The sequence below is a fragment of the Halovivax ruber XH-70 genome (assembly GCF_000328525.1).
Lineage (GTDB): Archaea > Halobacteriota > Halobacteria > Halobacteriales > Natrialbaceae > Halovivax > Halovivax ruber.
On the sequence record NC_019964.1, the window covers coordinates 965,718 to 1,021,865 of the forward strand.

Here is a 56,148-nt window from a genome sequence, read left to right on the forward strand (position 1 = left end):
TTTGTGCCGGTCGAGCCCGACGACGACGCCCGCGACGGACCCGCGCTCGGCGAGCAATTCGTCGAGCCCCTCTCCGTCGACCGGATCGATCACCCAGACCGCGTCGTCGACGACGAGTGCGTGACTCGCTCGCTGCATCCGCTCGTCGGGGTGGGCGATCCAGCTGAAGCCGCCGTCGAAGTCGGCGACCACTTGCAACTCGGTCGTGGCGTCGTCAGTCCGGATCGTCATACCGTTCGTACGAGACGGACGATACAAAGATGGCTCGCCGTCGGAGGGGGCAGGTAGCTGTCCTGATACCGGGTCGCTCTCCTGGCACCGAGTCGACTACCTGGGTCCGGGTGGTCCCTGGGTTGGCTCGTTTCCGTGGATCCAAGCCGTTTTCCTGGGTTCCGGTTTCGCTACTGCTTCTCATGGCTCCCGCTGGCGATTCCTTCGCCAGATCCGGCGGACCGGCCTATTCATTTCACCGCTCCACAGGTATTATGACTTAGTAGTACTACCTAGTGATCATGCCGCGTACCCAACGCCAGGCAGCCAGGGACGGAACGATTACACCGGAAATGGAACGCGTCGCCGAGCGGGAAGGGTGTGAGCCCGATCGCGTGCGAGAGGCGGTCGCCACGGGCCGGGCAGTGATCCCGGCGAATCACGCCCATACCGCGCTCGATCCGATGATCATCGGCGAGGCGTTCGCGACGAAGGTGAACGCGAACATCGGGAACAGCGAGACGACCAGCGACATCGAGGCGGAGCGCGAGAAACTACACACGGCGGTTCACTACGGTGCGGACACAGTGATGGATCTCGGGACGGGAGCCGACCTCGACACGATCCGCGAGGATCACCTCGATCGATCACCGGTTCCGCTGGGAACCGTTCCACTTTACGAGGCGGTCAAGCAGGCCGGCGATCCGGCAGCCCTCACGCCCGAGCTACTCCTGTCGGTCATCGAGAAGCAGGCCCGACAGGGCGTCGACTACATGACGATCCACGCGGGCATTCTCGCCGAGCACCTGCCGCTCACCGAGGGGCGCAAGACGGGGATCGTCTCGCGCGGCGGTTCGATCGTGGCGAAGTGGATGGAAGCGCACGGCGAACAGAATCCGCTGTTTTCCGTCTACGACGACATCTGCGAGCTCTTCGCGACCCACGACGTCACCATCAGTCTCGGCGATAGTTTGCGACCCGGTTGTCTGGCCGACGCCTGTGACGAGGCCCAGTACGCCGAACTCGACACGCTGGGTGAACTCACCCGACGGGCCTGGGATCACGGTGTACAGGTCATGATCGAGGGGCCCGGCCACGTGCCGATGGACCGCATCGCGGAGAACGTCGAGCGCCAGCGACGCGTCTGCGACGGCGCGCCGTTCTACGTGCTCGGCCCCCTCGTCACGGACGTCGCCCCCGGCTACGACCACATCACGAGCGCCATCGGCGCCGCCATGGCTGCACAGGAAGGCGCTGCGATGCTCTGTTACGTGACCCCGAAAGAACACCTCGGGCTCCCCGACCGGGAGGACGTTCGCGAGGGACTCGCGGCCTACCGGATCGCCGCCCACGCCGGCGACGTCGCGAACGGTCGCCCCGGCGCCCGCGACTGGGACGACGCCCTTTCGGAGGCGCGCTACGCCTTCGACTGGACTGAACAGTTCGCGCTCGCCCTCGATCCCGAACGCGCTCGGGAGTACCACGACCAGACCCTCCCCGGCGACAACTACACCGACGCCCGCTTCTGCTCGATGTGTGGCGTCGAGTTCTGTTCGATGCGCATCGACCAGGACGCCCGAGAGGATGGCGATCTCGCCGCACTGACCGCTGACACGGACCTCGACGACTCCCCTGCGTCGGCGGTCAATCGACCGCCCGTCGGCACGCACGATGGCGAGCTCGGTCGCACGGCCGACGACCGGTCGGCGCCCGACACGCCTGCGGCCAACGAGTGATCGTCTCGGTGCGTCGCTGGCCACTCCACTCGCCGTACTGGGTGAGCGAATTGGTGGGCCGTTGTCGCCACGACTAAACCATCCCCCGCCGTTCGGGCGTGCATGAACAACGGAACACTCACGGCGTCGGTCAGGCTCGTCGATGCCTTCACCGACGAGCCACTCGCCGGCAACCCCGCCGGCGTCGTCTTCGAGGCCGACGAACTCGTCGACGAACAGCGCCAGGCGATCGCGAACGAACTCTCGGTCAGCGAGACGGCGTTCGCGAGTGAGAGTGACGACGCCGACTATCGCCTTCAGTACTTCACGCCGACCCAGGAGGTCGACCTCTGCGGGCACGCGACGATCGGGACGCTGGTCGCGGCGCACGAAACCGGCCGATTGGAACCGGGGACGGCGACCATCGAGACCAACGTCGGGGTGCTTGACGTCGATATCGAACCCGACGGAACCGCGTGGATGACCCAGGACGCTCCCACGATCCGTGAGGTCGATCTCGGCTACGACCGCGTCGCCGAGGCGCTCGGGGTCGAGGTCGCTGCCCTCGAAGGTGTTGGCGCCGACCTTCCCCTGGCCGTCTCGTCGACGGGATTGCCCTTCCTGATGGTCCCCATCACCTACCTGCAGGACGTCGGCGGGGCCGACCCCGACATGGCAGAGATCGAGACGCTGGCGGACGAGTTCGACGCGACCGGCATCTACCTCTTCACGTTCGACGCCCTCGAGGCCGACTCGACGGTACACGGGCGGATGTTCGCGCCAGGTGCAGGGGTTCCCGAAGATCCCGTCACCGGGACTGCGAGCGGCGCGGTGGGGGCGTACCTGCGTCGATTCGGGGCCTTCTCCGGCGACACCGGCGGGACGGTCACGGCGGGCACCGGCGGCGACACGAGCGTCGCCGTCTCGATCGACGAGTCGGCCCCGACGGAACTCGTGATGGAACAGGGCCACTACGTCGATCGTCCCGGTCGCGTCCGGGTCCGCGTCGACGGTGACGTTCGCGTCGGTGGGCACGGAATCGTCTCGATGACCGGTGAGCTGGCGGTTCCGTCAGTCGCCGAGGACGACATTATCGAACCCTGAGAACCACTTTCGGCCGCCCGACACGCCTACAGCAGTCGATACCGCCCGCGACTCTCACTGGCGTCGCCCGTTCTGACGAGCTTCTCGAGCGCCCGTTCGGTGTACGACGAGGGAACGCCGCGCTCCTCGGCGTAGGCGATCGCCTCGTCGGCGGTCGGCCGGTCGAGTTCCTCGATCGCCCGTTCGACGATCTCCTTGCGACTTCCACTGCTGGTCGACCCACGGGGGTCGCGCTCGCCAGCCGCTGTCACTTCGTCGACGTCGAGCCCGGATTCTGCGAGGAACGTCTCGTCGTCGACGACGCCGTCTTCGACCTGTGATTCGAGCTCCGAGACCGAGTCCACGCTCGCGAACGCCTCGCCCTCGTCCTGGCGATTCGCGAGCATCGACGCGCGCACCTCGCGTGCGTGATCGGCGTCTTCGGTCTCGACGAACTTCTTTCGGGCATCGAACGGCCGGCGAGAGCCACAGCGCGGACACTGACTCGTCTCCGATCGCCCCTCGACGATCCAGAGGGTGGAACACTCGCTACAGCCGACCACCGCGTACATATCTGGTCGTTCTCCCGGATGCCTGTTGAATATCTCGGTCACGGTTCCGATTTTCCGAACGCGTGTCGCGTCCGTGGTGCGGCAATTCGTTATCTTCCGTCTGGTGCGGCAATGCGTCGTCTCCCTCCGGCTGTGTCGCCGGTCGCACAGCCGTGATCGGTTAGAAACAAGTGACTGACGAGGGCGTCAGCGAAATGACAACCTATTTGGAGCCACCGTTGTGACACTCACGAGAACTGTGGGCGAGGCTCAACGATAGCTATGACTGCAATACGAACCGACGGACTGACGAAACGATTCGGCGATCTCACGGCCGTCTCCGGGCTCGACCTCGAGATCGAGGAGGGGGAAGTCTTCGGCTTTCTGGGACCCAATGGCGCAGGGAAGTCGACGACGATCAACATGTTGCTCGATTTCACCCGGCCGACGGCGGGCTCGGCGACGGTTCTGGGATACGACGCCCAGGCGGCGTCTGACGAGATCAGCCAGCGGGTCGGTATCCTTCCCGAGGGGTTCTCGGTGTACGACCGTCTCACGGGACGAAAACACATCGAGTTCGCGATCGAGACGAAAGGTGCCGATCAGTCGCCGGACGACCTCCTGGCGCGCGTCGGTCTCTCGCCCGAGGACGGCGACCGCGCTGCGGGCGGCTACTCCAAGGGGATGCGCCAGCGCCTCGCGACCGGCATGGCCCTCGCGGGGGATCCGGATCTGCTCATCATGGACGAACCCTCGACCGGGCTCGACCCGACGGGGATCAACGAGATGCAGGATCTCGTCCGGGCGGAGGCCGAACGCGGGACGACCGTGTTCTTCTCGAGTCACATCTTAGAACACGTCGAGGCGGTCTGCGACCGCGTTGGGATCCTCCGCGCGGGCGAACTCATCGCGCTCGATACGATCGAGGGGTTACGCGCATCCGTCGGCGGCGGCGCGACGATGACGGTCACGGCCGCGAACACGCTCGACGGTGTCGTCGACGCTGTCGCCGCGATCGATGGCGTCTCGAACGTCACGGCGACCGGCCATCGACTCGAGGCGTTCGTCGAGCGACCCGCGGCGAAACCGCTCGTCGTCACGACCGTCGCCGACGCCGGCGTCGAGCTGACGGACCTCCGTATCGAGGAGACGTCACTCGAGTCGATGTTCACCACGCTGATCGAAGGTGACGATGCCCCGGCCACGACGCTCGCCGGTGACGTCGAGTCGGCGCCGGATCGAAGGGTGGCGAACGCCGGAGGTGACGAATGACGGGTCACACGCTCACCGTGGCGAAGAAGGACTTCGCCGACGCGGGCCGTTCGAAACTGCTGTGGTCGATCATCGGCCTACTCGTTGGCCTTTCAGCGCTCGGCTACATCATCGTCTGGGCGACCGGCGAGGACATCGCGGCCGGCGAAATGCTCGGCTTCCTCGCGATCCCGCTCGGTGTCCTCGTCCCCATCGCCGCCCTCATCGGCGGCTACATGGCCATCGTCGGCGAACGCCGGTCGGGGAGCCTGAAACTCTTGCTCGGTCTTCCGCCGAACCGCGCCGACGTGGTCTTCGGCAAGCTCCTCGGTCGTGCCGCGGTGATCGGTCTCGCAGTCGTCCTCTCGTTCGCGGTCGCGCTGGTCCTGAGCGTCGTGCTGTTCGGTGGCGCACCGATCGTCGATCTGGCGTCGCTGGGAGCGTTGTCGGTCCTCTACGGCTTCGCGTTCGTCGGCCTCGCGGTCGGCGTCTCCGCCGGCGTCGCCTCGCGCGGCCGTGCGATGGCGCTCACCGTCGGCACGTTCATGATCTTCTTCGCGTTCTGGGAACTGCTCACCGCCGGCGTCTACTACTTCGCGCACGACGGATTCCCGCCCGCACAGCCGGAGACCTGGTACCTCTTCGCCCAGCAGCTGAACCCGCTTCAGTCCTTCGCGTACGCCGCCTCGACGCTGGTCGAGAGCCAGGTGTTCCCGGTCATGTTCCGGTTCAACCTCGATCAGACGTTCGCGGCGCCGGCCGACCGCGTCGCCGGCGACACCCCGTTCTTCCTGCAGGAGTGGTTTGGCGCCCTGCTACTGCTGGTCTGGGTCGTCGTCCCGGTCGCCATCGGCTACTATCGGTTCGAGAAGGCCGACCTGTAGGCCCGACGGCTGTCTGATTCGTCCCGGTCGTCACTCGGTCCAGCGAATCTCGTACTCCAGTTCGTAGCGCTGTTCGCCGGTTTCTGAATCGGTGAGCCGCTCGAGTTCAACCTCGAACCGAGCCTCGTCTGGCACACCGGTCCGGTAATCGTCGGTCGGACTGTCGAGTGCGACCGTCCCGTCTTCGATCTGTTCGGCGGCCGCGACGAGTGCGTCGGCGATTTCGGTTCGTGACCGGACTTCTTCCGTCTTGAACAGTACTTCTTCGGGCATGGTGGAACCGACGTCGAACAATGCCAAATGAGTAGGAGGTCGTTCCCACTGCGTGACACTCGATTGGTGGCGGTCGCGACCCGATCGATCGGCCATCGGGAGGTGGGTGACACCAGTAGTTGCGCCGGCGACGAGGGTAGCGACCCACCGCTATCCATGCTCGTGCTGGGCTTTCTCTGTACAATCTGTGTTCGTCGTCCTGGCCACGACGGCGATGACTGACTGACTCCTCCCGTGATGGCGATGGTCGAGTGACGACTCCGATTCCCGTCGGCACGAACGCACCTGTCGCCGTGTCGAGTCGGTATGCCGGCCACAGAAAAATTTCCCGTCGGCGTCGAATCGCGGGTACGCGAGCGTCTCGATATCGTCAGAACGCCAGGCGTTCTGACTGCGTGAGTGGCTCTCTACGAGAGTCGCTCGATGTTCTGGCGGCTCCGCCGCCAGAGGACGAGAAGCGTTCTACGAAAGCTTCTCGATGTTCGCGACGACTTCCTCGGCGAACTCGCTGGTGGCGAGCTTCTCGGCGTCGTCGAGGTTACGTTCCAGGTCGTAGGTGACCTTGCCCGAGGAGATGGTCTCCTCGACGGCGTCACGGACGAGGTCTGCGGCGTCGGTCCAGCCGATGTACTCGAGCATCATGCGGCCCGAGAGGATGATGGCGGTCGGGTTGACCTTGTCCTGGCCCTCGTACTTGGGCGCGGAGCCGTGGACGGGTTCGGCGAGCAGGCGGCCGTCGCCGAAGTTGGCGCCGGGCGCGATGCCGAGTCCACCGATCTGGGCGCCGGCGGCGTCGGACATGTAGTCACCGTTTAAGTTCATCGTCGCGACGACGTCGTAGTTGTCCGTGCGGGTCAGGAGCTGCTGGAGCATGTTGTCGGCGATGCGGTCGTTGACGACGACGGCGTCGTCGGGCTGCTCGCCGTCGCGCTCCTCCCAGAGGGTGTCCTCGGTGATGACCTCGTCGCCGTACTCCTCCTCGGCGACCTCGTAGCCCCAGTCGCGGAACTGGCCCTCGGTGAACTTCATGATGTTGCCCTTGTGGACCAGCGTGACCGAATCGCGGTCGTGTTCTAAGGCGTAGTCGATCGCACGGCGAACGAGCCGCTTCGTCCCGAACTCCGTGATCGGCTTGACGCCGATACCGACGGGGCCGTCGTGGATGACGCCCGTGGCGCCCATTTCGTCCTCGACGAACTCCTTGACCTGTTCGACTTCGTCGGTGCCTTCCTCCCACTCGATGCCCGCGTAGACGTCCTCCGTGTTCTCACGGAAGGTGATCATGTCCATCTGCTCGGGCTCGGAGACGGGCGAGGGGACGCCGTCCATGTAGTAGGTCGGGCGGACGTTCGCGTAGAGGTCGAGCTTCTTGCGCAGTGCGACGTTCAGCGAGCGGAAGCCGGCGCCGACGGGTGTCGTGAGTGGTCCTTTGATCGCGACGCGGTGGTCCTTGATGGCCTGGACGGTCTCCTCGGGGAGATTCTCGTCGTAGCGCTCGCGGGCGGATTCGCCGGCGAAGAGGCGCATCCAGTTGATCTCGCGGCCGGTCGCCTCCGCGGCGGCCTCTAACACCTGCTGGGCGGCCGGGCCGACGTCCTTGCCGACGCCGTCGCCGTAGATGATCGGGATGATCGGGTCGTCGGGTACCTCGAGTTCGTTCTCGGTCCCTTCTTTCAGCGTGATCTTCGTCCCATCCTCTGGGACCTCGATCTTGTCGTAGCTCATCTCGTCTGTAACTCCCGTTACCGCGCCTAAAAGCGCATCCATTTCCGCGCGAGATCCCGCAAGTGTTGCCCGTTCAGGCGGCCAGCCCCGTGGAGACGACCCCGACGTTCCAGCCGGTGACGGCCGTCCCGACGACCGCCAGCGCGAACGGAATAGCGACCCGTTTGGGCGTCGAGATCGCTCGCCAGAGGCCGTAGAACGCCGCCAGCGTCGCTCCCTTCGCGGCGAGCAAGCCGACCGGCCCGTACCGCTCGACGAGCGGGGCCACGACGGGGCCGACCTCGACGGCCTCTACACCCCAGAGCCCGATACCCGTCGTGATGGCGTCGCCGACGCCGTAGAAGCAGAGCGCGATCACCCAGAGCGTGCGCTCGTGACCGCGGAGCCACGCGACCCAACTGCTCGCCGGCCCGTCGTCGTGATGCACTGGTCGCCTCACCATTTCGAGACGAGCGGCAAAGTCCCACCGGTTAGCCGCTGATTCCCGTCGCCAGCGCGATCCACCGTCGGGAATAGCGGCCACGCTGTGGGGAGACCGCCGCGCTGTAGGGAGACCGGGACGATTATTCCATCGCGGTGGTAGTCTCCGTGCATGCAGGTCATCGTCCACGGGGGCGCAGGGAGCCAGCCCGAAGAACCGGAACCGAGACAGGCGGTCCTCGACGACGCTGCCGAGACCGGGACGGCAGCCGAGGCACCGCTCGACGCGGTCGAGGCGGCCATCAGCGTGCTCGAATCGTCACCGCGGTTCAACGCTGGAGTCGGCGGTGCCGTCCAGTCGGATGGCGTCGTCAGAACAGACGCGGGCGTCATGACCGACGACCGGGCCGTTGGCGCTGCGTGTTCCATGCCAGGCGTCGAACACGCTGTCAGCGTCGCCAGACTCGTCATGGAAGAGACGCCACACGGGTTCGTCGCCGGTGAGCACGCCGTCTCGCTGGCCGAGGCGTTCGACGTCGAGACCGGCGTCGACCTCTGGTCCGAACGCACCCGCGAGAAGTGGGCGGAACTCGACCCACCGGCCGGCGGTCCGCGCGAGCACCTGGACTGGATCGCGGACAAGTACGGCCGGTCGGATCCGGACGGCCGCGACGCCGAGGCGGACGGCTCGACCACGGCGAACGCGTCGGCCTCACCGACCGACTCGTCCACGACGGCCGACGGCTCCCGGACACCGGGTGTCGACGACGAGCACGACCACGACACCGTCGGTGCCGTCGCCCGCGACGGCGACCGGATCGCGGCGGCGACCTCGACGGGTGGGCGATGGCTCGCGTTCGCGGGCCGCGTCGGCGACGTTCCGCAGGTCGGCTCCGGCTTCTACTGCTGTCCGGCGGCAGGAGTCAGCGCCACGGGCGCCGGGGAGGACATCGCCCGGGTCACGCTCTCGCGACGGGTTGCCCGCCACATCGAGCGCGGGCTCGACGCCGACGCGGCGACGACGCTCGCGATGGAGGAGTTCGGCGAACTCACCGGCGCAAACGCCGGCGTCATCGCCATCGACGCGGACGGGACCGTCGGATCGGCGTTCAACAGCGAGGGGATGCAGACGGCTGTGGCCTGGGACTGAGGGGACGGGCTGCAGGCCCTGCTTTCTAAACTAATCAGCTGTCGAAGTGATTAGCTGTCGGCCGAGTTTTCGTTGAGTATTCGGGCGTCTCGCCTTGCACGATCCATGAATATCGTGTGTGCGTCGACGGGGTCGTCGCCTGCAGGAACGGGTTCGTACGAGCCGTCGCTTCGCATCACCCACCGGTTGCGTTCGTCTGCGAGCAGCGTCTCGAGGATCGCGTCGAGTCGGTCACGCAACGGGCGAGCCTCGACCGGGACGAGCGTCTCGATGCGGTCGTCGAGATTCCGTTGCATCCAGTCGGCCGAGCCGACGTAGTACCGCTCAGAGCCACCGTCGCGTGCGTAGACGATCCGCGAGTGTTCGAGGAATCGACCGACGATGCTGTGGACGGTGATCGTCTCGCTGATCCCGCCGATTCCAGGGCGGAGTCGGCAGATTCCCCGAACCAGGCAATCGATCTCGACGCCGGCCATCGACGCCCGGTACAGTTCGCGAATCAACGCCGGATCTTCGAGTCGGTTCACCTTAACGATTAGTCGCGCATCGTCGCCGGCTCGCGCGCGTTCGGCCTCCGCTCGAATCACCGCTCGCAGTCGCTCTCGTAATTCGACCGGAGCGACCAGCAACGCCTCGTAGTCGCCGTGTAAGGTCTGTCCGGTGTAGTAGTTGAAGAGTCGGACTAGGTCACGACCGATCGCTGGATCGGCGGTCAACAATCCGAGATCCTCGTACCCCTTCGCGGTTTCGGAGTGGTAGTTGCCGGTCCCGATGTGGGAGTAGAGTCCGACGCCGTCGGCTTCGTCGCGAACGACGAGTGCGGCCTTGCTGTGGGTCTTGTACCCGATGGTGCCGTAGGCGACGTGGATCCCCTCCGCCTCGAGCCGTTCGACCCACTCGAGATTGTTTTGCTCGTCGAATCTGGCAGCGAGTTCGACCATCACCGCGACCTGTTTCCCGTTTCGTGCGGCTGTGAGGAGACTCTCGATGACCCGTGAATCGCTCGCCGTTCGATAGATAGCGGCCTTGATCGCGAGCACGTCGGGGTCTCTCGCCGCCTTCTCGAGGAACCGACAGACCGTCTTCTCGAACGAGTGATAGGGATGGTGGAGGAGGACGTCGTTCGCCCGGATCGCGTCGAAGATGGTCCGTTTCTCGTCGCGAGCGGCGGCCGCCAGACGAGGGTGGGGCTGGGGCGTCCACTCCGGCCCGGAGAGGTCGGGCCGGTCGAGCGACGCGATCCGGTTGAAGTCGCGGTACTCGAGGGGGCCGGGGAGTGAGAACACCTGTCGATCGGTCAGGTCGAGCTCCCGCGCGAGGATGTCGACGATCGCCTCGGGCGCATCGGGTTCGATCTCGAGGCGGACGACGTTCCCGAACCGTCGCCGGTCGAGGATCGACTCGGTCGCCTCGATCATGTCGTCGGCCTCCTCCGCGCGACTCACTTCGGCGTTTCTCGTCACGCGGAACAGCGCGGTGTCGACGATCTCGACGTCGGGGAACAACAGGTCGAGGTTCGATCGGACGACGTCTTCGAGGAGCACGAACTGCGATCCGGGCTCGAACGACACGAAGCGCTCGCGGTTGCGCGGGATCTTGATGCGCGAGAACGTGACGCCGTCGTCACAATCACGTCTCGTGAGGACAGCCAGCGAGAGGCTCTGGTTCGAGATGAACGGGAACGGGTGGGCCGGGTCGAAGGTCAGCGGGGTCAGGGTCGGGAGGATCGACTCTTCGAACGTCGATCGAGCCGCGTTCGCCGCGGCCGGTGAGAGGGCGTCGTAGTCGACGATGTCGATCCCGTTGGCCGCCAGGGCTGGACGAATTTCCTCACTGTAACAGCGTGCCTGGGCGGCCAGAATGGCGCCTGCTTCGGAGAGTGCGTCCGTCAATCGCTGGTCCGTCGTTCGGCCGGCTGGGGAGCGCTCGTCCGATCCTGATCGGAGCCGACGATCGAGACCGCCGATCCGTTTCCGGACGAACTCGTCGAGGTTGGCCGTCAGTATGGCCAGGAACCGAACTCGTTCGAGCAGTGGATTCGTCTCGTCGCGTGCTTCGGCGAGGACGCGACGCTGGAAGGCGAGTTCGCTTTGCTCGCGGTCGAGATAGAACACGGGATCGGTCAGGTCGCCGTCGTCGAGTCGCTCGTCCGTCGCTCGCTCGGCGCTGTCGGGACGGGCAGGCTCGTCTTCGACCATGGATCGGAACGTGATCGCGTTCCCGTCGCCCTCGGTAGCGTCGGATACGTCCGCGGACGAGTCGGCTGTCTCATTGTGTCCGGAGCCGGCGGCCGTCGATCGACCGTGACTCGATTCTCCATCCTGTACAGGCTCTGCCTGGTCACCACCCTCCATTCCCCTCACCTCACCTCGACCCCCAGTGAGACACGATCTTCGCCGACGCTCGCTCCTGGTGGGGCTGACCATCGACCGTGACGAACCGCTCGTTCGTGAGGTCGTAGGCGGCGAGTTGCCCACCGTAGACACACCCGGTATCGAGCCCGACGATCCACTCGTCCTCGATTGGGTCGGAGAGCACGGTGTGGCCGAAGAAGACGCGCGGTGGGCCCTCGTAGCGCTCGAACCAGAACGGACCATCGTAGCCGTCGCCAGTCGGCGAGCGCATCGTCTGTAGCTCGTCGCGCGTGTGTGCGTGCACCTCACGTTCGGGATCGAGGCCGCCGTGAACGACCAATCCACCGTCCCATCGGATCGCATCGGGGAGCGTGCGCAGGTACGCCCGCTCCGATGGCCCCACGGAGGGACAGGTGATCTCCTCGTCGAGGAGTTTCTGCTCGTTGTTCCCTCTGACGGCAAGCATGTTCTCGTGTCGTCGGACGAATCGAACGACGCTCCCGCCGTCGGGTCCTTTCCGAACGAGGTCACCGACGAACAGGACGAGGTCATCATCGTCGACGCCGATCGTGGTGACCAAATCGTCGAGCGCGCCTCGACAGCCGTGGACGTCTCCGATCACGTACACGTTGTCCCAGGTTGTAGGCTCGATCCAGTGTTCAACGAACGGGACGGCTGTGTCTCCGTACGAAGCGGTGCGCAGCACGAGGGAATTTCCGACACATACCTGTATTACGCTTTATATGATTGGTACTGAGGAGTTGGGTGGCATCAGTATCGCTCAGTGGTCTCTATACCAGTACATATCTGGTCGCGGCAGATCGGACGGTGTTGCGACGCCAGGTTCGACTGGCGGAGACGCAATCTCTTTTTGTCGACCCACCAAACCCCACCCATGGCTGATTCCGAAGTCGATCTCGAGACCGAGCAGTACGCAAAGCATCGCGAGGCGGGCGAGATCCTGGCGCAGGTGCGCGAGGAGACGGCCGATCGCGTCGAGGTAGACGTCTCGCACCTGGAGGTCGCCGAGTACGCCGAGGACAGGATTCGAGAACTCGGTGGGAAACCCGCGTTCCCGGTCAACATCTCGATCGACGAGGAGGCCGCGCACGCGACGCCGAGCATCGACGACGAGACCACGTTCGGGGAGGAGATGATCAATCTGGACATCGGCGTTCACGTCGACGGCTGGCTGGCCGACACGGCGATCACGGTCGATCTCTCCGGCCACGACGACCTGGCCGAGGCACCGGCTGCGGCGCTCGAGGCCGCGCTCGACATGATCGAACCCGGTGTGGAGACGGGCGAGATCGGCGCCGAGATCGAGTCGGTCATCGACGACTACGGGTTCAACCCGGTCGTCAATCTGACCGGTCACGGCCTCGGACACTGGGAACAACACACCAGTCCGACGATTCCCAACCGGGCAGTCTCGCAGGGGACGACCCTCGAAGTTGGTGACGTCGTCGCGATCGAACCGTTCGCGACCGACGGCGGCGGCAAGGTCACCGAGGGCGCCTCCGAGGAGATCTTCTCGCTCGAACGGGAGGGGACGATCCGGAACCGGCAGGCCAGACAGGCGTTAGACCAGATCACCGAGGAGTTTCGGACGCTGCCGTTCGCGACTCGGTGGCTCGAGACCGGCCGGGCCGAGATGGCACTCCGGCGGCTGAAGCGAAACGACATCGTCCACGGCTATCCCGTCCTCAAAGAGGACGACGGCTGTCTCGTCAGCCAGAAAGAACACACGATCATCGTGACGCCGGACGGCTGTGAAGTGACGACAGCGTAACCGCGCTCGTCGCTCGTTCGGGTGCGTCCCTGCCCGTTTTCCCGATCGTGGCGTTGCTCGCCTGTCCACCCTCGGTCGTGCGGTTGCTCGGTTCCCCCGTTCACCGTAGTTTGGTACGAGGGGGAGGCTACCGACACCCAGCCGATGGGCGGTCGCGATCGTCCAGGCCTCGTTGGGTTTCGTCCGGTCGGGTCAGGCGTTGTTCATACGCTGGCTCCTGCGAGCGCCACAGCGTTGGCACTCCGTGACCCGGTAGGGCTCACGCGAGAACTGCGCGTTCTCCTCCTTTCTGCTCTCGGTACGAATCTGGACCGAGACATCGTGGAGGGTATCGAGGTCGCAGTCCTCGCAGTGCTCGGTAAGCCCGCTGAAATTGTTGTCAGTCGTTGCCATCACGATGATACTCTTCGTACATAGTGTATAAATCCGCGTTTGATTTCGAGGACTGATTCGCAAAACCACGAGACTGCGACGGCATCGATCGAATAACTGCTCAGGAAGTCCAATATCGTTTACCAACTGATCTAAGACCGTAAAATCCGCTTGGTGTGGGCGTAATTACAGTTTCCTCAGTTGGTATTATCGTCGGGTGCCAGTGGCCGACCTTCGCCTGGTACGACGTGGCAGTGGTGGCCCACATAGAGGCGTGCGGCCCGACGGTGGACAGGGGAACTTTAGCCCCGGGTCGCCGAGAGAGCGGTATGGAGCAGGTGTTCGCGCCGTGGCGCATCGAGTGGGTCGATCGCGACCGAAGCGAGGACGACGAGGGGTGTATCTTCTGTCGACTGCCGGAAGAGACGGCCGACCGCGACAACTACGTCGTGGCTCGAAGCCCACGCAGTTTCGTCCTCATGAACAACTATCCGTACAACCCGGGTCACGTGATGGTCATTCCGCGGACGCACACGGGTGAATACGCGGCGCTCGACGAGGAAACGTTGCTCGATCACGCGCGATTGAAACAGCGAACCTTCGAGGCGCTCGACGCGGCACTTGGGGTCGACGGGTACAATGCGGGGTTGAACCTGGGAAACGCAGCTGGCGGTTCCATCGACGATCACGTGCACACGCACGTCGTCCCGCGCTGGGGCGGCGACACCAACTTCATGCCCGTCATCAGTGACACCAAGGTCATCGTCCAGGCGATCGAAGACACCTACGACGCACTTCACGAAGCCTTCGCGAATTTCGACGACGCGACGGTCCCGGGGGAAGGTCGGGCGGTCGAGTTCGAGTGGTAGTCGCCGGTGGCGCCACTCGGTGAACAGCGTCACTCGGTGAAACCGGTGTTTCAGCGGGTCGGCCGAGTCGGCCAGGCAGAAATTGGAAGCGGGCGTCGCTACAGTGGCTCGGCGAACGCATACATCGTCTCGTTTGCCGTCACTTCGAGATCGACGAAGTCGCCGGGTTCGAGGCCGTACTCGCTCGCCGACTGGACGATGAGTTGCCGATAGGCCGAGTCACGACACTTCACCGAGTCGCCGGTTCCCTCCTCGACGACGAGGACGTCCTCGCGTGTCTCGCCCACCATATCGGCGTATGCCTCGCGGACGAGCTCGCGCTTGACCTCGCTCATCTCGGACGAGCGTTCCTTCTTGATGGTCCCGCCGAGGCCCTTCATGTCGGCGGCGTCGGTTCCCGGGCGCTTCGAGAAGCGCGTGACGTTGATCTTCTCCGGACGGGTCTCCCGAAGCAGGGCCATCGACTGGGCGTGGTCGTGGTCGGTCTCGGTGGGGAAGCCGACGATGAAGTCCGTCGAGAGCGTCCAGTACTCGAGCGCGTCGTCGAACGTTTCCACGACCTCGACGTATTCTTCGACCTGGTGCTGTCGGCGCATGTCGCCGAGGACGTCGTCCGAGCCCGACTGCACGGGTGCGTGCAGGAAGTCGTACAGTTCCTCGTTGTCGGCGAAGACGCTGGCGAGTTTTTCCCGGATGCCGTGGACGCCCTTCGGGTTGGCCATCCCGATCCGGACCCGGAAGTCGCCCTCGATCGCACAGATACGTTCGAGGAGGCGGTGGAGCTTGCGCTCGCCGTCGTCCCAGCCGTAGACACCGGTGTCCTGGCCGGTGATGCGCAGTTCCTTCGCGCCAGCGTGGACCAGTGCGCGGGCTTTCTCGACGTTTTCCTCGATCGACGGCGAGTCGATCTTGCCGGTGGCGTGCTTGGTGATGCAGTACGAGCAGTCTGACATACAGCCGCGCGCGATCGGCAGAATGCCGACGACACCGTCCAGGATGGGCTCGGCGTCTGGCGTCGTCGTCGGGCATTCACCGTTCGTGACGGCCTCGGGGACCTCGTCCCAGTGGAGGACGTCGGCATCCACGCCGGCGTTTACGAACTCCTCGCCCTGGGCGAGGGCCATGCAGCCGGTGACGTAGAGGTCGGCCGTCTCGTCGGCCAGTTCCTCGGCTCGGCGGAGCATGTTCCGCTCGGTCTTCTCGACGACCGTGCAGGTGTTGAGGATGGCTACGTCTGCCTCGTCGACCCCGTCGACCCGGTGGTGGCCCGCGTCGCGGAGTCGCCGCTCGATCTGGCGGCTCTCCCCACGATTGGACGTACAGCCGTACGTCTCGATGTGGTACCGGGCCATGTTCGTGGGGTACTGGGGGCCGGCGGGCCAAAAGCCCGACGTTTCCGCTTGCTCGCACAGCGCACCTCGCGGCTGGGTCCGCGAGAGCGGGTCCACCTCACGACGTCTCGAACGGGCTCGCCTGCCGATCCCAGTACTCGTCTAACACCTCGACGGCGGCGAGCAGCGCACCCAGCACGACGGGGCCGTAAAACAGCCCCATGATCCCGAACGCGTAGGCGCCGCCGAGCACGCCGAGGATGATGACCGCCGGATTGATGCGCGCGTAGCGGTCGACGACGACCGGCCTGAGGTAGTCGTCGGAGATACTCACGATGATGGCACTGTAGAGGAAGAGCGCCCCCGCGAGGTAGGTGTCGCCGATGGCGTACAGGTAGACCACGGCCGGCCCCCAGATCATGAAGGCACCGACGAGCGGAACCAGTGCGAGGATCATCATGACGACCGTCCAGAAGGCGGCGTTCGGGACGCCGGTCAGGATGAGCCCGAGGCCGGCGAGGAGTCCCTGGACGAACGCGATGAAGACGTGGCCCACCAGCACGGCCCGCATCACGGCGTCGATCCGTTCGAAGAACCGATCCTGCAGGTCGGGTGGCAGTGGGGTCATCTCTCGAAGCCAGGCGACGAGTCGGTGCCCGTCTTTGAGGAAGTAGTACAGCACGAACAGCGCCGTGCCGAGGCCGATCAGGGTGTGGGTAATCTGGGCAAATATCTGGGTCGTCTGTCCGAGGAGGACGTCGCCGATCCGTTCGGCAATTTCGCCGGCCAGCGCAGCGAGGTCCACCTGGTACCCCGTCCAGTCGGCGATCAGCCGTTCGACCTCCTGTAACTGGTCGGCGCTCGGATCGACGTCGCCCGCGAACGCGACGGCATCCTCCGCGACGAGGGCGGCGATCACTGAAATCGGGACGACGAACACCGCGACGGCGAGGATCGTCAGAGCGAATGCCGCGACACCGGGTGTGGTTCGCCGTTCCAGTGGTCCCTGAAGTGGTCTGAGGACGTACGCGAGCAAAATCGCCAGCAGTACGTACTGGACGAACGGCAGGAGGAGCAACACGGAGAGGAAGGCGAGCACGGCGATGATCGTGACGAGCGTCCCGGTCGCTCTGTCCACTCGTGTAACACCCGGGTGATCGACACCGCCGAACCGCGTAAACCCATGGCACCGACGATCGTCGTCACCGCCCGTACGCAGACCCTGGCCGTCCGCCGACACGAGCGGTGGGCACGGTGCGGTGAATGGGGTAGCTCGCTGAGCCGCCCGCGTGAATTGATCACGATGCCTGTCCGCTCGCGTGAACTGGGCACGATGCGTGCCCGCCCACGTGACCCGGTCACGATGCTCTCTGCCCGTGTGAACTGATCACGATGCGTGCCGCCCGCGTGAATCGATCGGCGAGCCGAACCGTCCGCATGGACTGATCGAGTAGGGTGCCCATACACCTGTCCCGGTCCAGTAGCCGACCCGTTATCTTGGGTCGGTCGCGAGAGTCAGGATTGGTCACAGACCTCTTTCAATAGGGCTGGCATCGAACACCGACCGAATGTCGACCCAGCTCGATCCGCTCTCCGTCTCCGCTGACCTGCTGTACTCGGTGAAGACGGATCGCGAATCGACTTCGCTTCGGTCCCAGCTCGCCGGCCTCGATCCCGACCGGCTAGAGCGGTCGCTCTCGACCCGGCCACGACGGCTCGCGTTCTGGCTCAACGTCTTCAACGCGTTCGTCCAGCTCCTCATCGAAGACCACGGTGCGCGACTGAGCGACTCCCGGTTCGATCGCTGGGCGTTCTTCTCCCGCGATCGATTCGAGATTGCGGGGACCAGTCTGAGTCTCAACGACGTTCGCGACGGGATACTTCGTCACTCCCGGGCGCGATGGGGTTGGGGGTACGTGCCGCGATTGTTTCCCTCGTCCTTCGAACGGCGGTTTCGACTGGCCGCGTGTGATCCGCGCGTTCACTTCGCCCTCTCTGGGGCTGGCGAGCACTCTCCACCGGTGACGATTTATTCACCGCCGGACGTCGACGACGAACTCGACGTCGCCACCGAGTGGTTCCTGGCGGAGACCGTGACGTACGACCGCGAGCGTGACCTCGTCGCTATCCCTCACCTCTTCCGACGGTATCGCGGGGACTTCGGCGGCCTCGACGGCATCCGGGACTTTCTCGCCCGGTACGATGCGCTTCCCAACCCATCGACCGCGATCGAGTACGCCCAGCACGACTGGACGGTCGACGCGCGCCGCTGTTGAGGAGGACGTCCCTGCCACCGATTTCACGACTCCTCCCCCTCGACTGCCGGTGACTCCGATCCGAACGTTTTTCGCGACTGCCCGTATCGAGTCGGTCGTGACTGACTCGATCGACGTCCTCGATCGTGACGGGCGCCGGTGCGTCAACTGCGACACGGCCCTGACGGCCGATCGCGATCCCGACGCGTCCGTCTGGGATCCCGGCGAACGCCACAGTGGGGCCGAAATGGTGACTGTCTGTGCCGACTGTGCGGCGCTTCTCGACGGAGCGACCCCGGCGTGGCGAGATCGCCTGGCCGGCGACCCGGCCGCTGGTGGGATGGGGTTCCTTCGAACCGTGACGAAGACCCAGGGGAGCGTGGTCGCGGATATCGCGGCGCTCGCGACCGAGACGACCGGCGGGCTGGACGACGACGATGGTCGCCGCGAGTACCGCGACGGGCGGCGACGGAGCGCTCTCGGCCTGGCTGTCGTCGATCGACACCTGGCGGCTGCCGGCGTCGACCGGTCCGCGCTCGACCCGCTGGGCACCGATCCGTCGGCAGACGAATACGCCGTCTCCGAGCCCGTGCTGGCCGACACGGACCTCGACCGGGCCACCGTGGAGGCGTTCGAGACGGTCCTGAACACTGCGACGGCCCTCCAGCGCCAGCTTCGAACGGTTCTCGGTCTCGTCGAGACCGCCGTCTCCGTGGAGGGACGCTGCCACGTCTGTCTTGAGTCGATCCTCGGGACCGAGGCCTGTCCATCGTGCGGAACGGCCGTGCGAGACGCCGATCAGTGGCGGGACGACACCGGTGAACTCGACACCGCCGGCCTGTATCGCGCGATCACGTCCCACCTCGAAACGGCGTCGGAGACGACGACGCAACTCACCGACCAGGCTGCGTCGCTCGCCGACCGCCTCGCGGTGTGACGTCTCGCTAGCTAGTGTGCCACCCTGTTCGTCACTGAGCCCGTGGTAGCCCGCACGAACCTGATTCAATTTCGGCGAGGCGAGCCAACCGTTTTGCCGGCAGTCGTGGTTCGCCGCGTATGGCCACGGCGACGCCGAACGTCCTCTTGATCCACTGCCACGATCTCGGTCAGTATCTCGGTTGCTACGGGGCTCCGATCGAGACGCCGAACGTCGACGCGCTTGCGGCGGAGGGCGTTCGATTCGAGAATCACTTCGGGACGGCACCGCAGTGTTCGCCCAGTCGCGGCAGTCTCATGACCGGGTGCTACCCGCACGTCAACGGACTCATGGGGCTCGCTCACGGGGAGTGGGAGCTAAATGACGACGAACGCATTCTGCCGCACTACCTCGCCGAGGCTGGCTACGAAACGCACCTCTTCGGGCTCCAGCACATCACGCAGGACACCGACCGGCTGGGATACGAGTACGTCCACTCCGAAGGGAATCTGTATCCGGGGGTCTCGCCTGCCGTCCACCAGGTCAACCGGGCGACGAACGTGACCGACGTCGTGACGACGTTCCTCGAGAAGCGTGCGTTCGACGCGCCGTTTTTCGCGTCGGTGGGCTTCTTCGAACTGCACCGGGTCGAAGAGTCCAACGGCCGATACGGGTTCCAGCGCGGTCGCTACGATGCCGACGATCCGGACGACGTCGGGCCCCTCTCGTACCTTCCAGATCGCCGCGGGATCAGGCAGGACCTTTCGGAGATGCACGGCATGGTCTACGCGATCGACGACGCCGTCGGCCGCATTCGGACGTGCCTCGCAGAGACTGGCCTCGACGAGGAGACGCTCGTCGTCTTCACGACCGAGCACGGCATCGCGTTCCCCCGCGCGAAAGGGACGTGCTACGACCCCGGGGTCGAAGCCGCGCTGATCATGTCCCACCCCGAACTCGCGAGCGGTGGCCGCGAGTTCGACGCTCTCGTCAGTAACGTCGACGTCACCCCGACGCTGCTCGATCTGCTCGACGTCCCATTGCCGACTGCGGTCAACGGTCGGAGCTTTCGACCGCTACTCAGTGGTGCGGATGACGAACACCGCGACGAACTCTTCCTCGAGATGACCTGGCACGACATGTACAACCCGATTCGTGCCATTCGAACTGACCGATTCAAGTACATCCGCAACTTCTGGTACCTCCCGCGGGTGTACCTGCCGAGAGACGTCTTTGCGAGCGAGTCCGGGCGCGAAGTTCGCGAGGCCTACGCCGTCCCGACTCGTCCGTTCGAAGAACTCTACGACCTTTACGAGGGTCCTACCGAAGTGGACAACGTGGCGAACGAGCCCCGATACGAGGATCGCCGGCGCGACCTCGCCGAGCGACTTCACACCTGGATGGTCGAGACCGACGACCCCCTCCTCGACGGGCCGATACCGCCCGGTGACTTCGATACCATCATGGCGTGGCCGACCGACGCCGGGTAACGGGCTGCCGGTCGCCACACTCCCGCTGGAACGCCGTCACGTTGCTGACCGGCGGCTCACTCGTCTCGAACGATCGCGACGCTCGCCAGTTTGTCGCCAGCCATGACGGTCGCCTCCCGGGTGAGCGCGTACAGGATCCCCGCGCGATCGGTGGCGACGTTCTGGAGTGTCTCGTACGTCGTCGGATCGTAGACCGTCCCGACGGCGGCGCCGGCCGGGATCGAGTCGCCGAGTTCGAGCGTCTCCTTCGGGCGGAACAGCCCCGACGCCGACGCGGTGACCTGCCCGAGATGGTTTCTGGCGACGGTCTGGTCTCGTGCTGGGACGGAACCATCGAGCATCCCGAGGTGTCGGCAGACGTCGAGCAGGCCGTCGACACCCGCCTCGACGACGTCGTCGACGATCTCGCGATTGTGGGCGAGTTCGGGAGTGATAGCCGGGATCCCCTCGCGGTCGGCGACCACGCGGAGCTTGCCGGCGAAGCCGCGACGATGCCACTCGTCGGTGGCGTCCTCACCGGCTTCCTCGCCCAGCAAGAGGTCGGTGCCAAACGCGTTGGCGAGTGCGCGCGACCGATCACTTCCGTCGAGATAGACGACGTGCGGGTACATGTCGGGACTGCCGGTGTGGAGGTCGACGACGGCGTCCGCGCGCTCGACGTACTCCCAGAGCGTGGCCGCCATGCGCTGGTGGAGCGATCCCTCGTCGTCACCCGGCCAGACCCGGTTCATGTTCGGGTTGACGCTGTCGATGATCTCGGGCGTGGTGTAGGAGACGCGATCGAACGTGAGCGGATTCGCGACGGGGACGGCCACGATTCGCCCGGCGAGGCCGTTTCGCGGGAGCCGATCGTGAAACCGGCGGAGGACGGCCGTTCCGTTGACCTCTCGTCCGTGCTGGGCGGCCTGAACGTATAGCGTGGGGCCGTCAGTTGCCCCATCGTAGGTGTGAATCGTCGTCGCAACCTCGACGCCGGAGGGGAGCGTCGCCAGCGAGATGCGCGCTGCAGTGTGGGTGCCTGCGGCCATGCCAGGGTCTTCCACGGACGGCGGTATGTACGTATGGGGAACTGGTCACGTCGAAGAGAGGTATCGGTCCGGGAGTCCGTCTGGCGGAACTGAGCGAGCGTGAACGCCTTCCGTATCAACTTCCCCGGCCTGAAGGCCGGCGTTTGTCGGTGAACTCCCGGTTTGGCCTATGGAGAGGCAGGCGTAAATTCGCCGTTCCCGTTCAGCGTTCCCGACTTCAGGGCGAGTTGATTGGTCGCCCCTCCGGACGGAGACTTCTGCTCCGACCGGAGTAGTTTCGTTGCAACGTTTTTCGCGGCGTTGTAGTCTGCGTGAACCTCGTAGCCACACTTCTGACAGCAGAACTCGGCTTGTGACGTTCGGTTCTCGCGGAGTGTCGTCCCGCACTTTGAACAGCGTTGAGACGTGTATGCCGGATCGACCTGTTTAGTTCGGATGCCGAACTCGGCGGCTTTGTACTCGACATACTCGTACAGTTGACGGAACGCCCAACTGTGAAACTTCTTCGCACCGAGCATTCGGTCCCGAATATCGGTCAGGTCCTCGAAGGCGATGTGAGAACAGTCGTGCGTGATCGCCTCTTGAACCAACGCTTTCGAGATTCGGTGCAGTACGTCGTTGTTCCACCGCCGCTCTCGGTTCCCGATCTGGTCGATGGTTCTGTGTGCCGACTCCGTGCCGGTCTGTTGCAACGATCCACGGATCCGTTCGTACTCGTCTCGGCGGTGATTGAACAGCCCACCGGAGTAGAACGTTCCCGTGCTTGTGACGGCGATATTCTCCACGCCTAAATCTACGCCGAGAACCGTTCCGTTCTCGGCCTCTCCCAACTCCGTTTCCGGTTCGTCGCGTTCTACCGTGACGTGAAGGTAGTAGTCGCCACCGTCGCGGTCGTAGTGCAGTGTCGCGCCTTTCGCTTCCCACCCGTCCCCGCTAAGATACTGCCGTTGCGGGCAGTCTTCGTCCGGTGGGTAAACGAATTCGGCACGAACCCGGCCACCGTAGGCTGCGAGCGTGCAGTAACCCGACTCGTCGCCATCCGTGAAGTACGACACCGCGTTGGTGTTGTACGTCATCGTCGGAGCGGTGAACGTCGGTTTGCCTGCCCGCTTGCCGGCCTTCATACGTTCGACCGCACTCCGAAGGCTGTCTGCCGCGAGATTGACTGCACCGATGCATAGATCCGAGTGTAGACCGGTGTCTTCGCGGATTTGTTTGTAGACGAGTGACTGAAGGTGCGACCTTGCTGTGATAACGTAGCCGTCCTCGTTGCGTTCCCAGCCCCGGTCTACGAACTGCTGGGCGACCTCCCGAAACGTTAGCATCGTTCGCTTGAGATCGTCTCGCCGGTCGTCCGGGATGGTGAGTTTGACGCGGGCGGTACGCTTCAATGCCACATACCACAAGTGGTTGTGTAGTGTTATAATCGTCGGGGGGTTGGCCAGGTGTTGAACGGCGGTTATGGAACAGAGCGTACGCGATTCCCGCCCACCGTGAACGGCGGTATTCCCTCGCTGTTAAAAGGTGGCGACCGATAGTCGACTACTGTGACGGCTGTTTCCCTGGACAACTTCGACCACGACTCCCACATGCGTCGGACGTTCGCGCTCGCCAACGAGGCCGCCGAGCGAGGTGACGAGCCCTTCGGGAGCGTCCTCGTTCGAGACGACGAGATCGTCCGTGAGGCGTCGAACCGGATCGTCACCGAGGACGACATCCGCCGGCACCCGGAACTACACCTCGCCCACCTGGCAGTCCGCGAGATGACTCCCGGGGAACGCGCGGAGACGGTGATGTACACCAGCACGGAACCGTGTCCGATGTGCGCCGGCGGGATGGCCACGGCCGGGTTCGCTCGGGTCGTCTACAGCGTCGGTGCCGAGGATCTCGCCGCCCTCACCGGTGGGACACCCTCCGTCCGTGCGGCAGACGTCCTGGGTGACCGAACCGACGTCGTCGGTCCCGTCCTGCTCGAGGAAGGACTCGCCGTCCACGAGTCGTACGGCTGGTGACCACGTTCGACGCCGCGGGTGGGCGACTCGCGGGTTCGTCGAATCACCACCGTTTTCACCGCCCGTCCCGTCGGCGCGGACATGGGAAACCCAACGGCAACCCTGCACACGAGTGAGGGCGACATCGAGATCGAACTGTACGAAGAGCGGGCTCCGCGAACCGTGGAGAACTTCCTGAACCTGGCCGAGCACGATCCGGCGGCCGACGACGAACCCGCTCCCGACACGACGACCTGGACCGACCCCGAGTCCGGCGAGACACGCGGTGACTCGCTGTACGCCGGCGTCCCCTTCCACCGCGTCATCGAGGGCTTCATGATCCAGGGCGGTGACCCGACGGGAACTGGCCGCGGCGGCCCCGGCTACGAGTTCGACGACGAGTTCCACGACGAACTCCGCCACGACGGCCCCGGCAAACTCTCGATGGCCAACTCCGGCCCCAACACGAACGGCTCGCAGTTCTTCATCACCCTCGACGCCCAGCCCCACCTCGACGACCGACACGCGGTCTTCGGCGAGGTCACCGACGGCATGGACGTCGTTAGCGACATCGGCTCGACCGACGTCGACGCCAACGACAAACCGACCGACCCGATCACGATCGACTCCGTCACCCTCGACGACGAGTAAGTCCCACTCCCTGCATTCCGCTTCGGAGTGAATAGAAATATTAATGGTTCTTGATCCCAACCGTCGAAGTACCTGACGAGAGTCAGGGATGGGGGGTCGGTGAAGCTGATGGGGGTCCGCTTCGCCGACGTTTTTCTCTTTCGGACAGGTACCTTGCCTTCCAGTCGCTTCGCTCCTACCACTGGCAAACTCTCACCAAAAACCGCACCAGCAATGCGCCGCCCAACCGAACACCGAAACACCCATCCACACCCCCAAGCAATGGGCAGATGCATTCCCGCGAGGGTAGCCAAGCAAGGCCAACGGCGGTGGGCTTAAGACCCGCTCCCGTAGGGGTCCTTGGGTTCAAATCCCAACCCTCGCATTTGTGCTGCGAGCAATTCGCGAGCAGCGGCAATCGAGAAGGGATTTGAACCACGCGAGTCGCAGCGACCGAGCGAAGCGAGGGCGACCGTCTCGCCATCGGGTTCAAATCCCAACCCTCGCATGCGAGAGACGAACGTCAGTGAGTCTCTCGGTTTTGCGAACGGCGAGCGGAGCGATCCGTGAGCGTCTCGAACGAACGTGAGAGACGTGTCTGCGTAACGCGGGATTTGAGGACGTCAGTCGTAGCCCGCGCAGGGAACGTGGTGGGTAAGCAGGACGGTTTGGGCGTAGCTTGAACCTCATCAGTCACCGGCGTGATCCGACATCACATTCGAGTTGGAGGGTGTGATGAATTTGAAGAAGTTAGGAAAATTAGAACAATCTTCTATATGTTACATGCTGCAGCGATCGAATGCTGTGTTTCCTTCTTGGGCGTAATATTCGGCGTCGTTCCAGTTCCTACGATTCGCCGCGGCGGCGGACTTTGCCCAGTAATCTGTACCTTCTCGTAGTGCATCCACATAACAACGCGTCTCCACAACATCAGATTCAAATGACGCTGGCAGATCTGGGTCGTTTTCCAATTCGGAGAGTCGTCCCTCACTTTGTGCAAACGTATCTCTCGCTTCTTCAAACTTCTCTTGGGAACTATGCCAATTTTCGGCTTCATAATCCTCGAACCCACCCATGAGAACTGGCATTCCCTCGGCGAAGAGATCAAAACTGTTTATCAATTCTCCTACAACATTCAACGTTTCTTCTTCAAATTGCAGCTCATCGCCAAGATCTTCTACCTCCAATCGGCCCTCTTCGTCCAATAGTTCCTGATCTATGTCATTATACGCTGATTGGGTTTCAGTCAGCGCTTTTTCGGTTTCGTCAAATCCCGACACGCACTCCTTAATTTTCTTGTTTGCATCTTCCCACCTTTCGGCCGAAGATAGTGAACCGAAACTGTCCATGCAATGCTTCTGATCAACTAATAATGCGTTATAACTCGCTGCTTTGCGCTGGTATTTTGCAATGGCCTCTGCATTGTCTATTTTTGCCGACAGTTCATCATCCGCACCGCTTTTCGCCTCATCTAAATGCTGCTCGGCAGAATTGACACGGCGGTGAATCTCTTCCTTGTTAAATGAATCCGGCAACTCTTCCTGCGAACCGTATTCGTTGAAAACTTCACTATTTTGCTTGAGTAAGTCAACCGCACTATTGTACTCCTCGGCAGAATTATTGGCTTGCTCCCCGTCAGTGAGACATCCAGCTGCTGACGCAGTTACTCCAGCTACAATCGTGGCGCACCCACCACGAAGCATTGTCCGTCTAGTGTACATCAATTACAAATAGAAATGATATGTTGCTAAATAGTTGTTGCGAAAGGTTCGGACACCCATTCACAAATGAATACTATGTGGTAGCCCACGGCATGTTTTATAAACCATGTGAATTTGGCATCTTATATTTCCTAACCCCGACGAGCGTGTGCTTTCAATCGCTCCGAGAACTCGGAGAGGTTCATCGCGGCGGCACAGTCCGGACAACAGAACCGCTCCGCGGTCTGGTAGTCGTGTGAGAGCGCGGCCGGCGGCTCGGAGACGAGCCGAAAGAGCCGCGCCGGTGCCACGTCCCGATCACACCGATAGCACTCCTGATCGTGAGCCGTATCGCCGGTCCCGTCACGCTCTCGCTCGACGGATTTCATCCGAGCACCTCGCAGTTCTGTCGGTCGAACTGCTCGAAGCGACTCGGCCCCCAATCCCGGAAAACGAAGCTTCGAGACGGGTAGCGATACGACTCTCTAGGCAACGGCCGTGCGAGACCTTTTTGTCTCGATGGTGTGTTGCGGAACATGGCTGACAAAATCCCGTGAAGGATTTGGAAGCCACGTCTCGGGTGCTCTAACACCCGGGGCACTTTCGTACCCGTGCGGACGCGGCTTCCGTGCGAATGGTCGACGTAATGGATAATATAGCTACTGGTTAGCGGATAGGATCAAGCGAACAGTGACCCAAATAGAATGGCTGGTCGTGCTCTCGAACCTGGTCACTCCAGCTTGCAGAACTGGTGCATTCGCTACCGATGCGCCGATCGCTCGACGTACGCGTCGATCACTTTCTGCTCGGCACGTCGGAGGTGTTCGGCCGCCGTTCGGCGGGTGACGTCCAGCTCCGTCCCGATGGCCTCGGCGGTCACCTCGCGCGGTCGCTCGTAGTAGCCGCGTTCGTGGGCGGTCGTGAGCGCTTCCCGTTGCCGTGGTGACAGCGTCGGCGCCGTGTCGAACGGGGACCGCCCCCGGTTTTCACCCGCGTCCGGCTGGTCGAACGAGCGCTTGGATTCGACGGTGACCGAACTCTCGTCGACGAGATCGCGGTACAGCGCTGTGAGGTCGTCCGGGTCGAGTGCGAGCACCTGGACGAGCTTGGTACCGCGTTCGTACCGTAGCGGCGGGACGAGGAGACACCCGTGTCGCCGGAGGGAGCGATCCACAGTGCCGCCCTCCTCGCCGAGGCAGTCCGCGGTGACGGCCAGGGTTCGATCGCCGCGGTCGATTCGGTCACCGACGCCGACACGTTCGTCGACAGCCGCGAGGACGGCGGTCGGGTCGCCGCGGATCGAGAGCAGGTCCGCGTGGTCGTTACACCAGAGTGCGACGGTGGTGTCGGTCCCGGCCGTCGGCTCGCCGTACGGACCGGCGGGTTCGAGGCGGAACGTCGCTTCGTGCATGCAGGCGACTCGTCCCGGACGTACTTCAACCCACCTCCATGCGGTGGGGTGAGACGTTTTGACGGACGCGGTCGAGAGACAGGTATGCAGGACACTTCCGAGCCGTTCGACCGTGGTGAGCCCAGCGACACCTGGCGGGCGTACCAGGGTGCGTCGACTGGCACCGAGATCGAGTGCGAGGGGTGGCGTCAGGAGGCCGCCCTCCGGATGCTCAACAACAACCTCGATCCCGAGGTGGCCGAGAAACCCGAGGAGCTCGTCGTCTACGGCGGGACCGGGAGCGCGGCCCGGAGCTGGGATGCCTACGACGCCATCGTCGAGGAGTTGCGGGATCTCGCGGACGACGAGACGCTGCTCGTCCAGAGCGGCAAGCCAGTCGGGCGCTTTCGGACGCACGAGCGGGCCCCGCGGGTGCTGATCGCCAATTCGAATCTCGTGGGGAAGTGGGACGACTGGGAGCACTTCCACGAGCTCGAAGCCGAGGGCAAGATCATGTACGGCCAGATGACCGCGGGGTCGTGGGCGTACATCGGCACGCAGGGGATCATCCAGGGAACCTACGAGACGCTCGCCGCGCTCGCACGCGCAGAGTACGACGAGACGGACCTCGAGGGTCGCATCGTCGTCACCGGTGGGCTCGGCGGAATGGGCGGCGCCCAGCCGCTGGCCGTCACCATGAACGGCGGCGTCTGCATCGCGGCGGAGGTCGACGAGGAGCGCATCGACCGCCGGATCGAGACGGGCTACTGTCAGGAGAAGACCGACGACCTCGACGAAGCCATCGAGCGCGCCGAGGCGGCCGCCGCGGCGGGTGAATCGTACAGCGTCGGCGTGCACATGAACGCCGCGGACATGCTCGAAGCGATGCTCGAACGCGAGTTCGTGCCCGACATCGTCACCGACCAGACGAGCGCCCACGACGCCCTCGAGGGCTACTATCCGTCGGGGTACACCGTCGCCGAGGCCGACTCGCTCCGCGACGAGGATCCGGATCGCTACGTCGAAGAGAGCATCGACACGATGGAACGCCACGTCCAGGGTATCCTCGACCTGCAGGAATGCGGCGCGATCGCCTTCGAGTACGGGAACAACATTCGTGGCCAGGTACAGGACGAGCGCGGGATGGAAACGGCGTTCGACTTCCCCGGCTTCGTCCCAGCGTACATCCGCCCGCAGTTCTGCGAGGGCCGTGGCCCCTTCCGCTGGGCCGCGCTCTCCGGCGATCCCGAGGACATCTACCGCACGGACGAGGCCGTCCTCGACCTGTTCCCCGAGAAGGAGTCGTTAGGGCGCTGGATCGAACTCGCCCAGGAGCAGGTACAGTTCCAGGGACTGCCGTCGCGGGTGTGCTGGCTGGGGTATCACACTGGTGAAGATGGGCTTACCGAGCGCGCCCGCTTCGCCCTGCGGATCAACGACCTCGTCCGCGAGGGTGAGATCACGGCGCCGATCGTCGTCACCCGCGATCACCTGGACGCCGGTTCCGTCGCGAGCCCCAACCGCGAGACCGAGGCCATGCGCGACGGCACCGACGCCGTGGCCGACTGGCCGATCCTGAACGCCCTGCTCAACTGCGCGGCGGGCGCGGACATCGTCTCGGTTCACGACGGTGGCGGCGTCGGCATCGGCAACGCCCTGCACACGAACAACCACGTCGTCCTCGACGGGACGGAGCAGGCGGCCGAGACCGCGAAGCGCGTGTTCACGACGGATCCCGGGATGGGCGTGATTCGCCACGCCGACGCGGGCTACGAGGAGGCCCTCGACACCGCTCGCGAGTCGGACGTCGCGATCCCCATGCGCGATCGAGGTGGTGACTGATGGCCGAAGCCACGATTTCGAACCCACCGGCCTGGGAGTCGTCGGCGACCGACCCGAACGACGAGACGTTCGGCGACGTGATCGAGTCCGCGACCCTGGACGCGGCGGGCACACCGGCGGACGTGACGACCGCAGGCGAGTTCGACGCCGTCCTCCTCGGCGAACCGTACGACGGCGCCGTCATCGGCCGGCGCGGAGCTCGTGAGGGGCCCGGTGCGATTCGCGAGGCGCTGGCCGGCGTCAAGACGCATCACGTCGACGCGGGTCCCGTCGGGCGCGTGGGGGACCTGGGCGACGTGGCATGGCCGACGGACGCCGTGGATCTCGACGAGCAGGCCGACGTCGCCGCCGTCCAGGCACTCACCGAGTCGGTGACCGCCGACCTCCACGCGACCGACGCCCTGCCCGTCTTCCTCGGTGGCGACAACTCGCTCACCGTCCCGAACGTCGCGCCCCTCCTCGAGTCGGGGTCGGTCGGCGTCCTCAACTTCGACGCCCACCTCGACGTGCGCGAGCCCGCGGATGGGCCGTCTTCCGGGACGCCCTACCGGCAGTTGCACGACCGCGGCCTCGACGCCTACGCCGTCGTCGGTGCGCGCCACTTCGAGACGTCGACGACGTACGTCGAGTGGCTCCAGGGCGAAGGCGGTGCGGTGGTGACCGCGGAGGCCGTCGGCGAGGATCGCGACGCGGCGCTCGACCGGGCGTTGCGGACGGTCTCCGGCGTGGACTACCTCTACGTCAGCGTCGACCTGGACGTCCTCGATGCGCCGGCGGCGCCGGGGGTCAGCGCGCCGACGCCCGGTGGCCTCACCGCACGGGAACTCTTCGCGTGTGTGCGAGAAGCCTGCGCCGACGATCGCCTCGCCGGGTTCGAGGTTGTCGAGTGCGCGCCCGGCCTGGACGACGGCGATCGAACGGCGCGGGCCGCCGCCCGGACGGTCGTGCATGGCCTCGCCGGCTACGGTGCCGGGGGTGAGGCCAGTGTCTGAACTCGACGCGGTCGTCCACGACGCCGCGGAGGTCGTCGTCGGTCCGGACTCGGACGCCACCGGCACGGACGTGACCCTCGAACGGTACGAGGACGCCGCCGTCGCGATCGTCGACGGGTCAGTGGCTGCCGTCGGGCCCACGGACGAGGTGACGCGCGAGTACCCGCCGGCGAACGCCGAGACGGCCGTCGACGCCACTGGCCGGAGCGTGATCCCCGGCTTCGTCGACTCACACACCCACAGCGTCTTCGCTGGCGATCGCTCCGACGAGTTCGCCGCCCGGCTTCGGGGGGCGGACTACCAGGAGATCCTGGCCGAGGGTGGCGGCATCCTCCGGACTGTTCGCGCCGTTCGCGAAGCGAGCGACGACGAACTCGTCGCGAACCTGACGGCCCAGCTCGATGCGGCTCTCGAACACGGGACGACGACGATCGAGGTCAAGTCCGGTTACGGGCTCGACCGCGAGACGGAGCTTCGCCTGCTCGCGGCCATCGACCGGGCGGGCGAGTCGCATCCGGTCGACGTGGTTCCGACGTTCATGGGCGCCCACGCCGTCCCCGAAGACGAGGACGCAGCGGGGTACACCCAGCGGGTGATCGACGAGCAACTCCCGGCCGTCGCCGACCAGGGCATCGCGACCTTCTGCGACGTCTTCTGCGAGGAGGACGTCTTCACGCCCGAGCAGAGCCGCCGGATTCTGGAAGCGGGTCGCGAACACGGACTCACCCCGAAGATTCACGCAGAGGAGTTCGCCCGCACCGGCGGCGCCCAGATTGGGGCGGACGTCGGGGCCGTCAGCGCCGATCACCTCCTGCGTGCGACGGACGAGGACGCCGCGGCGCTCGCCGAGGCCGACGTGGTTGCGACCCTGCTTCCCGCGGCGGCGTTCTCGCTCGACACGGAGTACGCCGATCCGACGCAGTTCCGCGAGGCGGGTGCGACCGTCGCGCTGGCCTCCGACTTCAACCCAAACTGTCACGCACAGTCGATGGGGTTTACCGTCGCGCTGGCCTGTGCGAAGATGAAGATGACCCCCGAAGCCGCGCTTACAGCGGCCACCCGCGGCGGCGCGCGAGCACTCGACGCCGGCGACGGCGGAGCGAGCGGTGTTCCCACGGCCGCCGGTACGATTCGCCCCGGCGCTCCCGGTGATCTGCTCGTACTCGACGCACCGAGTTACGTCCACGTTCCCTACAGCTTCGGCGTGAATCGCGTCGACACCGTCCTCAAGGGAGGCGAGCGCGTCCATGGGTGAGCCGACCGACCGCGCCCGGCGACCGACGGGGGACGACCCCGTTCGTGTCGACGGCGAGACGCTCACGCCTGCCGACGTCGAACGCGTCGCCAGACTCGGCGCGCCGGTCGAACTGACGGACGAGGCGATGGCGAACGTCCAGACCGCGCGAGAGCGAATCGAAGACGTCGTCGCCTCGGGCGAGCCAGTCTACGGCGTCAACACCGGGTTCGGCGAACTCGTCGACGAGCGGATCGAACCCGACGAACTCGAGCGACTCCAGCACAACCTGCTGCGGAGCCACGCCTCTGGCGCCGGCGACGAACTCGGTCGCGAGGCCGTGCGCGCGATGTTGGTCACCCGGCTGAACGCCCTCGCGAAGGGCCACTCCGGCGTCCGCCCGATCCTCGTCGACCATCTCGTGACGATGCTGAACGAGGGGATTCACCCGGTCGTCCGGTCCCGGGGCAGCCTCGGCGCCAGTGGCGACCTCGCGCCCCTCTCGCACATGGCGCTGGTCCTGATCGGTGAGGGCGAAGCAATCGTCGACCGGAGCGATGGGGCGACCGATGGCCGCGATTCGGGTGCGGCCACCGACCGAGCCGACGAACCGATGACAGGCCGGCGACTTCCGGGCGACGAGGCGCTCGCGACCGCGGGGCTCGACCCGCTGTCGCTCGCCCCGAAGGAGGGGCTGGCGCTGATCAACGGCACGCAACTCACCGTCGGCCTGGCGGCGCTGCTCGTCGTCGACGCCGAACGCGTCGTCGAGGCGGCCGACGCGGCCGGCGCACTCACGACGGAGGTGACGATGGGTTCCACGGTTCCTTCCCACCCCGTGCTGTCCGAGGTTCGTCCTCATTCGGGCCACCGCGAGAGCGCCAAGCGAATCCGGTCGTTGACGGCCGACTCGGAGATCGTCGAGTCCCATCGGAACTGTGATCGGGTGCAGGACGCCTACTCGCTGCGGTGTCTCCCGCAGGTCCACGGCGCGGTTCGCGAGGCCGTGGCCCACCTCCGCGAAGCCGTCGCGATCGAACTCAACAGCGCGACGGACAACCCGCTCGTCTTCGACGCCGACGATGCCGATCCGCGTGCGAGCGGGACGGATCGAGCGGCGGTCCTCTCCGGCGGCAACTTCCACGGCGAACCGCTCGCGCTCCGACTCGACTACATCACGGCGGCGCTGACCGAACTCGCCGCCATCAGCGAACGACGGGTCGACCGCCTCCTGAACCCGAACCTCCAGGAGGATCACCTCCCACCGTTCCTGGCGACCGAGAGTGGCGTCGAGTCGGGCTACATGATCGCCCAGTACACCGCCGCGTCGCTGGTCAATGAGAACCGCTCGCTGGGTCGCGCCGCGACGGACAACACACCCGTCTCCGGCGGTCAGGAGGATCACGTCAGCATGAGCGCCCAGGCCGCCGATCACGCTCGGACAGCACTCGCGAACGCACGCCACGTCGTCGCGACGGAGCTCTGCGCGGCCGCCGAGGCGGCCGAGTACGTCGACGACGACCTGACTCACGGCGTCGGCACCAGCGTCGTCTACGACCTGGTACGCGAGCGCGTCCCGCCGCTCGACGGCGACCGCCCGCTCACCGACGATATCGAGGCGGCGGCCGACGTGGTGGCGGACGGGACGCTCACTCGTGAACTCTGGTCGGTCGTGGAGTCGTAGCCGAGCGACCCGACCGACTGCGCAACGCACTTTTCCCGTCGTCCCGTCTCCCTGCCAATGGCAGACGAGACACTACCGGAACCGGTGGACGCCGCACTCGCGGCCCACGATGCGTTCGAGCCGACCGACGACGGCTACGCCCTGACGACGACGGTCTTCGACGCGCGAGTGACCGCGTCCGCGGCCGAGGCTGACCGCGATGGTGAATTTTCCGTCGTCGCCACGGTCCCGACGCTCTCGGCGGCGACCGTCGACGAAGTCGCCCGTGTGGTCGAAGACGACTGGTTCGAGACGTTCGATCGCCGTCTCGCGGACGTCTTCGGCGTCGCGACCACCAGCACGCACGACGAGCCGATCGTCGAGCGTGACGTTCCGGCTGGCGAGGTGACCGTGACGCTGAAGTACGTCTCGTGGGACGCCGCCGAGGGCGTTGCGGACGCGAAAGCGATGGTCGAGTTCGTCGAGGGGACGTACGCGCAGGGGCTCATACCCGGCTACGAGTATCGCGGCGAGGCGGCGACGCTCCGTACGAATGCACAGCAACGAGGTCAGGAGGCGGTCGACGACGGTGGATCGCCATTGTAAGGAACCGGGGGCGGCCGGGCGGAAGCCGACGTGGTCGACGAGTCTGTGCCGTACTTGCGAGCAACGTGTCGGTCGCGATCAGTCCATGGCGATGTAGGTTTGCGTGCCTTCGACGCCGTCGATCCCCTGGATCGCGGTCGCCGCGACGTCCTTGATGGCGGCCGGGGAGTCGACCGACGCCTTCGCGATGAGATCGACGTCGCCGGCGACAATATGGACGTCCGTGACGCCGTCGATGGCGTCGATCTCCCGGCGGAGTCGGTCGGCGTCGCCGGTGTTGGCCTTGACCATGACGTAGGCGGTCACCATCACTGGACACCTCCGAGGTCGACCGTCTGTTCGCCGTCGGCCTCGCCGACGACGATCTGGCGGACGTCGCTCAGGACCGTGAAGTCTGCAAGCACGACGAGTCGGTCACCGGCGGCGAGCGACTCGTCCGGGTGTGGGATCTCGAACGGTCCGTCCTCGGGGCCGTGTGCGAGGACCCGTGCGTCGGCGGGGAGTTCGAGTTCGCTGACGAGGTATCCCGCGACCGGGGACTCGGGCGTGACGGTGAGTTCGACGAGCTGGAGGTTCTGGGCGATGTCGGCAATTGCGCGGATCGTTCCGCCAAGCAGGGCGTTCTTCGCGCCGATCGCGCCGAGGCGTTCGGGGTAGATCACTTCGTCGACCTCGTCTGCGTACTTCCGGTAGATCTCTTCGCGATAGTCGTCGTCGATCCGCATCACCGTCCGACAACCCGCGTGTGAGGCGATCATACAGGCCGCGAAGTTCGCGTTGAGGTCGCTGGTGAGTGCTCCGACGGCGTCGGCGTCGTCGAGTCCAGCTGTCTCTAGGACTTCCGTTCGAGAGCCGTCCCCGGCGATTACGTCGAGTCCAGCGTCCTCGGCGCGCCTGATTGTCGACTCGTCGCGCTCGATGACCGTGACGTCGTGGCCCTCCTCACGCAGGACCCGCGCGGTACGTAAGCCGACCCGGCCGGCACCAACGATAACAAACCGCATGGGTATGGGGTACGCGTGCACCCGTGAATAATGTTGCCCTCAGTCACACCTGTCTCGGGAAGTCCCGATGGTAATACCGGCATCTCAGGTGCTGAATTGTCCCAAACGCTTTAGTCGTGACAAATGGTACCACGGGCCTAATGGTCCACGCGTACGTGCTTGTGAAGACTTCGGCGGGCAAGTCGGCGGGACTGCTCGCGACGATCCGTTCGATCGAACTGATCTCCGACGCCCACATCGTCGCCGGAAACTACGACGTGATCGCTGAAGTCGAGGCGGAGGCGGTACACGACGTGCTCGAGACCGTCTCGTCGGAGCTACAGTCGCTCGACGGGATTCTCGACACGAAGTCCTACGTCGCGATGGACTGAGAAGGGCGGCCAGCGGCAGGTCTGGTGTCGACGATCAGGATCGATCGGCTGCGAGTCGCTCGTCGAGGACGTCGAGTACGCGCTCGATGACGTCTTCGGGCGAGCGCGTCGCGTCGATGCGGACGAACCGATTCGGTTCCGTCTCGATGAGTCGCTCGTAGTTCTCCTGGACGGCGGCGAGCATGGCTGCCCGCTCGAATTTGTTGGTCGCGCCGGCGCGGCTGGCGCCAGTCTCGGGATCGACGTCGAAGTACAGCGTGAGGTCAGGTTCGACAGTAAAGGCCGTGTGGATCCCGCGGACGTACTCCACCGGGCGCGTGACGACACCGGCGAGGGTCGCGCCCTGGTAGGCGTAGCGCGAATCTGCGTACCGATCGGAGATGACGAGGTCGTCCCGTTCGAGCGCCGGCTCGATTACGCGCGAGAGGTGATCGGCGTGATCGGCGGTGTAGAGGAAGAGTTCGGCGAGCGGGTCGGCGTCGTCGTCGCCGATCGACCGTGAGACGGCCTCGCCGTACCACGAGTCCGTCGGCTCCCGGGTGTACGTCGCGTCGGGGTACTCCGCCTGCAGCGCCTCCCACACCGTCGTCTTGCCGCTCCCGTCGATGCCCTCGAGCGTAACCAGCATGTGCGCGACTCACGGCGGCGGCTACATGATTCTGTCGAGTGGGCTACCGGGATGTAACAGGGACTCCTCGTCTCCCGTCTCACGTGTCTGCAGTGAAGTATATCCGGCTGGCCCGCCTTTATTCGGTATGGACGTCCTCGTCGCCGGCGGCACCGGCTTCATCGGAACGGCGTTGTGTGAGCACCTCGCCGAACGCGGTCACGACGTGACGGCGATGGCCCGATCGCCAGAGCCGTCGTCGCTGCCGGCTGGCGTGGAGGGCGTTGCCGGTGACGTCACTGACCCCGAATCGGTCGAGGCTGCCGTAGCGGGCCAGGACGCGGTGTACAACCTCGTCGCACTGTCGCCGCTGTTTCAGACACCGAGCGGGTTGTCGCACGAGGCCATCCACCTCGGCGGAACCGAAAACCTGCTCGCGGCCGCCGAGTCTGCGGGTGTCGACCGCTTCTGCCAGCTGAGCGGTCTCGGAGCGGCGCCCGACGCGCCGACAGAACACCTGCGAGTCAAGCACCGGGCCGAGGTCGCCGTCGAGGCGGCCCCGCTCGAGACGGTGATCGTCAGGCCGTCGGTCGTCTTCGGCGAGAATAGCGAGTTCCTTTCGTTCGTCGACGCGACGACGACGGCGTACGTCACGCCGTTGCCGGCCGGCGGCCGCATGCGCTTTCAGCCGATCTGGATCGGGGATCTGGCGCCGATGCTCGCCGATTGTGTCGACGGCCCGCACGCCGGCGAAACGTACGAGCTCGGTGGCCCCGAGCGCCTCACGTTGGCCGACGTGACGCGACTGTTCTACGCATCCCGCGACCAGTCGGTTCAGATCGTCCCGATTCCGCTCGCGCTCTCAGAACTCGGCCTCACGCTCGCGGGCCCGGTCCCGTTCGTCCCGTTCGGGCCCGAGCAGGCGAAGGCACTCTCGGTGGACAACACCGTCGACCGGAACGCCATCGATGCGTTTGGCGTCGAGGCGAGTGATCTCAGGTCACTCGCGGACTACCTCGGCGTCGATACGCCCGCGGCCCGCGACTCACTGCGGCCCGATGCAGACGGCTGACTCGCCGTTTTACATATCCCTTCTGCCACTAGGTTGCCGAGACGAATAACTACCCCTCATTTCAAGCGTGAACTGGTGGGCCAGAACACGATAATACCGCGCCTCGATTCGGAGATATATTCTGGGAACGATGGGTGAGTAATTCGATAAAAGTCCGCGACTGCTTGCGATTTGGGGAGATACTGTAGCGAACGTGAAAGTCAGGCAGACACAAGGTTTATATCCTTCTTGCTACTGTTCACTGCCAACGGAGCCCCCAGAATCAATGAAACTGGCGATGATCGGATTCGGGCAGGCCGGAGGGAAGGTCGTCGATCGATTCCTCGATTACGACGATCGAACGAACAGCGGCATCGTCCGCTCTGCGATCGCCGTGAACACGGCGAAGGCGGACCTCATGGGCCTCGACCGAATTCCACAGGAAAACCGTGTCCTCATCGGACAGGCACGGGTGAAAGGTCACGGCGTAGGTGCGGACAACGAGCTCGGCGCGGAAGTCGCCGAGGAGGACATCGACGAGGTCCAGAACGCGGTCGACTCGATTCCGACCCACGAGGTCGACGCCTTCCTCGTCGTGGCCGGCATGGGTGGCGGGACGGGATCCGGTGGCGCACCGGTTCTCGCGAAACACCTGAAGCGGATCTATACGATCCCCGTCTACGGACTCGGGATCTTACCCGGCACCGACGAAGGCGGCATCTACACCTTAAACGCCGCCCGCTCGTTCCAGACGTTCGTTCGTGAGGTCGACAACCTGCTCGTCTTCGACAACGACTCCTGGCGCTCGGCCGGCGAGTCCGTCGAGGGTGGCTACAGCCAGATCAACGAGGAGATCGTCCGTCGCTTCGGCGTCCTCTTCGGCGCCGGCGAAGTGCAGGCCGGCCAGGAGGTCGCAGAGAGCGTCGTCGACTCCTCGGAGATCATCAACACGCTCTCCGGCGGTGGTGTCTCGACCGTCGGGTACGCATCCGAAGAGGTCGATCTGACCGCCTCGTCGGGCGGCCTCCTCTCGAAGTTCACCGGCGGGAGCGGCGGTGGCGGTGACGACGGCCTCGACGCGGCAAACACGACCAACCGCATCACGAGTCTCGTTCGCAAAGCCGCACTCGGCCGCCTCACGCTCCCCTGTGAGATCGACGGCGCCGAGCGCGCGCTGCTCGTCCTCTCGGGGCCCTCGGATCACTTAAACCGGAAGGGCATCGAGCGCGGTCGCAAGTGGCTCGAAGAGGAGACCGGCAGTATGGAAGTCCGCGGCGGTGACTACCCGCGAGAGATCCCGGAGGTCTCCGCCTCGATCCTCCTCTCCGGCGTGACGAACGTCCCGCGGATCAAGCGCCTCCAGCAGGTCGCCATCGAGGCCCAGGACAACATGGAGGACATCCAGGCGGAAAGCGAGGACAACCTGGAGGATCTCGTCCAGGACGACACCGAAGATCTGGAGCCGCTGTTCTAACTGGGGGCTCGTTCGAGCGATCTCCGTTTTGCGTGATTTCCCGCCGACTCCAGCCGTGAGTGACCGCCGTGGCGACGTGTTTTTGGGTGCCGACCGCCGACGCCTTCTCATGCAGGTGATCGTCCCGTTCGCGGCCGACGCGCCCAAGACGCGTCTCTCGTCGACGTTCTCGGCGGCCGAGCGCCGGCAGTTTGCCGGGGCGATGGTACGAGACGTCGTTGATGCCGTCGCCAAGACAGGGCACGACCCCCACGTTCTCGCGACGGGGCCGGTGTCGGTCGACGTGCCGGTGACGGTCGACGAGCGGTCGCTCGATGCTGCTGTCAACGAGTTGCTCGAGAGTCACTTCGACGCGGCTGGGGACGACGAGCCGATCGCGGTCGTCATGGCCGATCTGGCACTGGCGACGGCCCCTTCCCTCGATCGGCTGTTCGAGACGAACGGCGACGTCGTCTTCGCGCCGGGACGCGGCGGTGGCACGAACGCGTTCGTCACTCGTCATCCCGACTTCCGGGTCGACTACCACGGGACGTCGTACCTCGATCATCGGGCGATCGCCTCGTCAGTCGGAGCGTCGGTCGGTGTCGTCGATTCGTTCCGGCTCGCGACGGACGTCGACGAACCGGCCGACCTCGTCGAGGTTCTCTGTCACGGCGACGGTCGAACTCGCGAGTTCCTGGTCGAGGCGGGGTTCGAACTCGTCACGGCCGACGAGGGACGGGTGACGGTCACGAGGACCGATCGAGTCGGGTGACGCTGGCCCCGTCACAGTCGGCCGGAACGAGACGATTTATCCCGTCAGGCTCGAACCCTTTGGTGAATGATTCCGGGAGCAGCCCGTTACGATGTCGACGTGGCGATCGACGAGGCCGACGTCGAGCGACTGCTCGCGGTGATGCCCGAGGACGTCGCGGCCCCGACGGAACTCACCTACGCCCGGAACGTGTTCGTCCCGCTGACGACGGCCTGCCGATACACGTGCACGTACTGCACCTACTTCGACCCGCCAGGCGCGGCGTCGCTCCTCTCGCTTGCCGAGGTGCGCGACATCTGCCGACGCGGCGCCGAGGCGGGCTGTACGGAGGCGTTGTTCACCTTCGGTGACGACCCGGACGACCGCTACACCGAGGTTCACGGCCAGCTTGAGGAGTGGGGATACGGCTCGATCCACGACTACCTCCGGGCTGCGTGCGAGGTCGCGCTGGAGGAAGGGCTCCTCCCACATTCGAACCCCGGCGACCAGACGCGCGAACAGATGGAACGCGTCGCGGACGTCAACGCGAGCATGGGCGTGATGCTCGAGACGACGGCGGACGTTGACGCTCACGCTGGACCGCGGCGAAAGGAACCCGGTCAGCGTTTGGCGACGATCCGGACGGCCGGCGAACTCGCCGTCCCCTTTACGACAGGGATTCTCGTCGGTATCGGTGACGGGTGGCGAGACCGTGCGGAGAGTTTGCTCGCCATTCGCGAGTTACACGAACGCTATGGTCACATCCAGGAGGTCATCATCCAGCCGGTTCGGAACAACGAGCGCTGGAACGGTGGGACGCCGGACCTCGCGACCATGCGCCGGGTGACGGCGATGGCTCGCGTCGCGCTCCCCGACGAGGTGTCCGTCCAGGCGCCGCCGAACCTGGCCCCCGTCAGGGAACTGATCGACTGCGGTGTCGACGATCTGGGTGGCGTCTCTCCGGTGACCGACGACCACGTCAATCCCGAATACGCCTGGCCGGCGCTGGAGGAACTGCGCTCGATCGCCGACGACGTCGGCTTGCCCCTCACCGAGCGATTGCCGGTCTACGAGCAGTTCCTGTCGACGTCTTCCCGGGACGGCGTTACCGAATCGGAATCGAACTGGGTTTCGCCGCGAATTCGGGCGGCGATTCGGGCGGAGACGGATCCCGGCGAACGCTTCCGGGGCGTGCTGGAGTCCCGTCCGTAGGTCGCGGTCGCGCGAGCAGCGCGCCTGTCCTCTCGGATGGCCGCACCAATCGCCTGCACGTACGGACCGAATCTCCTCACTTGCCGGCACCGCTGGCTGTCGGGACGTCACCCGTTCCAGCCCCATTGCCATCGTCCGTGAGTCCGCGGATGTAGCGGATTCGCTCGGGGATCGGCGGGTGATCGTAGTGGAACGTGGCGTACAGGGGGTGTGGGAACGGATTGGAGAGGTTCTCACCGGTCAGACTCGCGAGCGCACCGACGAGCGGCTCGCCGTCACCCATGACGTCGGTGGCGAACGCGTCGGCTTCCCGTTCGTGGGCGAGCGAGAGGCGATTGACGAGCGGGCTCGTCAGATCGAGCAGGGGCGAGACCAAGAGCGCTCCGAGGGCGAGCCCGACGTACGGCGTCTGTGGCAGGTCGAACATGGCGTAGAGCCAGGTCGCGTCCAGGAGTACCCAGAGGACGGCCAGGGCGACCCCGATGTGGGCGAGACTGGCGACGAACTGCTTCCAGATGTGTGCGCGCTTCCAGTGGGCGAGTTCGTGGGCAAGGACGCTCTCTAACTGCCGTAGTTTCATCTGCTCGACGAGCGTGTCGTAGAGGACGACGCGTTTCGTCCGCCCGAAGCCGACGAAGTACGCGTTCGAGTGGCCGGAGCGTCGGCTCGCGTCCATGACGTAGACGTCGTCGCAGGTGAAGCCGGCGCGGTCGAAGACGCGCTCGACGCCGTCACGGAGCTCACCCGCCTCGACGGGTTCGAAGTCGTTGAACAGCGGGGCGATCACCCGTGGGTAGACGACGAGCATCGCGAGGGAGAACCCGGCGAAGATGGCGAGCGCGGCGACTGGCCACAGGGTCGGGAGTGTTTCGACCGTGGCGAGGACGGCGGCGGACAGTGCCCCGACGAGCACCGCACTGATGAGCAACTGGATCAGGAGATCCCGAACGAAGAGGCCCGGTGTCTGGTTGTTGAACCCGAAGCGTTCCTCGACGACGAACGTGTCGTAGAGGTCACCCGGGAGCGAGAGTACCTGCGCCCCGATCAGCATTGCGACGAAGAACGCACTTCCAGTGAGGACTGGTCCGTAGTCGAGACCCTGAAACCACGCGACGACGTCCCCGGCGACGCCGGTGTAGAGCGTGACGAGCACGACGGCGAGTGTGAACCAGGACTGAAACTGGCCGATCGTCGTCTTCGCTCGGTGGTAGGCGCTGACCTGAGTTGGGTCGTCGACGTCGAACATCGACTGGACCCACTCGCGTTCCCGCTCGAGTGTCGCCCGGCCGTGTCGGACGTTCATCAGGGCGAGATAACTAAAGAATGCGGAGGATCCGACGACCAGTATCAGAAACACTGCGTGGGCGAATGGATACTCGCCGATCGGCACGAGATCGATCATGACGTGCTGTTGGTGTCGACGTGGGTAACGGTTTCGTCTAGCATTCACACCGACGTCGTCGACGGCTGGTGTGACTGTCGGACGTAGTGTGGCCGCTGGGCCGGTGCTGACACGATCGGCGGTCAGCCATCACGTCTCACCTGAACGGGTTCGTGGCCGTCTCCAGTCGCGTCAGGCCCGAAACCGCATCGAAGTCGCTATCGAAGGAGTAGAGGTACTCTCTCCCATCTCGTTCCATATACGCTGCAATGGTTGCGTCGACGAACGAGAGTTCATCGTATCGCCGAAAAAGTGCCTGTGCGGCGGTGAAGTCAACCTTGGGAGCGTGAATAATTTCGAAGTGTTCGCCCTCGATTAGCCGATCCAACAGCCCATTAGCCGCTTGTGAACCAAGTTTCTCGCGAGCAAGGTTCAATATCACCGCAGCGACGTAATTCGTGATGATGGCATTCGGCAGTTCCCCGTGGTCGATTCCGCGGACGATCTGTCGAGCCCGATCGTGGTACACATCGCGGGTACTGGCACTGGCAAAGAGCACGTTCGTGTCTAGTAGGGCGGCTGCCATCACTCGGACCCGAATTCGCCTTCAGCTTCGACTGCGTTGGTTTGCCCCACGTCTACGGGCTCAAAGTCGTCGAAGACTCCTTCTCGCTGGTGAACGACTTCGACCGAAAGGGCCCCGCTTTCATTCGTGTTCCACCGAAGTTTGTCACCGGGTTCGATGTCCAGTCGCTGGCGGAGGGTGGCTGGGATTGTAACCATCCCCCGGTCACTGACTTTCGTTTCCTCGGGCCCTGTTTCGGTCGACATACGTGGATCTACTCGTCCACAGCCTATACATGTTACTCCACATGTGGCGGATGACGTCACGTCCAGAGACGGGTTTTCACTCCGTCCGTGCTACTGTTCAGGCGACAGCTGGTGCCGACCAGGTGTTCTCTCGTCGAATGGATATCACGAGGGGTACTGACAAAATTGGTGATGGTACCCGGTGCAATCACGTGTCCCTGACACACTCAGTGAGCAACTTTATTTAGCAATCGTGAAAATTTGTTGGGAATCAAAAAAGGAGTCCTTTCCGAAGTAGACACTCTTATTATGCGAACGTGGCAATAGCAAGGTGATGCCAAACGCAGACCGAGACTGGTGGCCAGATGCGCTCAATCTGGACATCCTCGATCAGAACGCACAGCAGACGGACCCGATGGGCGAGGAGTTCGACTACGCGGAGGCGTTCGAGTCGCTCGATTACGAGGCCGTCAAGGCGGATCTTATGAAACTGATGACAAACTCGCAGGAGTGGTGGCCCGCCGATTACGGCCACTACGGGCCGCTGTTCATCCGGATGGCCTGGCACAGTGCTGGCACCTACCGGACGAGCGACGGTCGGGGCGGTGCCTCCGGCGGTCGCCAGCGCCTGGCTCCGCTCAACAGCTGGCCGGACAACGCGAACCTCGACAAGGCCCGTCGCCTGCTCTGGCCCGTCAAGCAGAAGTACGGACAGAAGCTCTCGTGGGCGGATCTGCTCGTGCTGGCGGGCAACGTTGCACTCGAGTCGATGGGCTTCGAGACCTACGGCTTCGCCGGCGGTCGTGAGGACGAGTACGCCCCCGACGACGCCGTCGACTGGGGCCCGGAAGACGAGATGGAGGGTGCGTCCCCCGAGCGCTTCGACGAAGACGGTACCCTCCAGGACCCGCTCGGGAACACGGTTATGGGCCTCATCTACGTGAACCCCGAAGGGCCGAACGGCGAACCTGATCCCGAAGCGTCCGCGACAAACATCCGCCAGACGTTCAGCCACATGGCGATGGACGACGCAGAGACGGTCGCGCTCATCGCCGGCGGACACACGTTCGGAAAGGTCCACGGCGCCGACGAGGCGACCCCCAACGTCGGTCCGGAGCCCGAGGCGGCACCGATCGAGGAGCAGGGACTCGGCTGGAAGAGCGAGCACGGCTCTGGGATGGGCGCGGACACGATCACGAGCGGTATCGAGGGACCCTGGAACACCACGCCGACCCAGTGGGACATGGGCTACGTGGACTCGCTGCTCGACCACAAGTGGTGGCCCGAGAAGGGTCCCGGCGGCGCCTGGCAGTGGACCACGCAGAACGGCGAACTCGACGAGTCTGCCCCCGGCGTCGAAGCGACGTCGGAAAAGGAGGACGTGATGATGCTCACGACGGACATCGCGCTGAAGCGCGATCCCGACTTCCGCGAGGTCCTAGAGCGCTTCCAAGAGGATCCCGCGCTGTTCCAGGAGACCTTCGCGAAGGCGTGGTACAAGCTGATCCACCGCGACATGGGTCCCGCCGAGCGCTTCCTCGGTCCCGAGGTCCCCGACGAGGAACTCATCTGGCAGGACCCACTCCCCGACGCCGACTACGACCTGATCGGCGAGGCCGAGATCGACGAACTCAAAGAGCGCGTCCTCGCCTCCGATCTCACCCGAACGCAACTCGTCAAGACCGCCTGGGCGGCGGCCTCGACCTACCGCGACAGCGACAAGCGCGGCGGCGCGAACGGTGCACGCATCCGCCTCGAACCGCAGCGTAGCTGGGAGGTCAACGAGCCCGACGAACTCGAGACGGTCCTCTCTACGCTCGAGGCAATCCAGGCCGAGTTCAACGACTCGCGATCGGACGACGTGCGCGTCTCGCTGGCCGACCTGCTCGTCCTCGGCGGGAACGCCGCCGTCGAGCAGGCCGCGAGCGACGCCGGCTACGACGTCGAGGTGCCGTTCGAACCCGGTCGCACCGACGCGACGGAAGCCCAGACCGACGTCGAGTCCTTCGAGGCGCTGAAACCGACGGCGGACGGCTTCCGAAACTACCTGAGCGACGAGGCACGGAACTCGGCCGAAGCGGAACTGGTCGACAAGGCGGACCTGCTCGACCTGACGCCCGACGAGATGACCGCGCTGGTCGGCGGGATGCGTGCCCTCGGCGCCACGTACTCCGATCACGGCGTCTTCACCGACGAGCCAGGGACGCTGACCAACGACTTCTTCGAGACCGTCTGCTCGATGGACTACGAGTGGGAGCCGGTCTCCGAGGACCGCGAGGTCTTCGAACTGCGCGACCGCGAGACCGGCGAGGTCGCGTGGACGGGCACACGCGTCGACCTGGTCTTCGGTTCGAACTCCCGCCTGCGCGCCATCGCGGAGGTCTACGGTGCGGAAGACGGCGAGGAAAAACTCGTCTCCGACTTCGTCGACGCGTGGCACAGCGTGATGGCGGCCGACCGGTTCGACCTCGAGTGAGGACCGGCAGACCGGCCGGCTACCGATCGTTCTTTTTTGGCCGACGCCTCGCCGTCAGTACCGAGCGGAGACGTGCGACTGTGGGTGGTACTCGTGACCGATTACCAGGATACCGGCAGTTCAGGGCATAAGGTAGCCGATCAACTGTGAGAGGACGTCTTCGGTGCGCGAATCGACAAGAGAAGTGAGACGGTATTCTACTTCCGCAGCGTTGTTGAGGGTTGCAAGTGACCACGGAAGGACGTGGCTTCGGGTTCCAAGCGGGTCGCCCTCGTAGTCACCGTCTCGGAGTGTCAGTGATTCTTCGTGGTAGGTCTTCGTCGTTAGTAGCGCGGTGATGAGTTGGACACCGTGGGTGGGGAACTGTGGTGTCCCGAGTACGAGCAGCGGACGCCCTTTCTCTGAGAGCGGATCGGTCCCCCAGACGATGTCTCCGCGCGCTAGTTCATAGAACGAGGTCACTGCACGTGCTCCATTTCGTCGGTTCGGAGTGCTTCGAGCCGTTCCCCCCCGTACTGCTCATCAGCGGTCTCGTAGTGTCGATGAAGCCGATAGGCTGATCTGAGCCGGTCCCGGTCGTCTGTGATCGCCCAGTAGGGGCGCTTGTGTCTCACGAGTCCTCGCTCTTTCAGCCGTGAGAGGATCGCACTGACTGCGTCCGTCTGTAGTTCGAGTTGTGCTGCAATCGTGGCTGCCTTCCACGCCCGATCGTCGTTCACGTCGAGGAACTGCACGATCCGTGCGGTGTCGTTTCCCTCTTCGAATTCGCCGTCTTCGGCTTTCTCGAACTCGTCGATATCGATGGCACCGCTCGACATACAGGGTTGTTGGTGCCGGTGTGCCTTAGCCATTTGGTATGTTTGGGCTGCTTGTTTCGGGGATTTGTACCATCGTGAGAAGGTCGGTCGGAATCCGTGAGTGGAGTTAGCCGAGAACGATTTTGTCTGTGTGTAGTTACACTACCCGGCTATGGGACCGACGGTCGGGACCCATCGGCTCGGGATCGGGGATGGTACTCGTGACCGACCACCAGACAGCCGGCGTGGACGGCAAGAACGACGAAAAGGGTTGTCGTCGGCGCCACACCCAGCAGTGGCGGCACGTACGCGAATGGGAGGGCCACGGCGAGCCAGAAGGCGATCGCTCGGAGGAGGGGCGCGGCGTGGTGGAGGGGACTGCGGATCGGGGAGCGTGCGGCGATGGACATGTTCGTCAGGCGTCGTCGGGCTGGCAGCCGAGGTCTGTCGACTCCGTCGACGTCTCGAGTGTCCCGTCGTCGGTTAGCTGGACCGTTGTCGTCGCTACGTTGCACGCTCCGATATCCTTCTTCTCGAGATCAACTGCTGCACTCGCGCCAGTGTCGAGCACGCGCGTCGCGATGGTTTCCGAACCGTTTCGATCGAAGCGGACGTCGGCCGTCGCGTCCGGCTCGACCGTGAAGAGGCCGTCGAACCGTGTGATCTCTTCGTCTTCGAGCAGTACGCGGGCCGTCCACGTCCGATCAGTTGGGTTGGACACGCTGATCGTGTGTTCTCCCTGCATCTCGTCGGACTCCTCGATCGTTCCGACGGTGTGCGCGACGGTCTCGCCCGACGCGACGCGTTCGGTGACGACGTTCCCGCATGCCATCATCGTCGACAGTGTGGACGACGAAAGCGTGCCGTCGGCTTGCAGTTCCAGCTGGACGCTGGTCGCGTTACAGTCGAATTGCGTACGCTCGACGGTTTCCGTCGCCGACTCGCTCGATCCGTCGACGGCCGCCTCGACGGTGTAGGCGGCGAACCGACTGATCGCGACCTTGGCGGCCCCTTCGGGTTGAACGGTGAACGACTCGTCGAGTATCGTCTCCCCACCCTGCTCGATCGCGAGCGCGACCGTTCGCTCGGTCTTCGTGGGGTTCGTCAGAAAGACGGCGTGCGGGGAGCGACGCCCACCGAGCTGCCCGTCCGTCGGATCGCGTTCGACTGTTTCGCCGGCCGGAACGGGTGTGGGCGAGTCGTCGGCGGGTGTCGATCCTCGCTCCTGCGTGTCACCACGATCGTCCTCGTCGCGGGCGGGTCTGAATTCCTGGAGGCAGCCTGCCATCATCGAGGTCACTCCCAGACCGGTCGCCGCGAGTAGCTGTCGACGCTTCATACTCTGACATTCGCCCCAGGTGATAAACCTCTCTCCCTGGGTCAAACTCGTCTTTCAGTTTCACCAGTGCCCGTTCACCGGGTCGTTCCGGTTCAAACCGCCTTCTCCTCCGTCCGGTAGTACCGAGGTAATGGTCGAGGGTGACCTGGGAAGCTGTTATTAGCCGACGCCACCAGGTCACTCGCGTGACCATTGGCCGATACGTAGAACGCCTCGGCGTTTCGGAGGCGACGCTGTCTGCGAACGGAACCGACGCGCTGGCCGAACTCCAGCGCCGGCACCTCCTCGAAGTCTCGTTTACCAACGCCTTCATCGACGCCGGAGCCGGGACGTCGCTCGACCCCGCGACGGCCGTCCCGCGCACCGTCTCCGGCGGCGGTGGACTCTGTTACGACTGCAACGGCGCGTTTGCGTGGTTGCTTCAGGAACTAGAGTACGACGTCTCGCTTCTCTCGGCCAGGCCACGATACGACGACGGTTCGCACGGCCCCGAGTACGATCACCTCGCCCTTCTCGTCGACGAACACCTCGTCGACGTCGGATTCGGCGACTTCGCTCGACAGCCGCTCCCGCTCGACGGACGGCTCCGGAGCGACGTCTCTGGCACGTACCGCGTGATCGAGGTGGCTGACCATGGCGGGACGTCTGGTGGCAATCACGCCCAAGCGGACGACGAGCCCGACGGGGACGGCGACGCGCCGTCGGACGAGTGTACACACGTCGCCCAGCGGCGGTCGGACGATGGGTGGGAGACGCTGTACCGCTTCGACGTGACGCCACGAGCCGGCGACGAGTTCGCCGACCTGGTCCGGTTCCACGCCACGTCGTCGGAATCCCCGTTCGCGGGCGCGAGGATGGCGACCCTCGCGACGGCGGACGGCCGTCTCACGCTTTCCGGAACGTCGATGACCGTCACGGAGGCCGGCGAAAAGCGTAAGGAATCGGTCTCCGCGTCCCGAACCGACGCGGTACTGGCCGACCGGTTCGGCCTCGATCTGTGAGCGTCGCGAGTTGCCGGTGCACCACATCATCACCCACGGGGACGTCGCGTCCGCTACCGGTTCGGTGACGGACGAGGACGGGACGGAGCACTCGATCTGCGACGTGTTCTCCTTCGACGGCTACTCGGGTGACGACCCGATCGCGTCGATCGAATCGTCCGTGATCGCGACGGATTGACCGGAGTGGCGTGTCGTTTCCCGAACGTATCGGCCCGTCGGCCTCGACGGGTGACTGTCAGTCGAGCGAGCCGCGAAATCGGAGCTATCGTCAAAATGATCGATTCACATCTCGAAATGCGTTCACTGGATGATCGTGGAATTGCAACTCTGCTGTCAGTCCCCGACAATCGGATCGCGCGCCCAAAACGCGCTGTCCTTCTGCAGTTTCGGTACCCAGGTGTCCTCGTTACGGGCCAGTAGCGCCACCCGGGAGGCTGGCACCTCCTTCAAGACCGGGTGATCGGGCATGTGCTCACCAATTTGCTCCGCGAAGTCGACGACGTCCTCGTGGTCGGGCATCGTCGAGCGGTCGAGTCGGCCCTGCGAGTGGCCGACGTGCATGTAGGCTTTGAGCTCGACGAAGTCGGGGTCCGCGCGCTGGAAGAGGCCGGCGTACCAGTCGGGACTGTGCATGTTCTCACCCTGGAGGAGCGTCGTCCGCAAGACGGTGCGGGTCTCGTCCTTCTCGGCCAGCACGTCGAGCGTCTCTATGAGCGTCTCCCAGGCGTCGTCCTCCATCGCGCGGACGACCTGGTCGAACGTGTGGCGTTCCGGTGCGTCGACGCTGACGTAGAGTTGTGTCGGATCACACTCGGCGAGGACCTCGGGGCGCGTGCCGTTCGAGACGAGGAACGTCGTGATGTCTCGCTCGTGGAAGGCGTCGATCAGTTCCGGCAAGTACGGGTAGAGGCTGGGTTCGCCGTCCAGCGAGATGGCAACGTGGCGCGGCTCCATGGCCTCGTCGAACGCCTCGCGCGGGACCTCGTCGTTGCCACCGAAGCCCGAGAGGAGTTTTCGCTGGAGGGTGAGTGAGGCGTCGACGACGGCCTCGGGATCGTCCCACTCGACGTCGTCGAGCTCGTAGGCGTGGCCCTGGTGGTCGCGCCAGCAGAAGACACAGCGCTCGTTACACCGGACGACTGGCGTCATCTGGATACAGCGGTGTGACTCGATACCGTAGAAAATGTTTTTGTAACACTTCCCCTCGCCGCGAAGGGCGTTTGCCGTCCAGCCGCAGGTCTGGGCCGCCGTGTGGTTCTCGCTGTGGTAGTCAGGACTAGACACCTGCTTCGGCCCGCCGTCACCCGTATCGGTGTCCGCTTCGCCCCCGGACCCGGCCGCGTCGGCGTTACTCATAGAGCGTCGTTCGACGGCACTCTCCAAAAGCCGTGCGGTGTGGCACCCGGACGGCGGTGTCACCCGGTCCCGCTACTAGGTCCGGACCACGGTTATCGCGGATCGGCCACGTCCTCTGCATCGGTCGGTTCGGCTGGTCGCCCGTCAGCGGATTGGGACCTTGCTGTTGGATCGTCTCCCGAGACCGGCCCGGCGTCACCCGAGGCCAGTCTGTCGTCTACTGATTCGCTCTCGCCTGGGCCGAACGGAAGCTGGCCAGGTTCGGCTGGCTGCTCGTCGCGACGAGTAAGTTCCCGTTCGAAGCCGTACAGGACGGTGCCAGTGTTTGCCGTCATGATCACGCCGGGCAGCGGCGCCGAGGTGAACAGGTACATGACGACGCCGGCGACGAGCGTTCCCGACGTCGCGAGCGACCACAGGAGTGGGCGGGAGACACCGACGCGGTCGGCGTCGTAGCGCGTGTAGACGAACAGGACGACGGACACGAGCGTGCCGACGATCCCGACGGGTAGCGCGTACGGAGCCATAGTGTTTCTCGGGCCGAGACGGATACGTATCTTGCGACTGGCGATGGTTCCGTCGTGGGCTCAATCCGTTCGTCGAGAGGGACTCGCTCACCCAACTCGCGCGAGCACGGCGAGCGTCCCGTCGGCGTGTGCGCCGTCGAGCACTTCGTCCGCCGCGGCGCGTGCCGCGTCGTCTGCGTTCGCGACGGCGAAACTTCGACCGACGCGTTCGAAGGTGGAGACGTCGTTCTCCGAGTCGCCGATGGCCACACACTCGTCGAGTTCGATTTCGAGGTCCGCTGCAATTCCTTCGAGTGCTCGGCCCTTCGACCGCTCGGTGTCGGTCACGTGGTAGGCGTAGCCGGTGTCGACGACCTGCAGATCGTGTTCGGTGGCGATGGCTTCGAGCGGATCGAGCGGTTGTTCGGGCGCGACTGCGAGTTCCGTCTCGCGCCACCGATTGATCGTGTCGAGCCCGTCCCATCCGAGATCGTATCCGGCGTCTTCGTACCCCCGAGCGACCGCCTCGGCTCCATCTCGGCTACCCGAGATGGTGAGCTTGTCTTCCGTGACCGTCACACCGCCGTTTTCGGCGATCACTCGTTCGGGGAGGCCGATGAAGTGACAGAGTGCGACGGGAAACGGCGTCGCCTTTCCAGTGGCGAGTACGACCGGCGCGTCCCACTCCCGCAGCGGATCGAACACATGGGGGTCAAGTCCCCGCCCCTGTGGCCGCGTCAGCGTTCCGTCGATGTCCAGGATCAGTGGCGGCGTCACAGTCGTGACTTCGTTGGGGCGGGCAAAAGCGTGCCGACAGTGACGTTGGTTCAGTGCCTGCGACGGGTGATGACCGATCGGCGTCGACTCCGTCTGGAGGAAGGAGAATGTCCGTTGGCCATCATCGTTCATAAGAAACTGCTAGTTTTTTGCGTGTTCGGACATTCGGAAGAGGTACTGACGAATGGTGATCGAGATATCTCCCCTCACAGATCCCCACGGGCTGCGGCTGTTCGACTCGAACGAACAGCGCCAGCTATCGATCAAAACGAGCGGCGAAATAACTCCGAAGGCGGTATCGACTGAGGAATTCTGCTTTCCTGTCGATACGGCGTGTCGGGTCGAGACATCGTCCCTCGTGTTTGACCAGCGGTATCTCGTCAACGTTCACGACCAAACCGGGAGATCGATCGCAAAACTGAACGACAACGCCTCCTACCAACTGGCAGATGATGTTCAGTTCGTCGGACTCGATGGCCCGATGAAACTGTACTGTCGCATTCCGACGTCGGGCCGAATCGAAATCGGAATCAAATCTGTCCAGTTCACATTCGACGAGTGTGTCGAGATCGATATCGGCGCTCGGTCCCTTCACGAACGGCCCGCAGGGCGAATCGAAACGCCAGCCGAGCCGCGGACGATGATGCGGGCAATTTCATCTCTGACCTCAGCACTAAAGACAGAGAGCCCGGAACGATCGTGGCCGACCTTGCGGGGCCATCCTCCGCGTATCGAGCTCGCGTCCGAATTCTCGGTACAGACGGAGAACGACCCGCTCAGAACCAATGTCCGAATAGAAATACCGGCCGATTATGAGCATCTGTATCCGATCGCACCGCTTTCGTTCTATCTCGGTGCAACCGTCGTAGCGGGTGATACCCCCACGGTTCGGGTAGGCGACCGATCATTCGAGCTCGGCGCCTCGCGCACGTTCGAGGACGACGTCTCACGGACATTACAGCAACTCTTCTTCCTCGATTGTATCGTTCGGACCGAAGGGATCTATCCGTATCAGCTACACGAACGTAATCAGTTAGAATCGGCCCTCCCGTGGGACCTCGCCGAACTATACAACCGCTCTCTCACCGAACGCATCAAGGCTTATCTCGCTATCGAGTACGAACTCGTCGAACCGCACCTCCCACGGTGGCCGCTCACCGCCCACGTCCCTCCGGAACCCGAGAGTGTCGAACTTCTTCCGTACATCGTGAACGAACTCGGTATCGTTCGAACTACCGCAGGGACCCGTACGTCGATCGAAACGTCAATTCCGGAGCCGAAGTCAGCCAGGACACCGGTCTCGATGGGCGACACCAGCGTCCGGGCCGCATCCACTTCGTCAGTCGACACAGGGCCGTTTACTCGGTCGAGGACGAGATCGCAGGTTTCTCGCTCGAATTCGTCGTCGACGTTTCCGGTCGTCGAACCCGCCGTGACGGACGAGTCGATCGAACATGCGTGGTTCGGGGACCTTGCACCCAAATCCGGCTCGAAGGCGACCATCGAAGCGTACCGAAATCAACTCGACCGGGAGTCGCGAACGGAACACATCGATATTCTCGTCGTCTGTAACGATGCACGGATGCTGGACGAACACGACCTGCTCGACGACACGTACGGGTCGCGTGAACTCCTCCCGTTCGACGTGACTTCCAGGTTCGGCGTAACGACGGACGAACTCGCCGACTTGCTCGAATCCGGTGGATTCGACTTTCTCCACTACATCGGTCACGCCACGGAAGACGGGCTCGAGTGCACGGATGGCGATCTGGACGTTCGATCACTCGAAACGGTCGATCTGGGCGTGTTCTTCCTGAACGCCTGTCACTCCTACGAGCAAGGGCTCGCACTCTCTCGACGTGGTGCGTTCGGGGGCGTTGCGACGATCGGTGACATTATCAACGAACACGCGGTCGAGTCGGGCGCGTCACTTGCCAAATTGCTAAACCTAGGGTTCCCCCTCCGCGGAGCACTCGAAATGCTCTCCGAATGGACGATCCTCGGCGATCAGTACCTCATCGTCGGCGACGGCTCGACCGATATTGCGCAGTCGGATGGGGGAGCGCCAACGGTTGTGACAGTCGAATCTGATGTCATATCAGACACGTTCGATGTCTCTTTCCGTCATTATCCAGCAAAAGAGTTCCAAATCGGCTCGGTCACGTCGCCAACAATTGAGTCAATTAACGAGGTGTTCCTCCTTCCTATGACAGACTATCGAACGGAGGTGACGGCTGACCAACTTCGTGAATACGTTACGTGGACAGAAACTCCTGTTTTGACTGACACTGGATTGGAATGGAATACCGATCTCGGTTTTCCACGATTCCTAGAAAACTGACGGTCTAACGTCCCCGAATCTTTGTCTGGTGAACAAAACCTACTGGATACGTTCTCCGTCAGGGGCCGACACCTACTTCCGAAGCCGTGGCTGCTACTGAGCCCGCCTGGCTCATCAGGACCATCGCGGCGAACAGGAATCCGACTAGTCGTGGGTGCGCTTCGACGGCTTCTTTGACCGAATCGGTTGCGGACATTGTACTCGAAAGGATGTCACCAATGGTAATAAAATTTACGTAAGGTTACAGATAAGTTCTCGGGGTAATATATTTTGCGTACTCGTAGCTGCCGGATGTTATGATGTGGATATAGCGAAATAAATACAATTACCCACAGTGGCCGGACCTGGCGGACGCCCGTTGTCAGATTGCGGACGGCGACTCGCCGGTAGCGACCGCGTACCGGTCCACGGCGAGGACGAGTACCGCCCCGACGACGAGTGTCAGCGCTGCGGCGATGGGCGCCGCTGTCGCTGACTCACCGAGGTTCGCCCCGATCTCTCCGAGGGGAATTCCCAGCGAGCCGACCATCAAACTCACCAGAAACGTCATCGTCGCCTCGCGGTAGTGGGTCAGCGCCCGCTCGACGAGGTGTGCCATCGAGAACAGTCCGACGACCGCTCCAGTCACGAACACGGCGACGACCGTCAGCGTCTCCGCCAGACTCACGCCGCTTCCGGTGCCGGTGAGGGCGTCGATCGCATCGCTCAACGTCCCGGTCATGAACTCGTACTGGCCCAGCAAGAGCAAGAGGAAGGATCCGGAGACCCCCGGAAGTACCATCGCACAGATGGCGATCGCGCCCGTCACGAAGACGATCGGCAGCGTGTGTGGCATGCCCGCCCCGGAGAGCGCCGTAATTGCCACCGCCAGTCCGATCCCGAGTCCCGCGACGGCGAATCGCCTCGGCGTTCGGACGTCGACTTCTCCGTAGAGGACGATCGCACTCGCGGCGATCAATCCCGTGAAGAAGCCGTACGTCGGGACCGGATAGGTCGCCGTCAGAAAGTGCATCGCGTTCGCGAGGAGCAAGACGGCCAGGATCGCGCCACTCCCGAGTGTGAGGAGGAAGGGCAGATCCATCGCGAGCAGTTCGATCCGTAGTTTGTGTCGCGTCTCCGCGCGATGGATCGTTCGCACCCGGTGGAGCACCCGTGGGTCGATCGCCGTAATGGCGGCGATCATCCGGTCGTAGACGCCCGCGATCAGGGCGATCGTCCCACCCGAGACGCCTGGGACGGCGTCTGCCATCCCCATCGCGAACCCGGTGAGAAACGTCCGCAGTCGTGTCGCCATTGCCGTGATGGTACAGGTGATGGCCGGAAAAGCGTTCGCTTCGGCCGCGTCGGCTGCGGCCGATCAGGCGCCCGCGACGCGTGCGTCGCCGACGTGTGTGGTCGTGTCGTCGCTCGTCGACGTGCTATCGTCGTCGCTTCCGTCGTTCGCGGGGGCGGTATCGGTGTCGCTGCCGTCACTCCCGCCGTCGTCGCTCTCGTTCCCGCCGTCAGTTTCGTTCCCGCCGCCGATATCAACCTCCTCGAAGCCGCTGACGGAAACCGTCTCGCCCTCGTAGATCGATGGTTCGTCCACGGTCGCGTTCGCCTGATAGAAGTCCTGGCCGGAGCCGACGAAGACTTCGTAGGAGCCGTTCGCTTCCACGGCACTGTCGGTGTAGCCGTCGTCCGGACCGAGTGATTCTTCGGTCGCATACGGGACGGTAACCTCGAAGCTGCCGTCGTCAGCGACCTCCGCGGTCTGGCTGTAGGTGAACGTCCGGCCGGTGTTCGTCTCGAGATCCAGCGTGACGATGGCGCTCGCGTTCGCGGCGTCGACCTGATCGGCCGTGCCCGAGAGCGTTGCTCCCTCGACGCGCTCGAAGCTCTTGACCGTCGATTCCAGCTGGCCTTCGTAGGCGTTGCCAAAGAGCGAGTTTTGCATGTTCGCCTGCTGGATCCGGGCAGCTTGTGACCGGCTCTGGTTCCAGTTGGTTCCCTGATCCAGTCCGGCGAACGGGTTGGGCTGCTGGCCCTGCACGAAGCCGCCGACGTAGGCGTACCGGTCGGACTCGTGGATCAGCCGGTAGTGCTCCAGGCCGTTCGTGTCCTGGAGGTACAGTTTGGCCAGCTGGGTGTTCTCGTACGCCTCACCGGGGACGGGCACCTGCTGGGACTGATTTTGTCCCAGATTGAGTTCCGTCTGGCCGACGTACTCCCCGAGACCCGGACCAGTCCACTGACTGATGGCGTTGAACTTCGTCGAGGCCATCTGGTAGTCGATCATCACGTACGGCATGTCGTTGTCGACGTCGTCCGGTGCGTCGACAGTGACGTTGCCGTTCGCGTCGAGGCGCGGGTCCATCCCCGCGTTGATCGCGTCCAGGACCTCGTTCGCCTTCTCTTCGCTCGGTGCCTGGAGGTACGCCGAGGCGCTTCGGGCGTGTTGCTGGAACGGATTGGCGTGCGGGATGCGTTCACCCTGTGTCGTTATCAGGTGGCCGTAGTCCCACCAGGACATCACGCCGTAAGCGCCGTCTGGGTAGTCGTAGTCCTGATTCGGTGGGATATCGTAGCTCCCGAAGTACTCGAGTTCGTCGTCGTGGCCGGCCCCGTAGAGGTTGCCTGGTTCGGGCGTGTTCTCCTGCATGTACGCGTTCGGCTCCTCCCAGATTGCCGAGTTGTAGTCCTGTCCGGCGTCCTTGCCGACGTCGACGGCCGTCGCGCCCGATATCGCCGGTGCGAACGGGACGAGCACGATCATCAGGACGAGCAGGATCGACAGCACCTGATAGCCCTCGAGCTCGCGGATCGAGTCGACCGGCCGCAGATCGATCAGGTCGATCAGCTGCCCGATGGTGTAGCCCGAGAGGATCGCGACTGGCAGGACGAAGTAGTACCAGAAGCGAACCTGGGTGGCGGCCATACTCGCCAGGAACAGCCCCCACACGATCACGAGGGTGTGCTCGGCGCGGTAGCGCTTGCCGGTGAGCGAACGGGCCGCGACCATGATGAGGCCCAGGATGAAGAGGTACAGCCCCATCCGGAACTCGCTCCACGCCTGGTCGACGAACGAGCCCGGTGGCTGGACCTCCTGCACGGTGAGTCCCGTGTCGGACGTGTTGAGCGGCATCAGCCGGGAGGTGAGGTTGGTGACGAGCGAGTTGTACAGTTCCGGTAGAACGATCGAGAGGACAGCCAGTC

Annotated in this window: 56 protein-coding genes and 1 tRNA gene (2 of these 57 running past the window's edge); 27 read left to right on the plus strand and 30 right to left on the minus strand. The window is 64.4% G+C overall.

The window, feature by feature from the left end:
- On the minus strand, positions 1-231 hold the 5' end (the start) of the coding sequence (locus HALRU_RS04520; protein WP_015300218.1) for a hypothetical protein. The gene continues 453 nt to the left of window position 1, outside the view; only the first 231 of its 684 coding nucleotides appear in the window; it begins with the start codon at positions 229-231; its stop codon lies off the left edge, out of view.
- Between the two features lie 281 nt (positions 232-512).
- Between HALRU_RS04520 and thiC the strand changes: the two genes are divergently transcribed.
- Entirely contained in the window at positions 513-1,946 is a 1,434-nt protein-coding gene (gene thiC, locus HALRU_RS04525; RefSeq protein WP_015300219.1) for a phosphomethylpyrimidine synthase ThiC, read from the plus strand.
- A 102-nt stretch (positions 1,947-2,048) separates the two neighbouring features.
- A complete protein-coding gene (locus HALRU_RS04530) occupies positions 2,049-3,029 on the plus strand; it encodes a PhzF family phenazine biosynthesis protein (protein WP_015300220.1) in 981 nt (326 codons plus the stop codon).
- Between the two features lie 26 nt (positions 3,030-3,055).
- Here the strand turns inward: HALRU_RS04530 and HALRU_RS04535 are convergent, their stop codons facing one another.
- Positions 3,056-3,580 carry a DUF5817 domain-containing protein gene (locus HALRU_RS04535; RefSeq protein ID WP_015300221.1) on the minus strand — a complete coding sequence of 175 codons (525 nt, stop codon included), beginning with the start codon at positions 3,578-3,580 and terminating at the stop codon, positions 3,056-3,058.
- A 261-nt stretch (positions 3,581-3,841) separates the two neighbouring features.
- On the opposite strand from HALRU_RS04535, the gene HALRU_RS04540 reads away from it, so the two are divergent.
- Both HALRU_RS04540 and HALRU_RS04545 read left to right on the plus strand, forming a co-directional pair.
- Positions 3,842-4,831: an ABC transporter ATP-binding protein gene (locus tag HALRU_RS04540; protein ID WP_015300222.1), complete on the plus strand. Its 990-nt coding sequence runs from the start codon at positions 3,842-3,844 to the stop codon at positions 4,829-4,831.
- Positions 4,828-5,694: an ABC transporter permease gene (locus HALRU_RS04545; protein ID WP_015300223.1), complete on the plus strand. Its 867-nt coding sequence runs from the start codon at positions 4,828-4,830 to the stop codon at positions 5,692-5,694. Before HALRU_RS04540 ends, HALRU_RS04545 begins: the two co-directional genes overlap by 4 nt.
- 30 nt (positions 5,695-5,724) lie before the next feature.
- Here HALRU_RS04545 and HALRU_RS04550 read toward each other — a convergent pair whose 3' ends face one another.
- The 3 genes from HALRU_RS04550 to HALRU_RS04560 all read right to left on the minus strand — a co-directional run bounded on the left by HALRU_RS04550 (position 5,725) and on the right by HALRU_RS04560 (position 8,119).
- On the minus strand, positions 5,725-5,967 hold the full coding sequence (locus tag HALRU_RS04550) for an amphi-Trp domain-containing protein (RefSeq protein WP_015300224.1): 243 nt from the start codon (positions 5,965-5,967) through the stop codon (positions 5,725-5,727).
- A gap of 462 nt (positions 5,968-6,429) precedes the next feature.
- A complete protein-coding gene (icd, locus tag HALRU_RS04555) occupies positions 6,430-7,692 on the minus strand; it encodes an isocitrate dehydrogenase (NADP(+)) (RefSeq protein WP_148680437.1) in 1,263 nt (420 codons plus the stop codon).
- 73 nt (positions 7,693-7,765) lie between these two features.
- Positions 7,766-8,119, minus strand: a complete 354-nt coding sequence (locus HALRU_RS04560; RefSeq protein ID WP_148680438.1) for a hypothetical protein — start codon at positions 8,117-8,119, stop codon at positions 7,766-7,768.
- 165 nt (positions 8,120-8,284) lie between these two features.
- Here HALRU_RS04560 and HALRU_RS04565 point away from each other — a divergent pair, with 165 nt between their 5' ends.
- Positions 8,285-9,262 carry an isoaspartyl peptidase/L-asparaginase gene (locus HALRU_RS04565; RefSeq protein ID WP_015300227.1) on the plus strand — a complete coding sequence of 326 codons (978 nt, stop codon included), beginning with the start codon at positions 8,285-8,287 and terminating at the stop codon, positions 9,260-9,262.
- Between the two features lie 50 nt (positions 9,263-9,312).
- Here HALRU_RS04565 and ppk1 read toward each other — a convergent pair whose 3' ends face one another.
- A complete protein-coding gene (gene ppk1, locus HALRU_RS04570) occupies positions 9,313-11,616 on the minus strand; it encodes a polyphosphate kinase 1 (RefSeq protein WP_015300228.1) in 2,304 nt (767 codons plus the stop codon).
- A 10-nt stretch (positions 11,617-11,626) separates the two neighbouring features.
- Positions 11,627-12,322: a metallophosphoesterase family protein gene (locus HALRU_RS04575; RefSeq protein WP_015300229.1), complete on the minus strand. Its 696-nt coding sequence runs from the start codon at positions 12,320-12,322 to the stop codon at positions 11,627-11,629.
- Positions 12,323-12,511: 189 nt separating this feature from the next.
- On the opposite strand from HALRU_RS04575, the gene map reads away from it, so the two are divergent.
- Complete coding sequence (gene map / locus HALRU_RS04580) at positions 12,512-13,408, plus strand: type II methionyl aminopeptidase (protein WP_015300230.1); 897 nt, start codon at positions 12,512-12,514, stop codon at positions 13,406-13,408.
- Positions 13,409-13,600: 192 nt separating this feature from the next.
- Here map and HALRU_RS04585 read toward each other — a convergent pair whose 3' ends face one another.
- Positions 13,601-13,801, minus strand: a complete 201-nt coding sequence (locus HALRU_RS04585) for a DUF7835 family putative zinc beta-ribbon protein (RefSeq protein WP_015300231.1) — start codon at positions 13,799-13,801, stop codon at positions 13,601-13,603.
- Between the two features lie 308 nt (positions 13,802-14,109).
- Here HALRU_RS04585 and HALRU_RS04590 point away from each other — a divergent pair, with 308 nt between their 5' ends.
- On the plus strand, positions 14,110-14,649 hold the full coding sequence (locus tag HALRU_RS04590; protein ID WP_015300232.1) for an HIT family protein: 540 nt from the start codon (positions 14,110-14,112) through the stop codon (positions 14,647-14,649).
- A gap of 98 nt (positions 14,650-14,747) precedes the next feature.
- Here the strand turns inward: HALRU_RS04590 and HALRU_RS04595 are convergent, their stop codons facing one another.
- Positions 14,748-16,001, minus strand: a complete 1,254-nt coding sequence (locus HALRU_RS04595; protein ID WP_148680439.1) for a tRNA (N(6)-L-threonylcarbamoyladenosine(37)-C(2))-methylthiotransferase — start codon at positions 15,999-16,001, stop codon at positions 14,748-14,750.
- Between the two features lie 97 nt (positions 16,002-16,098).
- Positions 16,099-17,118 (minus strand): AI-2E family transporter, encoded by a 1,020-nt coding sequence (locus HALRU_RS04600; RefSeq protein WP_015300234.1) that lies wholly within the window; start codon positions 17,116-17,118, stop codon positions 16,099-16,101.
- A 430-nt stretch (positions 17,119-17,548) separates the two neighbouring features.
- Between HALRU_RS04600 and HALRU_RS04605 the strand changes: the two genes are divergently transcribed.
- From HALRU_RS04605 to HALRU_RS04615, 3 genes are all read left to right on the plus strand, one after another.
- Positions 17,549-18,256 carry a DUF547 domain-containing protein gene (locus tag HALRU_RS04605; protein ID WP_015300235.1) on the plus strand — a complete coding sequence of 236 codons (708 nt, stop codon included), beginning with the start codon at positions 17,549-17,551 and terminating at the stop codon, positions 18,254-18,256.
- Between the two features lie 97 nt (positions 18,257-18,353).
- Positions 18,354-19,172: a hypothetical protein gene (locus HALRU_RS04610; protein ID WP_015300236.1), complete on the plus strand. Its 819-nt coding sequence runs from the start codon at positions 18,354-18,356 to the stop codon at positions 19,170-19,172.
- Positions 19,173-19,291: 119 nt separating this feature from the next.
- Positions 19,292-20,641: a sulfatase family protein gene (locus HALRU_RS04615; RefSeq protein ID WP_015300237.1), complete on the plus strand. Its 1,350-nt coding sequence runs from the start codon at positions 19,292-19,294 to the stop codon at positions 20,639-20,641.
- Positions 20,642-20,697: 56 nt separating this feature from the next.
- Here HALRU_RS04615 and HALRU_RS04620 read toward each other — a convergent pair whose 3' ends face one another.
- Both HALRU_RS04620 and HALRU_RS04625 read right to left on the minus strand, forming a co-directional pair.
- The gene (locus HALRU_RS04620; RefSeq protein ID WP_015300238.1) at positions 20,698-21,669 is read right to left on the minus strand and encodes a succinylglutamate desuccinylase/aspartoacylase family protein; all 972 of its coding nucleotides are present in this window, start codon (positions 21,667-21,669) and stop codon (positions 20,698-20,700) included.
- Positions 21,670-21,836: 167 nt separating this feature from the next.
- Positions 21,837-23,066, minus strand: coding sequence for an RNA-guided endonuclease InsQ/TnpB family protein (locus HALRU_RS04625; protein ID WP_015300239.1), 1,230 nt, complete (start codon positions 23,064-23,066; stop codon positions 21,837-21,839).
- Between the two features lie 150 nt (positions 23,067-23,216).
- On the opposite strand from HALRU_RS04625, the gene HALRU_RS04630 reads away from it, so the two are divergent.
- From HALRU_RS04630 to HALRU_RS04640, 3 genes are all read left to right on the plus strand, one after another.
- Positions 23,217-23,681 (plus strand): nucleoside deaminase, encoded by a 465-nt coding sequence (locus tag HALRU_RS04630; RefSeq protein WP_015300240.1) that lies wholly within the window; start codon positions 23,217-23,219, stop codon positions 23,679-23,681.
- A gap of 81 nt (positions 23,682-23,762) precedes the next feature.
- Positions 23,763-24,311, plus strand: a complete 549-nt coding sequence (locus HALRU_RS04635) for a peptidylprolyl isomerase (protein WP_015300241.1) — start codon at positions 23,763-23,765, stop codon at positions 24,309-24,311.
- A 279-nt stretch (positions 24,312-24,590) separates the two neighbouring features.
- Positions 24,591-24,675: transfer RNA gene (locus tag HALRU_RS04640), tRNA-Leu, on the plus strand.
- Positions 24,676-25,069: 394 nt separating this feature from the next.
- Here HALRU_RS04640 and HALRU_RS04645 read toward each other — a convergent pair.
- The 3 genes from HALRU_RS04645 to HALRU_RS04655 all read right to left on the minus strand — a co-directional run bounded on the left by HALRU_RS04645 (position 25,070) and on the right by HALRU_RS04655 (position 27,401).
- Positions 25,070-25,993, minus strand: coding sequence for a hypothetical protein (locus HALRU_RS04645; protein WP_015300242.1), 924 nt, complete (start codon positions 25,991-25,993; stop codon positions 25,070-25,072).
- A 149-nt stretch (positions 25,994-26,142) separates the two neighbouring features.
- Positions 26,143-26,379 carry a hypothetical protein gene (locus HALRU_RS04650; protein ID WP_015300243.1) on the minus strand — a complete coding sequence of 79 codons (237 nt, stop codon included), beginning with the start codon at positions 26,377-26,379 and terminating at the stop codon, positions 26,143-26,145.
- Between the two features lie 371 nt (positions 26,380-26,750).
- A complete protein-coding gene (locus tag HALRU_RS04655) occupies positions 26,751-27,401 on the minus strand; it encodes a helix-turn-helix domain-containing protein (RefSeq protein ID WP_015300244.1) in 651 nt (216 codons plus the stop codon).
- 84 nt (positions 27,402-27,485) lie between these two features.
- Between HALRU_RS04655 and hutU the strand changes: the two genes are divergently transcribed.
- The 5 genes from hutU to HALRU_RS04680 are packed head-to-tail and all read left to right on the plus strand — an operon-like array spanning position 27,486 to position 33,717.
- Complete coding sequence (gene hutU, locus HALRU_RS04660; protein ID WP_015300245.1) at positions 27,486-29,222, plus strand: urocanate hydratase; 1,737 nt, start codon at positions 27,486-27,488, stop codon at positions 29,220-29,222.
- Positions 29,222-30,214 carry a formimidoylglutamase gene (gene hutG / locus HALRU_RS04665; protein ID WP_015300246.1) on the plus strand — a complete coding sequence of 331 codons (993 nt, stop codon included), beginning with the start codon at positions 29,222-29,224 and terminating at the stop codon, positions 30,212-30,214. The genes hutU and hutG overlap by 1 nt, the downstream gene beginning before the upstream one ends.
- The gene (hutI, locus tag HALRU_RS04670; RefSeq protein WP_148680440.1) at positions 30,207-31,469 is read left to right on the plus strand and encodes an imidazolonepropionase; all 1,263 of its coding nucleotides are present in this window, start codon (positions 30,207-30,209) and stop codon (positions 31,467-31,469) included. Before hutG ends, hutI begins: the two co-directional genes overlap by 8 nt.
- Positions 31,462-33,132: a histidine ammonia-lyase gene (gene hutH, locus HALRU_RS04675; protein WP_015300248.1), complete on the plus strand. Its 1,671-nt coding sequence runs from the start codon at positions 31,462-31,464 to the stop codon at positions 33,130-33,132. Before hutI ends, hutH begins: the two co-directional genes overlap by 8 nt.
- A gap of 57 nt (positions 33,133-33,189) precedes the next feature.
- Positions 33,190-33,717: a DUF5813 family protein gene (locus tag HALRU_RS04680; RefSeq protein WP_015300249.1), complete on the plus strand. Its 528-nt coding sequence runs from the start codon at positions 33,190-33,192 to the stop codon at positions 33,715-33,717.
- A 78-nt stretch (positions 33,718-33,795) separates the two neighbouring features.
- Here HALRU_RS04680 and HALRU_RS04685 read toward each other — a convergent pair whose 3' ends face one another.
- Together HALRU_RS04685 and HALRU_RS04690 are read right to left on the minus strand one after the other, a co-directional pair.
- Entirely contained in the window at positions 33,796-34,026 is a 231-nt protein-coding gene (locus HALRU_RS04685) for an Lrp/AsnC family transcriptional regulator (protein ID WP_015300250.1), read from the minus strand.
- Positions 34,026-34,721, minus strand: a complete 696-nt coding sequence (locus tag HALRU_RS04690) for a potassium channel family protein (protein ID WP_015300251.1) — start codon at positions 34,719-34,721, stop codon at positions 34,026-34,028. The genes HALRU_RS04685 and HALRU_RS04690 overlap by 1 nt, the downstream gene beginning before the upstream one ends.
- 140 nt (positions 34,722-34,861) lie before the next feature.
- Here HALRU_RS04690 and HALRU_RS04695 point away from each other — a divergent pair, with 140 nt between their 5' ends.
- Positions 34,862-35,092, plus strand: a complete 231-nt coding sequence (locus tag HALRU_RS04695) for an Lrp/AsnC ligand binding domain-containing protein (protein ID WP_015300252.1) — start codon at positions 34,862-34,864, stop codon at positions 35,090-35,092.
- A 34-nt stretch (positions 35,093-35,126) separates the two neighbouring features.
- On the opposite strand, the gene tmk is transcribed toward HALRU_RS04695, so the two are convergent.
- The gene (gene tmk, locus HALRU_RS04700) at positions 35,127-35,720 is read right to left on the minus strand and encodes a dTMP kinase (RefSeq protein WP_015300253.1); all 594 of its coding nucleotides are present in this window, start codon (positions 35,718-35,720) and stop codon (positions 35,127-35,129) included.
- Between the two features lie 127 nt (positions 35,721-35,847).
- Here tmk and HALRU_RS04705 point away from each other — a divergent pair, with 127 nt between their 5' ends.
- The 4 genes from HALRU_RS04705 (at position 35,848) to cofG (ending at position 40,169) form a co-directional block, all read left to right on the plus strand.
- Complete coding sequence (locus HALRU_RS04705) at positions 35,848-36,771, plus strand: complex I NDUFA9 subunit family protein (RefSeq protein WP_015300254.1); 924 nt, start codon at positions 35,848-35,850, stop codon at positions 36,769-36,771.
- Positions 36,772-37,036: 265 nt separating this feature from the next.
- A complete protein-coding gene (locus tag HALRU_RS04710) occupies positions 37,037-38,224 on the plus strand; it encodes a tubulin/FtsZ family protein (RefSeq protein WP_007697976.1) in 1,188 nt (395 codons plus the stop codon).
- Positions 38,225-38,333: 109 nt separating this feature from the next.
- A complete protein-coding gene (gene cofC / locus HALRU_RS04715) occupies positions 38,334-38,978 on the plus strand; it encodes a 2-phospho-L-lactate guanylyltransferase (RefSeq protein ID WP_015300255.1) in 645 nt (214 codons plus the stop codon).
- 66 nt (positions 38,979-39,044) lie between these two features.
- Positions 39,045-40,169, plus strand: a complete 1,125-nt coding sequence (cofG, locus tag HALRU_RS04720; protein WP_015300256.1) for a 7,8-didemethyl-8-hydroxy-5-deazariboflavin synthase subunit CofG — start codon at positions 39,045-39,047, stop codon at positions 40,167-40,169.
- Positions 40,170-40,245: 76 nt separating this feature from the next.
- Here cofG and HALRU_RS04725 read toward each other — a convergent pair whose 3' ends face one another.
- From HALRU_RS04725 to HALRU_RS04735, 3 genes are all read right to left on the minus strand, one after another.
- Positions 40,246-41,571 (minus strand): M48 family metallopeptidase, encoded by a 1,326-nt coding sequence (locus HALRU_RS04725; RefSeq protein WP_015300257.1) that lies wholly within the window; start codon positions 41,569-41,571, stop codon positions 40,246-40,248.
- A 136-nt stretch (positions 41,572-41,707) separates the two neighbouring features.
- A complete protein-coding gene (locus HALRU_RS04730) occupies positions 41,708-42,136 on the minus strand; it encodes a type II toxin-antitoxin system VapC family toxin (RefSeq protein ID WP_015300258.1) in 429 nt (142 codons plus the stop codon).
- A complete protein-coding gene (locus tag HALRU_RS04735; RefSeq protein WP_015300259.1) occupies positions 42,136-42,381 on the minus strand; it encodes an AbrB/MazE/SpoVT family DNA-binding domain-containing protein in 246 nt (81 codons plus the stop codon). The genes HALRU_RS04730 and HALRU_RS04735 overlap by 1 nt, the downstream gene beginning before the upstream one ends.
- Before the next feature lie 313 nt (positions 42,382-42,694).
- Between HALRU_RS04735 and katG the strand changes: the two genes are divergently transcribed.
- Positions 42,695-44,836, plus strand: a complete 2,142-nt coding sequence (gene katG, locus HALRU_RS04740) for a catalase/peroxidase HPI (protein ID WP_015300260.1) — start codon at positions 42,695-42,697, stop codon at positions 44,834-44,836.
- 120 nt (positions 44,837-44,956) lie between these two features.
- Here the strand turns inward: katG and HALRU_RS04745 are convergent, their stop codons facing one another.
- From HALRU_RS04745 to HALRU_RS04755, 3 genes are all read right to left on the minus strand, one after another.
- Positions 44,957-45,298: an mRNA interferase PemK gene (locus HALRU_RS04745; RefSeq protein WP_015300261.1), complete on the minus strand. Its 342-nt coding sequence runs from the start codon at positions 45,296-45,298 to the stop codon at positions 44,957-44,959.
- Entirely contained in the window at positions 45,295-45,654 is a 360-nt protein-coding gene (locus HALRU_RS04750) for a hypothetical protein (RefSeq protein ID WP_015300262.1), read from the minus strand. Before HALRU_RS04750 ends, HALRU_RS04745 begins: the two co-directional genes overlap by 4 nt.
- Before the next feature lie 394 nt (positions 45,655-46,048).
- The gene (locus HALRU_RS04755; protein ID WP_015300264.1) at positions 46,049-46,972 is read right to left on the minus strand and encodes a hypothetical protein; all 924 of its coding nucleotides are present in this window, start codon (positions 46,970-46,972) and stop codon (positions 46,049-46,051) included.
- Positions 46,973-47,157: 185 nt separating this feature from the next.
- Here HALRU_RS04755 and HALRU_RS04760 point away from each other — a divergent pair, with 185 nt between their 5' ends.
- Both HALRU_RS04760 and HALRU_RS15600 read left to right on the plus strand, forming a co-directional pair.
- Positions 47,158-47,973, plus strand: a complete 816-nt coding sequence (locus HALRU_RS04760) for an arylamine N-acetyltransferase family protein (protein WP_015300265.1) — start codon at positions 47,158-47,160, stop codon at positions 47,971-47,973.
- A gap of 16 nt (positions 47,974-47,989) precedes the next feature.
- Complete coding sequence (locus tag HALRU_RS15600) at positions 47,990-48,151, plus strand: hypothetical protein (RefSeq protein WP_015300266.1); 162 nt, start codon at positions 47,990-47,992, stop codon at positions 48,149-48,151.
- A 155-nt stretch (positions 48,152-48,306) separates the two neighbouring features.
- Here HALRU_RS15600 and twy1 read toward each other — a convergent pair whose 3' ends face one another.
- The 3 genes from twy1 to HALRU_RS04775 form a co-directional block, all read right to left on the minus strand.
- Complete coding sequence (gene twy1 / locus HALRU_RS04765) at positions 48,307-49,329, minus strand: 4-demethylwyosine synthase TYW1 (RefSeq protein WP_015300267.1); 1,023 nt, start codon at positions 49,327-49,329, stop codon at positions 48,307-48,309.
- Between the two features lie 92 nt (positions 49,330-49,421).
- Entirely contained in the window at positions 49,422-49,856 is a 435-nt protein-coding gene (locus HALRU_RS04770) for a hypothetical protein (protein ID WP_015300268.1), read from the minus strand.
- An 87-nt stretch (positions 49,857-49,943) separates the two neighbouring features.
- Positions 49,944-50,612 (minus strand): HAD-IIB family hydrolase, encoded by a 669-nt coding sequence (locus HALRU_RS04775; protein WP_148680442.1) that lies wholly within the window; start codon positions 50,610-50,612, stop codon positions 49,944-49,946.
- A 184-nt stretch (positions 50,613-50,796) separates the two neighbouring features.
- Between HALRU_RS04775 and HALRU_RS16245 the strand changes: the two genes are divergently transcribed.
- Complete coding sequence (locus HALRU_RS16245) at positions 50,797-52,953, plus strand: hypothetical protein (protein WP_015300270.1); 2,157 nt, start codon at positions 50,797-50,799, stop codon at positions 52,951-52,953.
- A 58-nt stretch (positions 52,954-53,011) separates the two neighbouring features.
- On the opposite strand, the gene HALRU_RS15605 is transcribed toward HALRU_RS16245, so the two are convergent.
- The 3 genes from HALRU_RS15605 to HALRU_RS04790 all read right to left on the minus strand — a co-directional run.
- The gene (locus tag HALRU_RS15605; protein ID WP_015300271.1) at positions 53,012-53,149 is read right to left on the minus strand and encodes a DUF7503 family protein; all 138 of its coding nucleotides are present in this window, start codon (positions 53,147-53,149) and stop codon (positions 53,012-53,014) included.
- A 165-nt stretch (positions 53,150-53,314) separates the two neighbouring features.
- On the minus strand, positions 53,315-54,247 hold the full coding sequence (locus HALRU_RS04785) for a DUF368 domain-containing protein (RefSeq protein WP_015300272.1): 933 nt from the start codon (positions 54,245-54,247) through the stop codon (positions 53,315-53,317).
- 63 nt (positions 54,248-54,310) lie between these two features.
- Positions 54,311-56,148 carry the 3' portion of an oligosaccharyl transferase, archaeosortase A system-associated gene (locus tag HALRU_RS04790; protein WP_015300273.1) on the minus strand. 1,039 nt of this gene lie beyond the right edge of the window, so 1,838 of the gene's 2,877 nt are visible here — the last part of the coding sequence; the start codon falls outside the window, past its right edge — the gene reads right to left on this strand; the stop codon is at positions 54,311-54,313.

Bases quoted from the DNA above. Each gene is read 5' to 3' on its own strand.
- thiC (WP_015300219.1), top strand. From the start codon at position 513: ATGCCGCGTACCCAACGCCAGGCAGCCAGGGACGGAACGATTACACCG.
- HALRU_RS04530 (WP_015300220.1), top strand. From the start codon at position 2,049: ATGAACAACGGAACACTCACGGCGTCGGTCAGGCTCGTCGATGCCTTC.
- HALRU_RS04535 (WP_015300221.1), bottom strand. From the start codon at position 3,580: ATGTACGCGGTGGTCGGCTGTAGCGAGTGTTCCACCCTCTGGATCGTC.
- HALRU_RS04540 (WP_015300222.1), top strand. From the start codon at position 3,842: ATGACTGCAATACGAACCGACGGACTGACGAAACGATTCGGCGATCTC.
- HALRU_RS04545 (WP_015300223.1), top strand. From the start codon at position 4,828: ATGACGGGTCACACGCTCACCGTGGCGAAGAAGGACTTCGCCGACGCG.
- HALRU_RS04550 (WP_015300224.1), bottom strand. From the start codon at position 5,967: ATGCCCGAAGAAGTACTGTTCAAGACGGAAGAAGTCCGGTCACGAACC.
- icd (WP_148680437.1), bottom strand. From the start codon at position 7,692: ATGAGCTACGACAAGATCGAGGTCCCAGAGGATGGGACGAAGATCACG.
- HALRU_RS04565 (WP_015300227.1), top strand. From the start codon at position 8,285: ATGCAGGTCATCGTCCACGGGGGCGCAGGGAGCCAGCCCGAAGAACCG.
- ppk1 (WP_015300228.1), bottom strand. From the start codon at position 11,616: ATGGAGGGTGGTGACCAGGCAGAGCCTGTACAGGATGGAGAATCGAGT.
- map (WP_015300230.1), top strand. From the start codon at position 12,512: ATGGCTGATTCCGAAGTCGATCTCGAGACCGAGCAGTACGCAAAGCAT.
- HALRU_RS04585 (WP_015300231.1), bottom strand. From the start codon at position 13,801: ATGGCAACGACTGACAACAATTTCAGCGGGCTTACCGAGCACTGCGAG.
- HALRU_RS04590 (WP_015300232.1), top strand. From the start codon at position 14,110: ATGGAGCAGGTGTTCGCGCCGTGGCGCATCGAGTGGGTCGATCGCGAC.
- HALRU_RS04595 (WP_148680439.1), bottom strand. From the start codon at position 16,001: ATGGCCCGGTACCACATCGAGACGTACGGCTGTACGTCCAATCGTGGG.
- HALRU_RS04605 (WP_015300235.1), top strand. From the start codon at position 17,549: ATGTCGACCCAGCTCGATCCGCTCTCCGTCTCCGCTGACCTGCTGTAC.
- HALRU_RS04615 (WP_015300237.1), top strand. From the start codon at position 19,292: ATGGCCACGGCGACGCCGAACGTCCTCTTGATCCACTGCCACGATCTC.
- HALRU_RS04620 (WP_015300238.1), bottom strand. From the start codon at position 21,669: ATGGCCGCAGGCACCCACACTGCAGCGCGCATCTCGCTGGCGACGCTC.
- HALRU_RS04635 (WP_015300241.1), top strand. From the start codon at position 23,763: ATGGGAAACCCAACGGCAACCCTGCACACGAGTGAGGGCGACATCGAG.
- HALRU_RS04645 (WP_015300242.1), bottom strand. From the start codon at position 25,993: ATGCTTCGTGGTGGGTGCGCCACGATTGTAGCTGGAGTAACTGCGTCA.
- HALRU_RS04650 (WP_015300243.1), bottom strand. From the start codon at position 26,379: ATGAAATCCGTCGAGCGAGAGCGTGACGGGACCGGCGATACGGCTCAC.
- HALRU_RS04655 (WP_015300244.1), bottom strand. From the start codon at position 27,401: ATGCACGAAGCGACGTTCCGCCTCGAACCCGCCGGTCCGTACGGCGAG.
- hutU (WP_015300245.1), top strand. From the start codon at position 27,486: ATGCAGGACACTTCCGAGCCGTTCGACCGTGGTGAGCCCAGCGACACC.
- hutG (WP_015300246.1), top strand. From the start codon at position 29,222: ATGGCCGAAGCCACGATTTCGAACCCACCGGCCTGGGAGTCGTCGGCG.
- hutH (WP_015300248.1), top strand. From the start codon at position 31,462: ATGGGTGAGCCGACCGACCGCGCCCGGCGACCGACGGGGGACGACCCC.
- HALRU_RS04680 (WP_015300249.1), top strand. From the start codon at position 33,190: ATGGCAGACGAGACACTACCGGAACCGGTGGACGCCGCACTCGCGGCC.
- HALRU_RS04685 (WP_015300250.1), bottom strand. From the start codon at position 34,026: ATGGTGACCGCCTACGTCATGGTCAAGGCCAACACCGGCGACGCCGAC.
- HALRU_RS04690 (WP_015300251.1), bottom strand. From the start codon at position 34,721: ATGCGGTTTGTTATCGTTGGTGCCGGCCGGGTCGGCTTACGTACCGCG.
- HALRU_RS04695 (WP_015300252.1), top strand. From the start codon at position 34,862: ATGGTCCACGCGTACGTGCTTGTGAAGACTTCGGCGGGCAAGTCGGCG.
- tmk (WP_015300253.1), bottom strand. From the start codon at position 35,720: ATGCTGGTTACGCTCGAGGGCATCGACGGGAGCGGCAAGACGACGGTG.
- HALRU_RS04705 (WP_015300254.1), top strand. From the start codon at position 35,848: ATGGACGTCCTCGTCGCCGGCGGCACCGGCTTCATCGGAACGGCGTTG.
- HALRU_RS04710 (WP_007697976.1), top strand. From the start codon at position 37,037: ATGAAACTGGCGATGATCGGATTCGGGCAGGCCGGAGGGAAGGTCGTC.
- cofC (WP_015300255.1), top strand. From the start codon at position 38,334: ATGCAGGTGATCGTCCCGTTCGCGGCCGACGCGCCCAAGACGCGTCTC.
- cofG (WP_015300256.1), top strand. From the start codon at position 39,045: ATGATTCCGGGAGCAGCCCGTTACGATGTCGACGTGGCGATCGACGAG.
- HALRU_RS04725 (WP_015300257.1), bottom strand. From the start codon at position 41,571: ATGATCGATCTCGTGCCGATCGGCGAGTATCCATTCGCCCACGCAGTG.
- HALRU_RS04730 (WP_015300258.1), bottom strand. From the start codon at position 42,136: ATGGCAGCCGCCCTACTAGACACGAACGTGCTCTTTGCCAGTGCCAGT.
- HALRU_RS04735 (WP_015300259.1), bottom strand. From the start codon at position 42,381: ATGTCGACCGAAACAGGGCCCGAGGAAACGAAAGTCAGTGACCGGGGG.
- katG (WP_015300260.1), top strand. From the start codon at position 42,695: ATGCCAAACGCAGACCGAGACTGGTGGCCAGATGCGCTCAATCTGGAC.
- HALRU_RS04750 (WP_015300262.1), bottom strand. From the start codon at position 45,654: ATGTCGAGCGGTGCCATCGATATCGACGAGTTCGAGAAAGCCGAAGAC.
- HALRU_RS04755 (WP_015300264.1), bottom strand. From the start codon at position 46,972: ATGAAGCGTCGACAGCTACTCGCGGCGACCGGTCTGGGAGTGACCTCG.
- twy1 (WP_015300267.1), bottom strand. From the start codon at position 49,329: ATGAGTAACGCCGACGCGGCCGGGTCCGGGGGCGAAGCGGACACCGAT.
- HALRU_RS04770 (WP_015300268.1), bottom strand. From the start codon at position 49,856: ATGGCTCCGTACGCGCTACCCGTCGGGATCGTCGGCACGCTCGTGTCC.
- HALRU_RS16245 (WP_015300270.1), top strand. From the start codon at position 50,797: ATGGTGATCGAGATATCTCCCCTCACAGATCCCCACGGGCTGCGGCTG.
- HALRU_RS15605 (WP_015300271.1), bottom strand. From the start codon at position 53,149: ATGTCCGCAACCGATTCGGTCAAAGAAGCCGTCGAAGCGCACCCACGA.
- HALRU_RS04785 (WP_015300272.1), bottom strand. From the start codon at position 54,247: ATGGCGACACGACTGCGGACGTTTCTCACCGGGTTCGCGATGGGGATG.